This is a genomic window from Streptomyces sp. MAI_2237, from assembly GCF_054189285.1.
In genome coordinates, this window is sequence record NZ_JAJPGQ010000009.1 from 1 (window position 1) to 57671 (window position 57671).

Sequence of the window (57671 nt, forward strand, 5' to 3'; positions counted from 1 at the left end):
TCCTCAACGTCGCCAGCGGCTTCGGCGGCCTCCACACCGGCCACCCTCCTCACCCGCCCCCTCCTCCAGGCCACCCAATGACCCCCACCACCCTCACACCCACACCCCCAGCAACCACACCCCCGGCAACCACAACCCGGACGCCGCGAGAACCCCCCACCACCCCAGCGCCCCGGCGCCCCCGGCGCGGGCGGCGCGGGCGGCGCGGCGGCGCGGGCGGCGCGGGCGGCGCGGGCGGCGCGGGCGGCGGCGCGGAGACAGCCGCGGCCCGGCACCGGTCGCGGGCGGCGGGCGGCACCGGCGAGTGGTGGTCACCGGGATCGGGGTGGCCGCGCCCAACGGGCTGGGCGTGGACGCCTGGTGGCAGGCACTGCTGGCCGGCCGCAGCGGCATCGGCCCCATCACCCGCTTCGACCCTCCCCCTACCCCGTCAAGATCGCCGGCGAGCTGCCCGGCTTCGTCGACGAAGAGCACATCCCCAGCCGGCTGCTGCCCCAGACCGACCGGATCACCCGCATCGCGATGATGGCCGCCCAGGAGGCCCTCACCGACGCCGGCGCCGACCTGGACACACTCCCGCCCTACAGCGCCGGAGTGATCACCGCCAGCAGCGCCGGCGGCGCCGAAACCGGCCAACGCGCACTGGCCGCCCTATGGGGCCGCGGCCCGGCCCACGTCAGCGCCTACCAGCCGGCCGCCTACTTCCACGCCGCCGGCCCCGCCCAGATCGCCATCCACCACCACCTCAACGGCCCCGCCTCCACCATCATCAGCGAACAGGCCGGCGCCATCGACGCCCTCGCCCGCGCCCGACGCCGCATCCGCCACGGAGCCACCCTGATGATCACCGGCGGCATCGACTCCACCCTGTGCCCCTGGGGATGGGCAGCCCACCTCGCCGGCGGACACCTGAGCCCCACCCCCGACCCGACCCACGCCTACCGGCCCTTCGACACCCACGCCGACGGCCACCTCATCGGCGAAGGCGGCGCCCTCCTCGTCCTCGAAGACACCCACCACGCCGCCCGGCGCGGCCACGCCGGCTACGGCATCATCGCCGGCTACGCCGCCACCTTCGACGGCCCCGGCCAGCCCCGCCTGCAACAAGCCTGCGAACTCGCCCTCCACGACGCCCACATGACACCCGCCCACATCGACGTTGTCTTCGCCGACGCCGCCGCACACCCCGCAGCCGACCACACCGAAAGCACCGCCCTGACCACCCTGTTCGGCCCCCACGCCGTCCCCGTGACCGCCCCCAAAACCATGACCGGCCGCCTCGGAGCCGGCGGCGCCGCGCTCGACCTCGCCGCCGCTCTGATGGCACTACGCCACCGCATCATCCCCCCACCACCGCCACCACCCACCCCGCCCCCACCCACCACCTCGACCTCGTCCTGAACACCCCCCGCCCCCACCCCCACCTGACCACCGCACTCGTCATCGCCCGCGGCCACGGCGGCCACAACACCGCAACCATCCTCACCACCACCCCCTAACCCCCAACCCGGCCCCAACCCGCCACCCCCAACCCCCAACCCCCAAAAGCGAGGACGCGGCACCCCACGGGCCAGGAACACGGCACCCCAGGGGCGAGAAACGCGGCATCGGCGGCGGGGCCGGGGGCAAAGCCCGACAGGAATCCGCCGCCGGAGACACCACAGCACCGACGGCAAGACCGCGCAGGGCCAGCAGGCCAGGGCCGGGACGACGGACCGACACCACGGCCCCGCCCGCCCGGAAACGAGGACCGCCCCACCAGGCACCGGCCGCCACACAACTCCCCCACCCGTCGCACCACCAGCAGCGGCCGCCAGCGCCGCGACCCCGCAGGCACGCCAAGGGCGTTCTCCAAGCGTGCGGGCCCCTCAGGCAGCGCCCCGCCCCACCACCGTCAACACCACCGGATAGCAGCGGCCGGGACGTTGCCGTGCGTCAAGGGCGGACTCAGTGAGCTTGCGCCACCGTGAAATCGAACCTCAAGAGCCGCTGTGACCGGTTGGCGCAGTGACCGTGCCGGCCCCGGGCAGGAAGCCCGCGATGAACATCACCTGAGGAGATCACCTGTCGGCTCGAGTCGAGTCGAGTCGAGTCGAGTCGAGTCGGGTCGGCTCGGGTCGGCTCGGGTCGGCTCGGGTCGAGCCGGGTCGAGCCGGGTCGGGTCGAGCCGGGTCGGGCCGGGTCGAAGCAAAACGCGATGCAGCAGCGTCGGCGGATGTGCGAGCCTCTTTCTCCCCGACGCCGGCCGAGAAGACGCTGATGACCCCCGATGACGCCCTCAAGCAGCTCAGCCACCTCGCGCGCGAGCGAGCCTTCGGCAGGCACGTCGGATCCGGCCGGCTCATCCAGGCAGGGCTCGACGCGCTCCTCGCCGACGTGGTCGAGCGCGGCGGCATGGCCGACCGCGACGAACAGTATGAGTGGCATCTCCTTGCCGCCTGGCCGATCCTCAATGCGAGCCAACGACCGCTGCCGGAAAGCGCCCACACCTGCATGCTCATGGCCTGTTGGCCGAGATAGTCCAGTGGCTCAAGCACGCGCCCTTCCCCGCAGCCGGCACTGAGATACGGACCGAGGCCCACGACGAACACATGGCCCCATCGAGTCGCCAGACGTGCCACCAGCCCCTCGAGACAGGCCTGCAGTCCGGCTTCGGCCTCACCCCAGGGCTGCCCGTCGTCGTCATCCCAAAAAGCCCGACTGCCCTGCAGTACACGCACCTGATGCTCTGGCCCACCGCCTCCGAAGGCGTCGACGTAGGTCGGCTCCGGGAACGGCTGCACGGCCGACACATCAATCGTCGAAAGGTAGTCCTCGGCGGCCATGGACACAGGCCACGGGACCGGGCAGAGACCCATGGACTGTGCCGCACCGACCGATGCCCGGCCCGGAACTCCTAGCTCGTCGCTGTGACGACGTGGTCGATCGCGGTCGCGACGTCCTCGGCGACACGGGTGGGCCGGTAGGAGTCCCGGGCCCACGTCTGTCCGTTCGACACCCACACGCTGCGAAGCCCGAGCGCGATGGCGCCGGCGATGTCGGCATGCGGGCAATCGCCGATGACCCACGCACCCGCGAGGGACGCTCCGACGGCATCCGCGGCAGCGTGGAAGATTCCCGGTTCCGGTTTCTTGCGGCCGACCGCCTCGGAGATCACCCAGCCCTGGACGAGCCGGTCAAGTCCGGTGTGACGGATCTTGGCCTCCTGTTGGGCAGTGCGGCCGTTGGTGACGATCACGCAAGTCCAGCCGCCGGCCACTGCGTTGCCCAGGGCCGCGCGGGACACGTCGGCCAGGACGACGCGATCGGCAGCGCCATGGTCGAGCAGGGCATGGACGGCTGTCGTGGGCACCGTGTCTCGGTACCGCCCGGTCAAGGCCGCGGCGACATCGCGGCGGGCGGTATAACCGCCGGCGTCGAGAGCCATCACCCACGTGAGATCGGCGTCGGGCAGGCGATGCTCGGTGAAAAATGCGGCCACCGCGTCCCGGAAGGCGGCATCGCGGTCGACCAGGGTGTTGTCGAGATCCAGCATCAGCAACGGCATGACCGGCACTAGATCACGGGCGATGACCTCGAGGCAGCTGCGTTTGTCATCCAGGGCCCACGTGGTCGGCGAGGCAGATGAGGATCGCCTCGAAGCCCTGGCCGAACCCACCGGGAAACACCACCACGGCATGAAAATCCGATGACGGCTGCGGATCACCAGCACCCACCGCGAGTGAGGGCTGACGAAGAACGTCGACCAACCGCAGAAACGTGTCCCGGCCGACCCTCGCCCCGAAAACACCGACCAGCCGGGCACCGGCACAGCCGGCCAGAGCGAGACCGGGCCTCGGCCAACACCGACCGCATTCCTTCAGTCCGCCGGCTGCATCGGCGGGGCAGGCCCACCACCTGCCCGACAGCGGCCGGAAAACCACAACGCCCCGGGGGGCACGAAGACACCAGGCGGAGCGATGCCAGCGGGTACGGGCCACCAGGGCAGGCCCACCACCTGCCCGACAGCAGCCGAAACCGCAACGCCCGGGGGCACGAAGACACCAGGCGGAGCGATGCCAGCGGGTACGGGCCACCAGGGCAGGCCCACCACCTGCCCGACAGCAGCCGAAACCACAACGCCCGGGGGCACGAAGACACCAGGCGGGGCGATGTCAGCGGGTACGGGCCACCAGGGCAGGCCCACCGCCTGCCCGACAACGGCCGGGAAACCGCAACGCCCGGGGGGGGACGGGGACACCGGGCAGGGCGGGGCGATGTCAGTGGGTGCGGGCCACCAGACGGCGCCCTGCCCCGCCGCCGGCGGAGGCGGGGGCGGGGGCGGTGGGGGTGTCGGGGCGGACCATGAGGATGGAGCGCTGCAGCCGGCTCAGTGCCGAGGACGGCTCCAGGCCCAGTTCGGAGACGAGAGTGGAACGCAGCCGGGTGAAGACGTCCAGTGCCTCGCCGCGCCGGCCCGAGCGGTGCAGGGCGAGCATGAACTGGCCGTGCAGACTCTCATGCATCCGGTACTGGTTGACCAGCACCGTCAACTCCGGCAGCAGTTCCCGGTGGCGGCCCAGGCGCAGATCGGCCTCGATACGCTGATCCAGCGCGCACAACCGGGCCTCCTCCAGCCGCTTGGTCTCCATCGCGATCAAAGGGCCGGCCTGGATATCGGTGAGCGCGGGCCCCCTCCACAGCGAAAGCGCATCGGCCAGCCGCCGGGCGGCACCGGCGTAGTCCTCCCCGTCCATCGCCCGATACCCGGCCCCCGCACGCCGCTCGAACTCCCGATAATCCACCCCTCCATCACGGCTCTGCAGCCGGTAACCGCCCGGCACGGTGGCCAGCACGTCCTTGGGCGTGCAGCGCTCCTGCCCACCCCGCGCCAGGGCCTGCGCCAACAGATCCCGCAACTGCAAAACATAGGTCTGCAGCGTGGTCCGCGCACTGCGCGGCGGCTCACTCCCCCACAACTCCTCCACCAAAGCAGACACCGGAACCACCTGGTCGGCATGCAACGCCAGCAGCGCCAGCACCTGCCGCGGCTTGGGCGCCGTCGGCACGACCGACACCCCGTTCTCCCCTATCGCCAGCACCCCGAGCACTTCGATGTCCACATCGTCCCCCATCCGTCCAGGCCGGAGACCCGCCCGGTACACGGCCCGAGCACTGTGGCCGCCGGCGCGTGTGCTCCGCTGCGTCTGACCCCACCAATAAAAAAACAGCACAGTCGGTTTGTCAATGGAGGTCGGACTCACGCCGCCCCCACCCAACAGAACCAGCCAACCCCCACCGAACACCCACCCCCACCACCCACCCAAAACACCAGAAAACCCCAGACCGAACCCCCCATCCCACCCCCACCCCCACCACCCCACCCCCACAACCACGCCACCCACACCCCCACACACCAACGACCGAAAACACCCCCCACCCCCACACCAACCCCCCACCCCCACCCAACCAAACACCCAGGAAAAGCAACCAGAAGCAGACCACCCCGCCCGATCCACCAACCGACGCCCCCACCAGCCACGGGACATCAACCGCCGCCGGAACCGAGCGGAGCGCGGGCCGGCCGTACCCGCTCCGTTTGGTGCCAGCCCCCTCTCTTGGCCGCCGGGTCGGTTCCCGCTGTTCCCGGCGCCTGTCGCGGTGCGGCCTCGCTCGCTCCGTCAGTCGTGGGGGCCGCTGTGTCCGGTCTGGCCTGTGCCCCCCTGTTCCGCTCCGCGCTGTCGCGTGTCATCCGCCCGCCTGGCCGTCTGGCTGGTCTCGTCTCGTTCTGCACTCCCGTCGGGGCTGCCGGCCAAACGGGGAAACGATCGAGCCGCGCCGCCCGGCCCTCAACCAGAACAAGAACGCCACGTCACCCCGGCGGGCGGGGACAGCCGTACTCACGTGGGGCCTTAAACTTTGGATGGTGTCCCGCCGAGTGGTGTAGCCGGCCCAGGGTCGTGAACGCGCGGGTATCTGCCCGGGGCGTGCCTCCATCGGCGATGAGCGCTCCCTGAGCAAGGGCAGACCATCGCGCAACTCTCCCTGGTGAACGGGTAGTTCGACCGGAAGAGCACGCGATGACCTGGGCCACGACGCAGCAGCGCGGCGCGGTCGAGGTATGGCCAGGCAGTCCGCTCCCTCTGGACCCGCACCGCCTGCTCGGCCGCCCTGCCAACGCCTGCCGGCGAGGGATCCGTCAGCCGACGCGGCTCAGCGTCTTGCCGGTGGCGGGCCCGACAGCCTCGTACACCAGGCCCAAGCCGCTGACGCCATGCCCTGAGCCGGAGAACACGTGGCCTTCCACATGCTGCCATCGAGCAAAGTCCTGGCGACCTGTTCCATTCGGGCAGCGTCGCGAACGTTGCGGGTCGTGCCTCGAAGATCGTGCGATGGGCCGGTCCCCGGCCTCGGTCCTGATGTCAAGACGCGCAGGACCCGGCGAGGGTCCCGTCCCTGCGACTGTCCGTGTCACTGTCTTGCAAGGATCACTCAAGGCCAAGTACGGCATCGGCCACCAACACACCCGGGCCGGCGGCGTGCGCCTTGAGAATGACGAGGAGATCTCCGGGCGCGGCCGGCTGGATCTCCATGAAGGGCAGGACCCGGGCGTCCTCGTACACCCGGCTGGCGCGCACCCGGCCTGCGACGATGTCACAGAAGACGCAGGCCGCCGGATCCGCAGCGAACAATCCCATACGGCCAGCATGCGGCATTGTCCCTCCCCCTGCCCCCTCGTGCACGAGGGGGTGAGAGCCAGTGCCGAGGATGACGCGGCCGACCGTGTCCCACAGCGGTACCGATGCGGAGACCGGCGTTCCGCACCCGGGACTGCCGGCCGCCGCTCAGGCGCGGCGCACCCGCCAGAGCCATGTCGCCGTGCCGGCCAGCAGCGCGAGCGTCACGAGGTTGGCCACCAGGGCGGGGGTGGTGCCGGCCACGGCGCCTGACAGATTTCCGGCCGCGATGACGGTGCTCGGCAGGACGGCGCTAAGCAGTACGCCGGTGGTCTTCTGAACGGCGCTCCAGTGCACCGAGGTGCAGAGAAGCACCGCACCGATGACGCGGAACAGGACGCCGAACAGCGGCCCGGGCAGGTCGGGGAAGATCATTATGAAGGGCAGCGAGAGGGCGAGCATCAGGAGCGGGACCAGGGGGTGCACCTTGCCGCGCCGGGCGGGTGCGCCGGCACCGCTGGGGACCGGGGTCCCGGCGGTGTCGTACCCCGACTCGGCCAGCGCCGTTGCCGCGATCGTCCGAGGGTCCCCCAGCTCCGCGAGGATCTGGCCGATCGCGACCTCGGGGCGTTCGGTGCGCGTCACCTCGATGTGTTCGGCGAGGTCGGCGAGGAGTTCCTGGCGACGGTCGGCGGGGAGCGCACAGCTCTCGCGCTCGACGGCGGAGAGGTAGTCGCGTACGGGATCGGCAGAGGTCTTCACGTGGGGTCTCCGGTGGAGGGGCTTGGGGTGTCCAGGAAGGCGTCGACGGCGTTGCGGAAGTCGGGCCAGATACGGGTGAACTCGTCGAGGGCGGCCCGGCCGCTGTCGGTGAGCGAGTAGTAGCGACGGGGCGGGCCGGAGGCGGATTCCTGCCAGGTGGTGGTGACCAGGTTGTCGCGGCGGAGCCGGGAGAGCAGCGGGTAGACCGTGCCCTGGCTGGTGGCCAGGGCACCGGATTCATCCAGGGCCTGGAGGAGGTCCACGCCATAGCGGGGGCGGTCCCGCATCAGCGCGAGGACGCAGTACTCCAGGACGCCCTTGCGCAGCTGGGCCGCCGCCCGGGCCCGCTTGGTCGAATCACCTGGTTCCATGCGTTGCAAGATACATTGCGGGGCAAGTGAAGGGAAGTTCAGGGACCGTCAGGCGCGCATCAGGTCTCCCACCTGCGCGAACGCCACATCAAGGCAGTCATCCCGGAGAAGGCCGACCAGGCCGCCAGCCGCATGAGGACGGGTTCCGGGGGCCGGCCCGTCGGCACGACGCCGACCTCTGCACGGAGACGACACCGTCGAGCGGCTGCGCCGTACGAACGGCTCACCCTCACCGAAGCAGAGGCGGGTGTCCGTGACTGTCATGGCCTGCTCAGTGCCCCAGGTAGTGGGATCGCCGAAGACGAACTCGCCGCCGTGCTTGGGCGGTCGGCCGCCCTTGGGGTCGTAGACCCGCGGCGGTGTCGGTCGACGCATCACGCGGTCGGAACGGAGCCGGCCGAGGATCTCGACGGGCAGGTCGCCCAGCAGGTGAGCGATGCGTGGTGCGTCATATCCGGCGTCCAGCACCACCAGGACCTCCGGGGCGCCTGGCTTCCACTGGCCGACCGCGACGAGCCGCTCGACGACCTCGCGGAGTTGGACCGTGGTCACCGCGGCGACGTCCGCGCCGGGCTCCAGACGGACCGCGTCCAGGACTGCCGTCCACGACGTCCGGCCCGTCTCCAGCGCGGCCGCGATCGAGTACGGCCAGCCGGGCACCATCTGGTGCTTACCTTCGCCCCGGCCGAACGTGTGGCAAAAGGCCCGGTCAGGGCAAGTGTTTGCGTCCGGCCGCAGCCATGGCGAGACGTCCGCAGCCAGCACGATCCGACCGTCCGCCGCCCTCGGCAACGGCATCGAGCCCAGCGCGCGACGCAGCCGAGCCACGTCGATCCGGCCCTGGTTGAGACCGCCGTACAGGGCCCCGTGCCCGCGGCGGTGCTCCGGCGCGAGTGCCAGATCGACCAGCGTCCGCACCGGCCCATCCGTACACAGCAGCGCGTCGCCAGCTCGAACAGCGCGTCGCCCCGCGCGGTCAGACACCCGTACAACTCTGTCCGGAAGCGTGACACTTCCGCGAACGCATCCCGCAGGACGTCCTGATGCCCCAAACTCACGACCACGGCCTTCGTGCTGGTTCCTCTGCCTCTGTGACGGAGCACAGGATCAGACGGAGGTCGCCTTCATGTCCGCTGAACTGCGAAAACGCTGATCAAGTTCGAGTCACGTTCGATGCCGGACCTTAAATGACAGGCCAAGTACCTCTTTCTAAGCCTCGGTGAGCGTCTGACCAGCTCAGAAATCGAACGGGCCTTAACTCAGCGACCGGCTGTCCTTGAACGGGCTAGGAGACGAGCTTGAAGGCGGGGATGGATGCTGCAGACATGGGGATCACGCCGACGACGGGACCGAGTTATGAAGGTGTCAGGGACCTGATCGTGGAATTGCTTGTAGGTACCGAATAGAGATGTCGTTGTTCAAGTGACTTGTCATCAACTTGTCGTTCGGTCCAGCCGCTAATGGCCGGCGAGGATCTCATCAAGAACGAACGATGCATCCGTCGGCAGGCCCTCGCCATCGCGCACTGCTCCGGCGCAGACGACCACGTCCTTCCAGAGCGCCCAGCCTTGTCCACGCTCCCAGGTCGTCTTGTCGACCCCTAGCCGATCGCGGAACGCGGCCCGGCTCTTGCCTGTGAGCATCGTCCAGGCGATCGACAGATCGCAGGCCGGGTCTCCGACTCCGCAGGTGCCGAAGTCGATGACGGCCGCGAGCACACCGTCCTTCACCAGAAGGTTCCCCAAGGCCATGTCACCGTGGAACCAGACTGGCTTACCGTCCCACGAGGCTCGCAACGCCCGTTCCCAGATCTCCTCGGCGGCCTCGGACCGGATCAGGCCGTCCAACGTCTCCAGGGCTGTCCGGGCCCACCCGTCATAGGTCGTCAGTGGTCCGCCTCGAAACCAATTGTGTAGTCCCGGGCCCGGTCCGCCTGCCGGGTCAATCCGCTGCAGGGATATGAGGAACTCCGCAAGGTCGACGGCGAACGCCGTCATGTCCTCGATGACGGCACGGGTCGCAGGCTCGCCACCGATCCACCGATAGACCGACCAGTTGTGCGGAAAGTTCTCATCGGACACGCCTCTGGCCAGCGGAACCGGAACCTCCAACGGCAACGAGGGTGCGAGAACCGGCAGCCACCGGTGCTCCTTCTCCACCGCCAGCGCGTACTCCTCGGCAGTCGGTAGCCGCACCAGCATCTCGTCACCGAGGCGAAAGGTGCAGTTGTCCCAACCCTGCGCGTTGACCGGCCGGACCTCAAGGTCGGACCACTGCGGGAACTGCGCGGCGATCAACCTGCCCGCCACCGCGGCGTCGACTGGTTTTCGGTCCGGCAACGGCAGAACCTCGGGCGTCTCGTTCATCGGAGGCGACCGTAGGACGCCCCATCAGATCACCACAAGCGAATTCCGATCGCCCTCAAGGGGCCCATCAGCTATGTCACCGCGTTTCAAGCGTCCCGGGGCGACATCGGGTTTCAGCTGGAGATCGGCGGCATTGACTTCGAGGTCTGGGTTGAGCCCGCGTTGAGGTCTCTTCGGGGCGAGGATCGGTGCAGGTGTCGAGGTTGGGCCAAGGAGATGATGCTGGCTTCGAGAACGATCAGTCCCGTGCTGCTTCTCTGGGAGCGGGCTGGCCGCTGCGGCGGGAGGTCCGGTGGATGATGTACCTGGTCATGATGGTGATCGCGGCCCAGGTGATCAGTGTTTCCGAGTGCTGGACGAGCCGTTCGTAGTCCCGGGCGTGACGGCAGGCGTGCATGATCCAGGCGAGCAACCTCTCCACCACCCAGCGGCGAGGCAGGACGACGAACCCTGTCGCGTCCTTCGGACGGCTGACGGTCTTGAGGGTGAGACCAAGGTGATCCTTCGCCCAGGTCACAAGCTTGCCCGCATAGGCGGAGTCCGCCCAGGCGATCGCGATCTCAAAGTGCATGAGCCGCAGCCGGAACAGGACTTCCTTCGCTGTGTCGCGGTCGGTCATGTCGGCCGGGGTGACCATGAAACAGCGTCAGGCCCTGGGTATCCACGACAAGGTGGCGCTTGCGGCCGTTGATCTTCTTCGCGCCGTCGTAGCCCCGGCTGTCCTTGCCGACGGTCTCTACGGCCTTGACGGACTGGGAGTCGATGACGGTGGCGACCACGCCGGGGGCCCGGCCCATCTCGCGGCGGATGCGTTTGCGCAGCTGGTCGCGGATCTGTCCGATGACGCCGACCGCGGCCCAGCGGGCCATGAAGCCGTAGCAGGTCCACCAGAGCGGGAACCCTTGGGCAGGGCTCCCCATTTTGCAGCCGATGTCGACGACGTAGCGGATCGCGTCGACGATCTCGAGCCGGGGGTGCCTCTCTGGGCGTCCCCCTTGAGGACGCCCAGGCTGGCGGCGGAAGCAGGGGCTCGATGAGCGCCCATTCGTCGTCGAAGGTGTCGGACGGATAGCAGCGGCGCCGCGGCAACGTGAAACTCACCCGGGACGCTGTTCCCCGGGACCATGCGCCAGCCCCTCGGATCACCCATGACTGCTGGAACCGATGGCCAGACGCTGCCGCCGAACGTGCACAAAGCCACGAGGGGCGCCGACCCGAGCCGGGCCGCCACCTGCGAGCATCCGGCCGTCAGTGATGACCTGGCCGTGGGGGGGGCAGTCAGCCGGCCCGCGGCAACGACGAAACCGGCACGGTCTGCGACGAGCTCTACGAGCGCCCCCTGGACGCGGACGACACGGTGGAGCCCTCGCCTCGTATCGAGGCCTACGCCGAAAACGCTCCCTACGTTGTTCTGCGGGACGTGTTGAGCCCTTCGTATGGTTCATCCACCCAGGGGTGCCGGGTGTGGTTGAAAACGCTCTGCCGCTTGTGGCTCTCAGTGATTGGCCGCCCGGTACCCCACGACGACTCGGCTGCCAATTAGGAACTGCGAATGATCGCTGGGTAGGGAATCGACAGCGAGGTCGTCCGTCGGGAGGCACCAGCACAACACCGCACGGAGGCATCACATGGCCGCCATCTGGGCCGGCATCGACGCGGGCAAAGTCCACCATCACTGCGTCGCCATAGACGAGAGCGGCCGTCGGCTGCTGTCCCGACGCGTTACCAACGACGAGCCAGAACTACTCGAACTCCTCGCCGACGTCCTGGCTTTGGGCGGCGAGGTGACCTGGGGCATCGACCTTGCCGACGGCGGAGCCGCCCTCGCTATCGCGATCCTGCTCAACCACGACCAGCTGCTGCACTACATCTCCGGCCGGGCCATCCACCGCGCCTCCGAGAGCTACCGAGGAGAGGGCAAAACCGACGCCAAGGACGCCGCCGTCATCGCCGACCAGGTCCGCGTCCGACGCGACCTGCACCCTCTACGCGCCGACGACGACACCGTCACCGACCTCAAGCTCCTCACCGGTCGGCGTATGGACCTGGTTGCCGACCGCACCCGCACCGTCAACCGCCTGCGAGCCCAGCTCACCAGCGTCTTCCCCGGTCTGGAACGGGAGTTGGATCTGACCAACACCGGTCCACTCACCTTGCTGACTGGCTACCAGACCCCGGCGGCCATCCGCCGAATCGGCGCCAAGCGGCTGGAGACCTGGCTGCGAAACCGCCACGTCGTCCGCCCGGACCGGCTCGCCGAGATCGCCGTCCAGGCCGCGGAACGGCAGCACACGAGCCTGCCCGGCGAGAAGCTGGCCGCCGAGCTGGTGCACACGCTGGCAAAGGAGGTGACGGTCCTCAACCAGCAGGTCGCCGATCTCGACAAGAAAATCGAGGCCCGGTTTCGTGACCACCACGCCTTCGACGTGATCACGAGCATGCCCGGTCTGGGCATCATCCTCGGCGCCGAGTTCCTTGCCGCCACCGGCGGCGACATGGTGGTCTTCGGCACCGCTGACCGCCTCGCCGGCTTCGGTGGCGTCGCACCAGTGCCCCGCGATTCCGGGAAGATCAGCGGCAACCTGCGGCGTCCGCGGCGCTACAACCGTCGTCTCCAACGCGTCTTCTACATCTCGGCGTTGTTGAGCATCCGACACTGCGATGAGTCGCGCAGGTTCTACGACCGCAAACGCACCGAGGGCAAGCGCCACGTCCAGGCTGTCCTCGCCCTGGCCCGACGCCGCGTCAACGTCCTCTGGGCACTCCTGCGCGACGGGCGGTGCTACGAACTCACCCCGCCCAGTGCTCTCGCGGCTTGACAGACCGCATTAGGAATCACCGAGCGCCATCTTGACGAAATCCCGGGCACCCCCGCCGGTCATCGATGAGGAAGAACATCCGGCGCTGTAACAACCCCGCTTTCGAAGACGGTGACGGCCCTCTCGCAGCCGACGGCCGGCCCGCGCGCCCCTGCGCGGACCGGCCGATGCACCACCGGACAGAGGATGCGCTGCCGTCTGACGCCGCGGCCGAAGCCAGACGGCCGCCGCCGCGGCCCTCGCGCCGGGCGGTCAGCACCGGCGAACACCCGCGCCGCCCACAGCCCCGCTCCGCCGTCCGTGGCCGGCGCTACCCGCCCGCCGGCCTATCCGGCCGCCCGCTTGACCAGTTCCGCGATCCGCTCCTCCACCTCCGCCGTCACCTCACTCAGGGCGAACCCGGTCGCCCACATGGACCCCTCGTCCAGCTGGGCCGCGTCGTTGAAGCCGAGGGTGGCGTAGCGGGCCTTGAACTTCGCCGCGCTCTGGAAAAAGCACACCACCTTGCCCTCCAGCGCGTAGGCGGGCATGCCGTACCACAACTTCGGCGCCAACTGCGGGGCACTGGCGGTGACCACGGCATGCACCCGCTCGGCCATCACCCGGTCCGCACCCTGCATCTCCGCGATCTTGTCAAGGACATCCTGCTCGGCCAGCGCCGCCTTGTCCGCCTGCGAACCACGCCGTGCCGCCGCCTTCTGCTCCTTGGCGTGGTCCTTCATCGCGGCCCGCTCCTCGGCCGTAAACCCCTCATACGAGCCGGCCTTGGTGCTCTTGCCGCTCTTTGTGCTGCTCATGATCACTCCCGAAAGCCCATCGCTCACCACGACCGATCCCCGGTGCGCGCGGCCGAACCCGGTCCCTGCCGTCAGTACACCATCCCCCCACACCCACACCCTCGAACCCCGCTCAAGGACCACTCGAACCCACCCCCACCCCCGGGCTCCCGTCAGCACACCGCGACGGCCAGCACAGCCGGGCCGGACACCGCTGCGACGTGGTCGAGCAGACGCCGCGAACCCGGCCGCACCGGCGGCCGATCTGCACCGCCCAGCCGGGGCTCTTCGCCCCCAAGCCCTCACCCGCGCCCGTCCCCCACGCACAGGCCGGGGCTACCACCGCCTTTTCGTCCCCGGTTCCCAGCAGGCTCGGCCGGGTGATCTTCGACAAACTCCCCATCGTCGGCGGCTTCCGGGAGTTGGAGTACGGCAGTCCGGGCGGGCCGTCGATCCGAGCTGCTGCCTGCCACGCTTTCGAGCGACCGTGACCTACTCAACTTCGCCGCCTCATCAAACGCTCCTGGCCCAACAGGACGCTATTTGACTCTCGCTACCATCGACACCGAACCGAGAGGTCGCACCTTGATTTCTCACGCCTCGTCAAAGGCCTCGAGCAAGCGCTCGTACGCCAGCTTCGGCCGCAGGGCCGCATCCCACGGCAGGGAATCGGCCGTGCGCGGAGGATAGATCTTGGTGTCGGCGGTGGAACCGTACCGGTCGGTGAATCCCCATGTGGAGAACGATGTGCAGTTCGGCTCCTCCAGACAGACCCGCAGCTTGCCCGCCATCTCATCAGCCTGGGTCTGCCGCCCGTCCTCCTCGTCCTCACCAATGGGGACGTCCATCTCCGAGACCCGCGCCTGAACCCCGAGCTCCGCCAGATCCCGCACATGGCCGCGGAAGGTCTCCGGGTCGGTGCGGTCGCCGGGTGCGTACTCATGGTTTTGGAAACCCACGCCGTCGATCGGTACGCCGCGTTCCTTCAGCCGCTTGACCAGATCGTAAAGGGCCTCCCAGCGCTCGCCTTCCTCCTCGATCCCGTACTCGTTGAGGAACAGTTGTGCCTTCGGATCGGCCCGGTGGGCGGCCCTGAACGCCTCGTCGATGTACTCCTCGCCCATGGCCTCGAACCACGGGCTTTGCTCGGAGCGCAGACCATGATCCCCGTTGGTGTAGCTCTTCTCGTCGTCGGACATGGGCTCGTTGACCACATCCCATTCCGCGACCTCTCCCTTGAAGTGCCCGGCGACCATGGCGATGTGCCGGAGCATGGTCCGGCGCACCTCCTCGGAGTCGTCGTTCCCCCGCATCCAGTGGGGCAGAGCCTCGTGCCAGACGAGGGTGTGCGCGTGCACCTTCATGTCATTTGCGCGGGCGAAGCGTACGAGCAGGTCCGCGTCGCGGAAGTCGTAGACGCCCCGGCGTGGGTGGAGGAACTGTGGCTTGAACGCGTTCTCCGGAGTGAGCATGGAGAACTGGCTTCCCGCGAGCGCCCGGTAGCGTGAGTCGGTGAGCAGCGGGTTCTCGGCCAGGGCGGCGCCGACGTCGAACGGCCGCCCCACGTCTGCGGGCCCGCGCACGCAGCGAGTCATCGGACTGCTCCTGGCGTAGCTGCGGCGCCTTGATCACGCGGAGCGAGTCACCGCTCTCTGCCCGCGCGATCAGCTGCGTCAGACGCCATCCCTCGCGGCGCTCGTCTTCGCCCGCGTCCGCCTCCAGACCGAACCAGACAGTGCCCTCGGCGAACACCCCCGGGTCCTGCACGGTTCCCAGCCGTCGCCCGTCGGCTTTCACGCGGAAGGTGTCACCGATGCTCGACAGGGCGAGCGTCACCGTCCCGGAGCAGCCGCAGTCGAAATCCTTGGAGATGGCCGGCTCATCGCCCTCGCCGTCCCATATCTGTACCTTCACGTGTCCGTCAGCGGTCACGCCGACGCGGAGTGAGGGCCGCTCCTGCCGCCACTCGTCGTAGATGACCGGCACACGTCCGTACAGCCGCAGCCATGAGTCGCCGCCATCGTCACCCACACCGGACATGCGCGCGATGACGGTGAAGTCGCCATCAGACCTAAGATGCGGGCCGGCCAGGTTCAGCGGGGGGTTGGGCCGGCCGCCGGAGGAGTCCTGCTCCACGATGTGCCGATCCAATGCGCTGACCCGCAGGATGCCGTTCCGCGCGGTGGTGCCCGGCATCTGAGTCCAGTCGTAATTCCGCAGCAGGTCTTCGTCGTTACCCCCGCCCGCGCCTTCGCCCTGCCCCGTACACCCGCCCGCCACCGCCATGACGAGTACCACGGCGGTCAGTCGCTGCCACGTCCCCCCACCGAGGCCCACGGTCCCTCCCACTCTCTCGTTCGAGACGAGATCAACGTCTCGAAACCGGGCCACAGTTCATCACACGTGAGGTACAGCGGCCTTGCGTGGCACGTCCCAGCCCGTGTGGCGGAGCGGGCCCGGATCCGGAGTTGACGCGCTGGTCGTGACAGGCAATGACGACCGGGCCGGGATCGGCGCCGGGGCTGTTGGTGTCGACATAGGTGATGCACTGCCTGCACGCCGGCACCACGCCTGACGAGAAAGCCAAGCAGGCTCGGTGCCATCGCAGGCTCCTGCCCTCTCCGGCCGCGGACAGCCTTGTCCCACAAGGCGTTCTCCATACCTGCATTGAATCCCACGTGCCACCCTCTCGAGCGACCGTGACCTACTCGACTTCGCCGCCTCATCAAACGCCCCTGGCCCAACAAGACGCTCTTTCCGGCGGGCGGCCTCGCGGCCGGTCCTCTCCGCAACCGTGTGCCCGATACCCAGGTTCCGCGGCAAGGCCGGCCGGCGCTGTTGCCGCGGGCCGTGTCCGCCGCGAGGCCGTCAGGCTTCGTGCCCGGCCTGCCCCCTCCGACCCGCCGGACGCGACCTGCCGGCCCGTCCCCGCTCAGCTCGACGAAACAGGCAGGGCCCCGCCCCGACGGAAGGGGTCCGCCCGAAGTTCGAGGAGGCGCTCCGGACAGCGCGGGAGGTCAAGGCGCACGCCCCGCACTGCCGGGTCCTCTTCACCGTGCATATCGCGGCGAAGATATGCGAACAGCAACTTGTCGCACCCGGTGGGTCGTAGATGCCGGGCAGGGGCCCGGCGAGCATCTCCAGGACGAGGCCGTGGGCAGTGAGGTGGTCGGTGAGCGCGGTGAGTTCGGCGGCGTCGCGGACCAGGGCTTCATCTCGGCGGAGACCGAGCGGGAGAACATCCGCGAGGCGGCCCTGGAGGGGCTCGACACCGCGGCCCGCAAGGGCAAGCACGGCGGCCGGCCGCCGGTCATCACCGACGACATGCTGCACACCGTGCTGCGCCACCGCGCGGGCGGCGGGTCCGTCGAGCAGGTCCAGCCCGATCTGATCCATCCCATCGGCAAGCGCAAGGGACACAACCCTCGGTGGCGAGCGTCTACCGGGCGCTGGCCGAACACGCCAAGCGCGAGGCGTATCCCGAGGCCCTCGAGCAGGCCCACGCCGACTTCGCTGCGCTCCACAGCGCAGACGTCCCTGGCCCCGACCGGACGCTGCGGCGCTCAGCTGGTGACCATGATGTTCTCACCGGGATTTTCTGTGCCTCAACTACTCACCCCCGGCGGGCCCGTGGGTTCAGGACAACCGGAGTCTGTTCAGCGGGAACTCGCGGGTCGCTGCATGTGTGTCAGCTTGACGAATCCGCGGGTGCGGCGGGAACCGTGGGGTGGGCTGCGAGGCGGCGGGCTTCGGCCGTGACCTCGGCATCGACTTGGTCCGCGGTTCTGTCGCCGTATTCGAGGGTGTCGTACTCGTCGTCGAGTTCAGCGAGGCGCTCGGTCAGAGGCAGCTCATGCCCGTAGCGCTGGTGCATCCGGAAGGTGAGCTCCCGAGGCGTGAGCTCTCCGGCGAGCATGCGGCGTGCGAGGGCTCGGGCGGCGGCCTCCTGGCCAGCTTCGCCGGCGACCGGATAGAAGGTGAGGCCGAGTTCGTCGAGTACTTCGGGAAGCAGGTCGTGGACGTCGTAGTCCGCCTCGGCGCGCGTGCAGGCGGCAAGGATGCGAAGGCCGGGGGTGTCGAGTCCGGCGACGAGCGCATCACAGGCGGCATTCACCACGTCGCTCGCGCGGATTTCCCCCATGCTCCACAGAGCGGCATGGTCCTGGAGAGCGATTGCTGCTGCTTCGGTCGACGTCACACGCCCATGATTCCCCTCAGGCTGCGTCCTGGTCGAGCAGATTTCATCGAAGGTGCTGTTCAGCGGCCTGTCCCAGCAGGAATCGTGCAGAGTCTGCGTAGCGCATCGCGGCCTTCTCATCGAGCCCGAAGACCTCCGCGAGATGGAGTGGGCCAGGCCCGTGAGTTAAGGGCCTCTTCGAGCTGCCGGTCCACGCGAAGCCGCTCCAAGGTGGCGTCCTGGCCTCGCATCGGAGCGCTGATCCAGTAGTTGCCGGCCCGGCCGGTCGTGTCGGCGGTCTGGTTGTTGATCAACAGGTGGAGGTTCGCGGTGCTCGGCCAGGAGCTTCAGGGTGAGGTCGTCGAGAGGCCGGGCGCGTCCGGCGATGGCCAGTCGGCGGTTGCGGCAACCAAGTTGAGCGCGCCCACGAAGCCGGCTGGAGCCGCCGCGAAGGCGGATCCCACGCCAACGTATACGGGCCTCGACGCCGACAGCTTCTCCATCGATCTGAAGACGAAATCCAGGCGGCGCTTCGGGTCAGGGGCCGCCTGGGGCCTGCCGAGCCGGGCCGGCAACCGTGCGATGCAAGGGGAGCAAGAATGCAACGACGAACAGGCCGAAGAGGGTGATGGGCACCAGAGGCAGCAGCTTCGCAGGATCGTCCTGCAGCCAGTGCCGGTTGCTCCACCAGTTCCCGAAGACGTCCACCACCATCACGGCGCTCGCCAGCCAGATCCCTTCCCGCCACACCAGTCCCACCAGCACGGCCACCAGCGGATCGAGGATCGCCAAGCCGACGAAGAACACCCGCAGGGGAACCTGAGGAAACGACGCATAGGCATGGATGCCGTCACGGGCCAGATAGAAAAGGTGGACGCAGGATCCTTCGAGGAATCCGATCAAATACACCGTGAGAACAAATTTCGCCCATAATGGCTGCCCGCCCATCGTTCCCGCAGCTCAATCCGCACCGGGTCACCCTAGAGGTTCGCAGTGGCCAAGGGATCAAGAGCGGTTTCTCAGTCGCCGACCACCTCGCTCACGCAGGCGCGGGCGGCGGCCTCGTCGACGAGGTTCTTGCCGGTGGCCAGGCGGCGGCGACGGCCTGTCAGGGCGACGTGGTTGACCGCCCGCTCTCAGCCGGGCCTCGACCCTGACCACCTCCGCCTCTACCGTGAGCACCAGCGCCTCCGCGCGCTTCACGGCCCTCGCGGACTCGGCCAAGAGTTTGCCGGGAGGGCCTTCGCATGCCCTCCTCACCGGCAAGGTGTCGCCTCCAACGAACACCACAGTCGCCCAGACACGCATCCCCATCCGCCGGCGCACAGCATGCCCTCAGCTCACCGCACATAGGCATCTTGAGCGTCGCTGAACAGCCCCACCCCGGCCGCAACGGTTCCCCTCCAGGACGGCCTTGCCGCCCAGCACCCGCACTCTGCCGCCTGACCCGTCCTTGGCCGGCCGGTCGGCCGAGGGTCGGCTAAACGAGGCCGGCAAGGCCGGGCGCGGGCACGTGACAGAGCGCGGGCGCGGGTGCGGTCATCCCTGGCGGGAGGCCGTGCCCGGGGTGCCGCCGGCCTGCAGGCCGCCCAGGATCTCGGCCGAGGCCAGCCGGGGCAGCAGCAGGTCCCAGAACTGCACCAGCGTCTGCGCCGACGTCCAGGCAGGATCCTCCGCACCCAGCTGCTCGAAGCCGACCGTCGCCGCCACCACCGTCACCGAAGCATCGGCCGCACACACACCCGGGGCCAGGATCCCGTCGCGCTCGGCGTCCTTGAGGACCTCCTCCACCCAGCTCTGCCACTGCCCGCGCAGGTCCGCCGCCCCGTCCCGGCGCGGCGGCCCGCTGCCCAGCTCGAAACCGGCCCGCACCACCACGTCCTGCTCCAGGCGCTGCATCAAGGCATGCGTGGCGTCGATGAGCCGCTGCAGCGGATACGGCCCACCCGCCCGCACCGAGGCACCGATCGCCCGCAGCACGGCGGCCGCCTCCTCCTCCACCGCACGCGCCAGGGCCTGCTTGCTGGCGAAATGGAAATGCAGCGCCCCGTTGCTCACCCCCGCCATCTTGCTGATGGACGTCAGCGACGCCAGCACGAAACCATCCCGGGCAAACACCTCCGCCGCCGCCCGCACCAACGACTGACGCGTCCGCGCGGCACGCTCCTGTTTCACCATCGCCTCGAACTCCCCTGCCCTCGCGGCCCAGCCGGCCGGCCCTCACGCTCACCCCTGCACGACCCGCTTCATCAACCACCCCCACCGCACCGCCACCACCGCACCAACACGCCGAGACGCCGACGGCAGAGCGGCGCGGGACCGTATACGCCCCCGCGCACCACCGCACACCGATCCACAAGAGTCCGGGCGGGCCAGCGCGGCCGGTCCACCGACCGCACCGCACGGCACACCAGAGACGGAAAAACGCGCACACGCGCGCGCTTCCCACCCCGCCGCGGGCCGTCACCGCCGATCGACACCCAAGGCATGGTAACAAACCGCGCAGGCGGTCTCTATTTTAAGCGTGAGGGTCTTGCGAAGCTACGGCCGCCCACATGCCGTTTCACGGCTACCGGCGGCCGTAAAGGTCGGCCCGCCCGTCACAGCCGGACCGCCGGCGCCCCCTCGCTCCCGCCCGGCGCCCCCTCGCCCCCGCCCGCCGGCGCCTCCTCGCCCGCGTCCTCCGCGCCCCCTCACCGGCAGCGCCCAACCCGGTCCGCAGCCGCCGACCCGCCCCGTCCGGCCCACCCGGACCGCCGTGATCAGGGAATATGCCCCGCGCATGAAAGACACCCCGGGACGGGCCGCCCGAGAACGGCCCGAGAGGGCGGCGGACGGCGCCCCCGCCAGCCCGGGGCTCCCGGCAGGCTCCACCGCGCCGCGAGGGCACGACAGGCACCCGTTCCACAGAGCGCCTCAAGCGCTCCTGGACGGACGGGGAACGCGGTGCTCTACGTGTTGCCCACGGGAACCCCGCATTCCTTCCAGAAGTTAAACCGGGTGGTATGTATCTTCACTGTCCTCGGCGCTCCACCACCAACATTCCGGCCACAGCCAGGCCACGGCGGCTCGAGGGGAAACCATGTCCATGCCTGTCAGCACGTACCGCACAAACCGCGTGACACCCGGCATGACGCACGCCCGGCACCCGGGCGCCCCCACCGGCAAGCCTGCGTCCACCCGGCCGGTCCTCGCTTAGATGCCGCCGAGGACTCGGCGCAGTGCTGCGCCAGCACGCTGGTGAAGTCCTCGGCGCGCCGCTCGTACTTCTCGTTCTCACGCGCGGGGGCTCGTCGAGGATTCCAACCAGCAGAGCCGGACGTTCCTCAGGCGAGATCTCCGCCCGGCCTATGGCCGGCCCCGGCGTCCGGCGACCCGCAGGGGCGCTGCCCGCATCCGGCACCGGTCGACATGAGGCCGTCGATGCGCCGCTTCTACGACGCGCTGCGATATCCCGCTCGACCGCCCTGCGGCTTCTGGCCCGCCTGCCTTTGCCCGTGGTGCGGGTACCACGCGTCCTCGGTGTCGATGACTTCGCGCTCAAACGCCGCCACCGTTACGCGACTGTCCTGATCGATGCCGAAACCGGCGAACGCATCGACGTACTTCGGAGTCGCGGTGCCGACGCTCTGGAACGGTGGCTACGCGAGCACGCCGGCGTCGAGATCGTCTGCCGCGACGGCTCCGGCGCATACGGGGAGGCCGTGCGCCGGGCCCTGCCCGCTGCGGTGCAGGTCAGCGACCGCTGGCACCTGTGGAAGAACCTGTGCGAGAAGACGCTGGCCGAGGTCCGCTCCCACAGCGCCTGCTGGGCCACCTCGAACACGTCCCGCCCGGGCCGGCGTCCACGAGCAGACCACCCGCGAACGCTGGCACAAGATCCACGACCTCCTCGGCGAGGGCGTCGGCCTGCTCGAATGCGCCCGCCGCATGAACCTGTCCCTCAACACCGTCAAGCGATACGCGCGCACCCGCGAACCCGAGGCCCTGCGTCGGGCGCCCCGTTACCGGCCCACCCTGGTCGACCCCTACCGCGACCACCTGCGCGAACGCCGTGCGACCGACCCCACAGTCCCCGTGAAACAGCTTTTCCGGGAGGTCCAGGAGCAGGGCTACACCGGCAGCTTCAACCTCCTCTCCCGCTACATCACCCAGGGCCGGGCCGAAGGCGACCGGCCCGTCACCACCCCGCGGGTGCGGGGAGCAGGCAGGAGGCGCTGGGTTTCTGGGAGAGCCAGGGGGACCATCCCCGCGGGTGCGGGGAGCAGGTGTCGCAGGCAGACCCGGACATGGGAGGCGCGGGTCCACCGCTCCAACCCGGCCGCTCCCCAGCAGACAGCAGCGGCGGCTCCAGCTTCGCGCCGCGACGGGGAACTGACGCAGCAGCAGAAGAAGTCACACAACTACTAACGATCAACTTGACGCAGGACACCAATTACCCGTATCCGGGCATCGTCATGCTCAACGGGCGGAGCTCTCGCTACTTCAGGTGAAACTCCTCAAGCTGCCTACGCGGCACACGAAAAGATCGTCCTACTCTCGTAACTGCCCGGGAAGTTCCGGACGTCGGGGGGCTCTGCTCTTCCGGGTTCGATCATCATCAGGGGTTTACATGATCCAGGCGTCGGCTGGTCGTGACCGGACTGGCCGCACTGCTCGCCTCGACTGGCTGTGTGTCACGAAAGCCGGCAAGGCGCTGTCTGAGGGCGCGGTGGTGGCCGTCGCCGTCGTAGCGGGCGCGGTGGTGGCTGTCGTCGTGCCGACAGGCATCGCAGTGCCGGTGGCGCACGGGACAGCCGCGGCCTCTCTCCTCGTTCGTGCCCGGACCGTGGGGGGACGAGTCCGGCTTCGTCTCACGCTGTCCGCCATCTCGGTGGCCGCAGGCGGCCTGCATTATGTCCTCGTAGATCAGATGGATGCCGGGAGCCCCGCTGCGGGCGTCTTTCCCCCCATCGTCCGGGTGCTGGCATGCGCCGGGATCGCCGCATGCCTGGGGGGCGCTGTCGCCGCGCTGGTGATGGCGGCGACGGAGGACGGTACGACCCTGATCCGGCTACGGCGACTGCTGGACGGCTGGCTGATCGCGGGATCCCTGTTCACGGTGGGCTGGGTCCTGCTGCTGCATCGCGCCGACCGGGGCGATGACGCATCGGCTTCATTCCTCGGCCTCGCCCGTGTGGGGGCGGACATCCTCGTGTTCGGGCTGCTGGTCGCCTTGCGGTTCTGCCTGCCGCACGCCCAGCGCACGGCGACCACCGTGGCCGTCCTGGCGCTCGTTGCTCTGGCCGCGGGCGACGTGCTTCGGATCCTGCCGCCAGAGCCGGGCTCATGGGAGGGGATCCCCCTCGGCGCGGCAAGTTCGGCGGTCGGGCTGCTCCTCGTCGCCGTGGCGCCGTGGCTGCCCGGCGGGGTGAGCGTCGTGGGGTTCGGCCGGCGGATGATGCCCGTCATAGGTGTGGTGGCGGCGTTCGTGCCCGTGGTCTTTTGTGCGCTGGCCATCGCGGCCCACACCATCGCCGACGGACCGATCGATACGGTGATGTCGGCATTGGCGGGTTCAGTGCTTCTCGCGCTCGGCGTCCGCCAGGGCGTCATCCACGCCGACCACCTCAGGATCACGCATGAGACCGCGGAGCGCGAGGATCACTACCGAACGCTGGTCGACCGCACCTCCGACGTGATCACGATCGTCTCCCTGGACGAGCGTGTGCTCTACGTGAGCCCGGCCGCGCGCTGGGTCTACGGCCACCGACCCGAGGACCTTGAGGGCGCTCGCCTGCCCCTCTACACCCATCCGGACGACCGCGAGAAGCTGATGCAAGCCGTCCAGACACTGCGGCAGGACGCCGAATCGGACATCCGCGAGCCGGGTCGCCGGGTGTCATGCCGGGTGCAGGCCGCCGACGGAAGCTGGCGCCACGTCGAATCGACGATCAACCACCACCCCGATGGACTGATCTTCATCAGTCGCGATGTCAGCGAGCGGGTTGCCCAGCAGATGCAGCTGGAACGCCTGGCCTACCACGACGCATTGACCGGCCTGCCCAACCGGGCTCTGTTCGCCGACAGGGTCGCCCATGCGCTACGGAAGCGGATCACGGATGAGGCCCCGCCCGTGGTGCTCTTCATGGACCTGGACGGCTTCAAAGCGGTCAATGACTCGGCGGGGCACGCGGCAGGGGACACGGTCCTGAGGCATGCCGCGCGTCGGCTCCAGTCATCCGTACGGGCGGGGGACACGGTGGCCCGCCTCGGCGGCGACGAGTTCGCGGCCCTCCTCGAGTGGGAAGCAGGAGCACATCCCTCGAGTGCTCAGGAGGTCGCCCAGCGGATCCTGACCGTGCTGACGCAGCCGTACCCGATCGGCACCGTGAAGGCAGAGGTGTCGGCATCCATCGGCATGGCCGTGGCCGTACCGGGCATCACACCGGACCAGCTGCTGCACCAGGCCGACCTGGCCATGTACGCGGCCAAAGCCGCCGGCAAGGGCCGCATCCGCCTGCACCACGCACAGCCCCCGCACGCTCACAGCGGCACATCGAATGGCTGACGAGACTGCGGTGCAGGCGGATCGTGCTGCGGTCGGGGCGGTACCACTAGAAACCGCATCGCGAACGTCCTCGCCGACTCAGGCGGCGGGTTCGTTGCCAGCCCCCGCCACGGGGCGAAGGCCGCCAAGAGGGTCGAAGCCGCACAGCACGCCCTCAGCCGGTGCAAGCGCGGAAGCAGACGACAGACGTCCTCAAGGCCCTGACCGGACACACAGCCGACGACGGTGGCGACTGGGCCACCACCCGGGAAGAGGCCACCCGAGCCATCTGGTGGTTCCTCAAGGTCGCTCGCCTGGCCGCAGAAGAGGAGCAGTGGCCCATGCTCGACGCCGCGGTCGAAGGGATGTGCGCCTGGGACGGCCACTGGGACCGGTGGGACCCGCGCAACAGCATCCGGGACTGGCTGACCACCCTGACCGGGCACGCCGCCGCCACCGTCGCCTCCGCACTCCGCGCCCAGCCGCACGGCGCCCGCTTCTACTACGAAGTGATAGACGACCGCCACGCCGACACTGCCATCCGCAGCGCCATCCACGCTGCTCAGCGCAACTGAGCAGCGGCGGCACCTCGTGCAGAATCGAGCTGTGGTCCGACGCCTGGGCCGAGATGGTGCCCTTCTTGTACTTCGACGTCGAGATCCGCAAGGTCATCTGCAGCACGAACGCGATTGCGAGCGTGAACGCCCGGATCCGCAAGGCCGTGCGGGCTCGCGGCCACTTCCCCTCGGAGGCCACGGCGTTGAAGTGCGTCTACATGGCACATCAACAACCAAGATCAGCCGTTAAGTTGACACACCCGAGCACGATGGCGAACCGCCCTGCGAGACGATGGCTCAGCTCTTACTCTGGCCTGCGAGGTGGTAGGGAACCCCATAATCGATCTTATGGGAACTGTGGCGGCGTTATGCCGGTATCCGGTGAAGTCCATGCTCGGCGAGGCTCTGGTGTCCGTGGCGGTGACTCACACAGGACTGTCCGGGGACCGGACACACGCCGTTGTCGATGAGACGGGCGCGATCGGGAGCGTCAAACACCCGCGTAAGTGGGGGCGCTTGCTCAGGTGCCGAAGCCGGTTGACCGATGGCGCCGTCCAGGTCGAGCTGCCCGACGGATCGATCGGCACCATCGGCGATCCTGACTTGGATGCCCGCCTGTCCGAGCTGCTGGATCGCAAGGTGTTCGTCTCCGCGAGCGCGCCGGCTGACAGCACGCTGGAGCGTGCGGTGCCTGAGTACGAAGGCGGTGTCCCCGATGCTGTGCGGGCCACGGCATCCGTGGATGGCACCGGAGAGAAGATCACCGTTGGCCAGGTCGCGGCGGGGACGTTCTTCGACTACGGCCAGGTCCACCTGGTCACCACCTCCTCACTGGCAAGGCTCCGGGCCGTCTATCCCAACGGCGATTTCGATCCGCGTCGATTCCGGCCAAACCTGGTGGTCGACACCGGCGAGGAGCCGGCCTTTATGGAGGATGACTGGCAGGACTGGCGGCTGCGGGTGGGCAAGGCACTGTTGCGTGTGGCGGTGTCCACGCCCCGCTGTGTGGTCCCCACCCTCGGCCACGGCGAGCTGAAGGAAGACCCTGGCATCATGCGTGCGATCGCCCGCGAACACCGGTTGCCCGTCTTCGACTTGGGGCGTCTGGCCTGTCTCGGGATGTACCTGGATGTACTCGAGCCCGGCACGATCCGGCTGGGCGACACGATCACTCGGCAGGACTGACAGTGATGAAACCGTCGACGGTCAGCCAATTCCCCACCCCCGTGTTCACGTAATCCCCAGGTGGTGGCCGTAGCAGCAGTGGGCCCCGCTGGAGACGCGGGCCCGATGGGTCAGTCCTGCCAGTCCAGCTGCGGCTCGGGGATTCCGATGGAGCGCGCGTAGTCCTGCGCCTGCCGACGGCCTTCCGCCTGCTAGCGCGGATAGCGGAAGACGTGAGGGTCGGTGAGCCGACCAGTTCGGACACCCAGGAGCCGCCGACCGACACAGTCCAGCAGCCGCTCCCCCGCCCTCGAGGAGCAGCGGCGCGATTCCCCAGGTGGAACTCATCGATCAGCCCCGCGCATACTGGCGACAGGCGCGCCAGTACCGCCCGAAGACCGCCGCGCCGCCGATCCATAGCCTCTACTGACCTTGTCGGTGTGATGTCGTCAGGGTGAGGCCGGTTTCGGCGAGGCATCCATCAATGAGGTTGCTGCGGTACTGGATCTGTCGGAGGCCGTGCCGAAGCGCGCTCATGAGGTGGTCGGCGTCGGTGAAGGCAGTGTTGGCCTGGCTGCTGCGTCGCAGCAGTGACCAAATGCCCTCGACGGGATTGAGATCGGGCGCGTAGGCCGGCAGGAAGTAGCAGGTGATCCAGTCATGGGTGTCGAAGAACTCCCGAAGCCGGCGGTCTCGGTGGACGTTCAGGTTGTCCCACACGAGGACGATCGGTGCGCCGAGCTGTTGGTGGGCGGCGATGAGTAAGCCGCGGCATTCGACCCACGTGAAACTGCGTCTGCCGCCCCGCTTGTGTCGACATGCTGTTTGGGCCGGTAGATCAGGCGTGAGCGCTGACCCTGCTTGTAGCAGGCCAAAGCAGCGAGGGAGAAGCGGCGTTGGGAGCGTCCCCGCACCCGGATGACGGGTGTGTGCCCGCGCCTGGCCCACGTGCGGGAGGTGGCGGCGTCATCGAGAACCCGGCCTCGTCTTCGAAGCACAGCCAGGCCCCGAGCGCCGCCACGGCATTTCCACCTGGGGCCATGTCTCCTTCACCCACCCCGTGACAGCGTCCTCGTCACGCTCGGTCGCGCAGCGGGCCGGGACCTGGTGGCTGAAGCCGTGCCGGTGCAGCTTCTGCGCGATGGCCGACAGTGTCATGCTCTTGTGGAACCGGCGCCCAATCAGCGTCTTGATCCGCGCCAGCGTCCATGTCTGGTCCGGCCAGCCGTGCGCTACCGACCCTCTGGCCAACTCCTGCTCAAGTACCTCGAACAGGGCCTCACTCAGCTTGGGCCTGGACGCCTGCCTCTTCGACGCTAGTGCCGGTGTTCCGTCGTGCTCCCAAGCCTGGTGCCACCTCTGTACCGACCGCACGCTGACACGTAACTGCTTGGCGATGGTGGCATTGTCGTGTCCCGGGGCGAACAACTCGGCCGCCTGCATCCGGACCTGCTCGCGAAACGCCCGTCGCTCCGCGGTCAGCCCCCCCCTTGCGGATACCTCATATGACCGGCCTATTGCGACAACCACAGCTTGTCGACCCCGACGACATCACGCCAGCAAGGTCAGTAACGAGTCCTTCTCGTAAGCGCATGCGTCCCAGTGAACTCGTGCAAGGTGCTGCCGACGTGCCGCGGGTGGGAGGCGAGGGGGTGTGTCGTTGGGAGAGCGGATCAGAAGAAGCTGGCGATGCGAATCTCTGTCGGAGTCGGGCCACGTGGCGTGACGAAGGTACGTCACCATTTGCTGGATCCTCATCAGCCGGCTGCCCCCGCCCGCATGTCGCGCGGCTCTTTCACAACCGCTCAACCAGAGCGGCCCGCCACTGCGGCGACGGATCCGAACCCAACTCGCTCCAATACTCCCGGCCAGCCACGACCCTTCCCTCCCGCACCGTCCAAAACGATGCCACCCGGTGCACGCCCATCGTTTCGTGCGGAACCTCCACCTCGGAGACCACCTGGTCGCCTTCGGCGACGACCCGCAGCACCCGGATCGACCACCCGTCCGGATACTCCGCGTTGATGCGCACGTAGTGCGTCCGCCCTACGATCCGCTCGCCACTGACCGGCCACTCCACCACCAAGTCCTCATCCAGCAATTCACCCAACCCGGCCCAGTCCCGGGCCTGCATGCGCTCCCACAATGCATGAACGATCTCCGAAGAATCCATGACCGCATCCTGACAGCCCCTCCCGACATCTCCACTGTGTGGCCCGGGTCGTCCGGGGCGAACGCGTCCTCGATCAGCCAGGCCCCGATGTCGCCAAGGTCAGAGCCGTCGAACACGATCGACTGATGGGTCACGCGCCGGTCAAGCCACACCAGGACGTCGGACGCCCACAACTCCACCCTGCCGAAGGACCACTCGGCCTGAATGATCGGCCCCTCCCACACGGTGACATCGCCCCGGGCGAGGACCAGCTTGTGTCTCCACGTGCGGACCTTGCCGAGCTTCGCGCAGCAGTCCCCGTCGGGGTTGATCACAACGCGGGCGGTGCTCACGTCGTCCAGGACTCTCGTCCATTCCACCGACACGAGCGTGTTCGCCGGCGTCACCACCGCCCCGCCACGGTCCACGATGTACGCGGAGTACACCCCGCAACCTGCCGACGACAACGGACCCTCAGCACAGAAGGAGGCCCGGCCCAGAACCAGCGGCGCGTGATCAGGCTAGTGGTACGGGAGCAGCCTCCTCGACAGGTGCATGCGCACGCACAGGGGTAGCGTTGAAAATTGGAGCACTCGGCCAGTGCCCAAACACCGCATCTCCCGGCTGCAAGGGAAGGTGTCAACGCCATGGCTCACCAGAATCCGCCAGCCGGTGGCCATCCAGGCCAGGGTTGGACGTCACGCCCGCAACCACCCCGTAGCCCCAAGACGGGCAGACACTTTCTGCCCCGTTGGCGCGTCTTCACCTGGGTCATCCTCGCGTTCAATCTGATCATGCTGATCTGGGCCATTTCAGGAGCCGCGACAGGCAAGAGCTGCAATGGACTGACCGGGGACAAACTCACGAACTGCCAGGCCAGCAACGTGGGCACCGGAATCGGCGTCGGTTTGATCATCCTGCTTTGGGCTCTCGGAGACATCATTCTGGGAGTCCTGTGGCTGATTACCCGGCCGCACCATCGGTATTGTCCGGCTTGCGGCAACAAGGTCCGCAAGGGCGTCATGCGCTGCGGTAATTGCAGTTACGACTTCAGTCAGATGATCCACCCCGCTCCACCTGGTCAGCCCCCAGGAGCACAGACCTGAGCCCCGGAATGGGCACGCTCGGCCAGTTCAGGGATCAGTACCCCCGCCCAGCGACCCCGATCGTCAGCCGCGCATCGTCGGCCCGCGGCAGCAGCGCATCGGTTTCCAGGCAGATGCAGAGGCTGGCGCAGTCGATCGTGGGCCATGTGGGCGGGGCGCCGTTGGCGCCCCACACTCTCGTGCTCGTCTCGCAGTTGCCGCCGCACTCCACGGTGGCGCGGCCGATCTGCCCGTCCAGGACGAGCGTCTCCCCGGCGGGCACGAAGCTGACCTCGAAGACGGCGAGCGGGTCGCAGCGCTTGCGGTCGGCGATCTCCGCGCACGACAGGTCCCCGTCCTGCTCCGCCCGCTCGTAGAAGGAGACGGTGAGCCGCCGCAGGTCCTCACTCCCGGCGAACGCCGAGATCACGGGCACGTCCGTGCCCCACGCCGGCCGGTTGGACAGGTCCAGTTCGTAGCACTCCCGGTTGGTGGCCATCACCTCGCAGAAGCAGGAGCAGCGTGTACCCGGCTGCCGCGGTTAGGGCGGCGTACAGAACGGGTCCGCGCACGCGGCCGCCACGTCCGGGCAACGAGCAAGCCTGCACCCGCCGTCGCCGCACTCCCCGGACGCGCCGTTCCCGGTGTGCAGGCACCACGTGATGCACTCGCTGTCCTTCCGGGGTCGAGTCCATGCGCACGGAGCAGCAGGAGCGCATCGACGCCGCCAAGCAGGCCGCAGCGGGAGGAGGCATCTTAGCTGCGTGGATGGCGGGACCTGGGCGTCAAGGGCGGGCATCCGTCGGCATGGGGCGATGGGCGGCGCCCAGCCTTCTCTGAACTACGCGCCATGGCAGAGGGCCTGGTCGTTGAAAGACCAGGCCCTCGGGTTCATACCTCAGGAGGCGTTAGTCACTGCGGTGCCGCACCCGCTCGGCTGACTGACGAGGTTGTTCGGCCCGAACCTCGACACGGCAGCGACTGCGGCGGTGACGAGGGCAGCAACAGCAGCGATCCGATCGGGGCTCATGATCGTGGCCATCACCACGATGACCACGACCACGACGACAGCTGAGATGCCACCACGTGGCCGAGTACCGGCTCGTATGGGATTGTGGATTTGGATCGACACGTTCGTCCTTCCGTCAGCCCCTTGTGTCGCGCGGTGTCCAGCCATCTGCGGCACAAGGGGCTTGCTCTTATAAGCAGTTCAGCGTCCGACCATGTTGGACCCGCTCCCGTTGACGGGCAATCACACGCGCCCCGCCTTACGCCGAATGGGCGTGACCCTCAGGGCAGATGACTGGATACCGGTTGGCCGACACGCGGTGGAAGGACGGCCCGGCTCCGCGCTGGGGAACGGGAGCTGCTCGACCGCCAGGAGCCGGCGAGACCGTCTGACCGACGAAGTGCCGGCCCTCCAGCGAAGCCGCAGGAGAGCGGGGCGCTGTCACGTCCCTTGTGGGGCGGCACCCAACGGGCGGACAATGCTGCCGGGGTAGTTCTCGGACACGCCGTCCGCGAGGGGCTTGTTGCTGGTGGTGAAGGCGACGCGGCCGTTCCCGCCGTCGAGGACGACCTCATACGTCGTCCTACTCAGGCGGGCAGCGGGCTGTGCGCCGACAGGCCAGTTGCGGTTGCCGCCGCAGCCACATCCCATGACGGTTGTTCCTTCCTACTTCTTTGCGACTTCGCGGACGGTGCCGCCCTCGCCGCGCGCGGCCATGGAGTCCGCTGTGGTCTTGTACGGGGTGGGCCCGAAGACGCGGTTGCCTCCGGCGTCGACGACCTAGCACTGCGTCTTGTTCTTCTGGCAGGCGCACGGCATGGTCAGTTCCCTTCTTGTTGCGGGGCAGCGCTGGCGGCGAGTTCGGCGCGGACGGGTGCGAGCCGAGCGGTGAGTTCGGCGAGTTCGGCACGCGCGGCGGCGGTGCGCGCGTCTTCGCGGCCTTGAGCGCGTCGGCGAACTGGTCGAGGAAGGCGGGCTCCAGCAGCGCGGCCGTCACCTTCGCCGACCACGTTCGCCGCCGGGGCCTCGTCGCGGGCGGAGGTGTGCTCGGGTTCCGGCTCGCCGTGCAGGGGACCGCTGTCGGCGGTGGCGGTCTCGTCGACTGGGTCATCGCCTCGGTCCGGGCGGCGGCGACGCGGGTGGGCGGGTGGTCGCAACGGGGCCGCCGGACAAGGTGGCGAAGGCCCGCCGCAGTGCCACGGCACCCTATCTGGCGGCCAGGCTCGCGCGCCCCTGATCCGGATCCTCACCGCGGAACGCCGACAGCGGCACGTAGGACGAGGGGCGGACCGTCTGGCACGCGACATTGCCTGACGCCCCCCCGCAGAGCGTTATCGATGAACCCCCTTGCAGGATTCGTTACTTGCGTGCGGAGAAGCAACCGTTGGGTCAGTCGCCGAGGCGCGCCGGGCCGCCCAGGTTCTCGGTCCCTGCGCGAGAGCGAGTCGGTCACCGTTCGTGCGGTGGCCGGACGTCATGCAGCACGGGGCGGGAGCTTGAAACGAACTTCCGCTGGATCTCGGCAGCCGGACGCACCCACACTCAGCGCGACCGCCATGACAGGCGGCCGCGCAGGACGACCCGGCTCAGGTGGAACCGGCCTCGGTGTGAGCCTCACCGGCCGAACCGGTCCCGCCAGTACAGGAACGTGCCCTTGGGATCGGGCAGCAGCCCCCACGGCTGCGGCGTCATGTAGGGGCCGATGCGCCCGAAGACGGCGCCCGCCTCGGCCGCGCGACGGCTGCGGATCAGGGCGAAGGCGAGGAGGTTGAGGTCGGTGACGACTTCGGCGTGCGGCGCAGCGGCGGTCTCGAACCAGTCGCTCAGGGCCGCGGTCACCTCCTCGGCCGCCTGGGGTTCGTGCCAGTGGCCGTCGGCGCCGAGGGGCGTCTGCCGCTGCCGGTGGGCGACGAGCTCGACACGGGCCGCTACGGGGAGCAGGGCGAGCGGCGAGCCGTGCGGCGCGCGAGCCGCGGTCTGCGCGGCGAAGTCGAGCATGTCGGCGACCGTGCCGTGGCCGCGCGGGGACAGGTAGCGCAGGAGCTGGTGGTAGGCGGTCCGGTGCCAGGGGGCGCGGGTGACGGCCTCGCTCCACGCGGGAACCGCCGCGTGGGCGGGGACGGCGAGCGAGTGCAGCAGTTCGAGCAGCGCCAGCCAGGGAGTCGGGTCCCGTGGGCAGGACTCGGCCGCCCGCAGGCATGCCCGCTCGGCCTCCGGGACGGCGCCGCGCCCCTCGGTCGCGGCGCGGACCGAGCGCGCCCAGGCCCGCAGTGCGAGGGCGTCCCCGTCGCCGGGCCGGTCGGCCGCCCAGCGCTCGGGGACGGAGGGTGGCAGGGCGCGTGCCAGCACAGAGAGCCGGTGCACCCGGCGGTCCCAGTCCGGCCCCGTCTCCGCGAGCAACTCGGCGACCGGCTCCCAGAGCGGACGGGTGCGGCCCGCTCCGAGACCGTGAAGCTGCCGGCCGGGACGGAGTTCCTTCAGGGTGGAGTGCAGCGCCCGGTCGTCGAGTTCGGGGCGGATCAGCAGGGGTGGGCGGCGTCTTGACATCGATCCTGTTCCTCTTGCTCCGGTGCCGAGCGGGGCGGGCGCATAGGTCGGGGCGCCCGCCCCGGGTTCATCAGCAGCAGCGGCCCTGCGGGTGGATCTCCCGGTGCAGCGTGCGCAGCACCTGGTACTCGCGGCGGGTCGGCACCGGTGCGAAGGGGTGGTGGCGCCGGTGGCGCTCGCAGTAGCGGTCGTATTCGGCCTCCCCGGTCAACTCGCGCAGATACCAGCCCACCGTGCGCGCCCAGGTCATGGCCCTCACGGTCCCACCTCCACGAGCTCCGGAGCCGCGTCGATACGGGATTCGACGTAGGGCGCCTCGGTCGTGGGGAGCGCGCCCGGCCGGCGTACGGCCCGCACGCACACGAGCGCCGCGTTGGCGATCACGGCGGCCACCAGCAGCAGGAAGACGGCGATGAGCACGCCGTCAACCGTGGAGTTGGTGACCACGGTGTGCATGTCGTCGAGGGACTTGGCGGGCGGCAGGACCTGGCCGGCGTGCAGGGCGTCGGCATACTTCGCGCGCTGAGCGAAGAAGCCGACCTTGGGGTCGCCGGAGAAGATCTTCTGCCAGCCGGCGGTGAAGGTGACCGCGGTGACCCAGGCAAGCGGGACGCCGGTCACCCAGGACCAGCGCAGCCGGCCGGACTTGATCAGGACCGTCGTGCAGACGGCGAGGGCGATGGCGGCGAGGAGCTGGTTGGCGATGCCGAACAGCGGGAAAAGCTGGTTGATACCGCCGAGCGGGTCGGTGGCACCGGTGTAGAGGAAGTAGCCCCAGGCGGCCACGACGAGGCCGCTGCACAGCCAGATGCCCGGCTTCCAGTTGACCCGGCCGACCGGCTTCCACACGTTGCCGAGCATGTCCTGGAGCATGAAGCGCCCGACCCGGGTGCCCGCGTCGACCGTGGTGAGGATGAACAACGCCTCGAACATGATCGCGAAGTGGTACCAGAAGGCCTTCAGCGCCGTGCCGCCGAAGACGCCGGAGAAGATCTCCGACATGCCGACGGCCAGGGTGGGGGCGCCGCCGGAGCGGGCGATCAGCGTCTGCTCCTCCACTGCTCCGGCCGCGTGCGTCAGCTGCTCCGGGGTGATGGTGAAGCCGAGGCCCGCGACGGCGTGGGACGCCGACTGGGCCGTCGCGCCGAGAAGTCCGGCGGGCGCGTTCATGGCGTAGTACAGCCCCGGCTCCAGGGTCGCCGCCGCGATCAGCGCCATGATCGCGACGAACGACTCCATCAGCATGGCGCCGTAGCCGATCATCCGGACCTGGGACTCCTTCTCGATCAGCTTGGGCGTCGTGCCCGAGGCGACCAGGGCGTGGAAGCCGGACAGCGCGCCGCAGGCGATGGTGATGAAGAGGAAGGGGAAGAGGGAGCCGGCGAAGACCGGGCCCGCGCCCGAGGTCGCGAACTTGCTGACCGCGTCCGCGTGCAGCACGGGGGCGGCGACCACGACGCCGGCCGCCAGGAGCGCGATGGTGCCGATCTTCATGAAGGTGGAGAGGTAGTCGCGGGGGGCCAGGAGCATCCACACCGGGAGCACGGAGGCGACGAAGCCGTAGCCGATCAGGCAGAAGACGAGGGTGGTGGGGCTGAGGGTGAAGGTGGACGCCAGCGACGAGTTCTGCACCCAGCTGCCGCCGGCGATCGCTAGCAGCAGCAGCGCCACGCCGATGAGGCTTGCCTCGACGACCCGGCCGGGGCGGACGCGGTGCATCCAGAAGCCCATGAACAGGGCGATGGGGACGGTCATGGCGACGGAGAAGGTGCCCCAGGGGGAGTGTGCGAGGGCGTTGACCACGACCAGGGCGAGCACCCCGAGCAGGATGATCATGATCGCGAAGACGGCGACCAGGGCCGCGGCCCCGCCCACCTTGCCGATCTCGTCGCGGGCCATCTGCCCGAGCGAGGTGCCGTCGCGCCGCATCGACAGGAACAGGACCACCGTGTCCTGCACCGCGCCCGCGAAGATCACCCCGGCGACGATCCAGAGCGTGCCGGGCAGGTATCCCATCTGAGCCGCCAGGACCGGGCCGACCAGCGGTCCGGCGCCCGCGATTGCCGCGAAGTGGTGGCCGAGCAGCACCCGGCGGTCGGTGGGCTGGAAGTCGACCCCGTCCTCGAGTCGCTCGGCCGGGGTGGCGCGGCGGTCGTCGGGCTCGAGGACCCGGCGGACGAGGAAGCGGGAGTAGAAGCGGTAGGCGATCGCGTACGAACCGAGGGCGGCGACGACCAGCCAGACCGCGGAGATCTTCTCCCCCCGGGAGAGGGCGAGGACGCCCCAGGCGACGGCGCCGAGCACGGAGACGGTGGCCCACAGCAGGACCGACCGAGGTGACATGCGTGATTCAGCTCGCTTTTCGGGCGTATTAAGGGCGGTTTCGGGCATGGCGGCTCCTCACCTCGAGGGTGTGACGGAAGATGCGCGTGGATCAGCGTCGGCGATGTCGGTCCGTCAGCGCGTACGCGGCGAGCAGGCACAGACCGCATCCCGGCACCCAGGCGAGCTGGTACCAGTAGAAGAACGGTGTGCCCGCCACCCGCGGCTCCGCGCCGGCGTACCAGGGAACCCACAGCAGGCCCGCGGCGGGTGCGAGGAGCAGTACGGCGATCGCAACACGCCGTAGCCGGTGATGACCGGTCCGTGCCATGACCTGCGCTCCTCTCCCCTTCGCTGTCGGTCTGTGCAAGAGTTGCCCACCTCCCACAACCGGTTGACAGCGAATGTCGAGAACATTTCCCGCCGGTTGTCTGTCATCCGTTCCGGGCCCTCGCGCAACTCTTGCGCGAAGGTTCAGGCACACCAAGGACGGTGACCCATGGCCGACGGCGCCATGACCGCGACGTTCCTCGCCGTGATCGGCGGAGCGTCGCTGCTCGCCGTGACCGCGCGGCGCCTGCACCGAAGCGACCGCCTGCCGTCCCTGGAGGGCTGGGCGCTCGCCGACCGCAACCTCGGCCCGGTGTGGACCTGGTTCCTCCTGGGCGGCACCGTCTTCACCGCGTACACCTTCACCGCCGTGCCGGGTCTGGCGTACGGCAACGGGGCCGCCGCCTTCTTCGCGGTCCCGTACACCGTGATCGTCTGTCCGCTCGCCTTCGTGCTGCTCAGCCGCCTGTGGACAGTGGCCCGGCGGCACGGTTACGTCACCGCCGCCGACTTCGTACGGGGCCGGTACGGCTCGCCGTCGCTGGCGCTGGTCGTCGCGCTCACCGGCATCCTGGCGACCATGCCGTATCTGGCGCTGCAACTGCTCGGCATACGGGCCGTGCTGACGGCCGGAGGCGTGTACCCGCGGGGCGCGACCGGGGACCTGGTGATGGTGGCCCTGTTCGCCGGGCTGGCGGTGGCCACCTACCGGCACGGGCTGCGCGCGCCGGCGGTCATCTCGGCGCTCAAGGCCGTCGCCGTCTTCGTCTCGCTGACCGCGGTCACCTGGCTGGTGCTGAAGCGGCTCGGCGGGCCGGGCCCCGTCTTCGACGGAGCGGCGCGGCGCCTGGGCAGCCCGGCACTGCTCCTGTCCCCCGCCCAGCAGCCGGCCTACGCCACCCTCGCCCTCGGCTCCGCGCTCGCCCTCCTGATGTACCCGCACGTACTGACGGCCGGGTTCGCCGCCGACGGACCGCGCACCCTGCGCAAGGTGTCGGTGGCACTGCCCGCCTGGACCGGATTGCTCGCCCTCTTCGGGTTTCTGGGCATCGCGGCGCTGGCGACGGGGGTGCGGGCGCCGAAGGGCGGTGCCGAGGCGGCCGTGCCGATGCTGGTGGACCGGCTGATGCCGGGGCCGCTGGCGGGGCTGGTGTTCGGGGCGATCACCGTCGGGGCGCTGGTCCCGGCCGCCGTGATGTCGATAGCGGCCGCCACGAGTTTCGTGCGCAACGTGTACGTCGAGTACGTGCACCCGACGGCCACACCCAAGCGGCAGGTCCGCATCGCCAAGGCCGTCTCGCTCACCGCGAAGGTGGGGGCGGTCGCGTTCGTGTTCGGACTGCGCGACCAGGACGCCGTCAACCTCCAACTGCTTGGCGGGGTGTGGATCCTGCAGATCTTCCCGGCCGTGGCCGTCGGGCTGTTCACCGGCCGGCTGCACCCGCGGGCGCTGCTCGCCGGATGGGCCGTGGGCATGGCCGCCGGCACCTGCATGGTGGTCCGTGAGGGCTTTTCGTCCATCGTGGCACTCGGTTTCGGACCGCTCCAGGTCTACGCCGGTCTGGCCGCACTCCTGCTGAACCTGATCGTCACGGTGGCCGGCACCGCGGTCCTCGAACGTCTCGGCGTCCCGCGCGGCGCCGACCTCACCGACCTGCCGTCCCGCCTGCCCGTCAGGCGGCACCCCGAGACGGGAGCGAACCAACCGTGAGACGCAGACATGCCGTTCCGGTGCCGGAGCCGTACGTGGAGCCCCTGGCGCCCGCCGTGCCGGACCCCGCCGAGCTGGAACGGGAGGCCGGACTCGCCCGGCTCTTCGAGGTGCACTACTCCTCGATGCTGCGCCTGGCCGTGCTGCTGGGCGCGGACGATCCGGAGAACGTGGTGGCCGAGGCGTACTACCAGATCTACCGCAAGTGGCGCCGGCTGCGGGACATCGAGGCGGCGGAGGCCTACCTGCGCTCCACGGTCTGCAATCTGACCCGGATGCGGATACGCCATCTCCAAGTGGCGCGCCGACACCTGGAGAACCCACCCGAGGAGACCGTCGTCTCCGCCGAGAGCGCGGCCCTGCTCCGCGACGACCAGCGTGTCCTGATCGGCGCGCTGCAGCAGTTGCCGGCCCGGCAGCGCGAGGCGCTCGTGCTGCGGCACTGGCTCGGCCTCAAGGAGAGCGAGATCGCCGCCGCGATGGGCATCTCCTGCGGCTCGGTGAAGACCCACACCTCTCGCGGCCTCGCCGCGCTGACCCAGGCGATGGAGGCCCGCCGATGACGCATCGAGACACGACTCCGTCGCGCGGCACCGATCCGGACCGCACAGAAAGGGAGTTGAGCGAGGCCCTGGCCGCCCTGGCCGGCGGGGTGCGGGCCGCGCCCGACGCCTACCGCACGGCGCGCGGCGAGTGGCTGCGCCGCGAGCGCCGGCGCCGGCTCGTGCTCGCCGTGCTGATCGCCGTGGTGTTCACCCTGGCCACCCTGATCGGCCTGTGGGTACTGAACCAGGCGCCTTCGGACCCAGGGGTGATCTTCTCCGGCCTGGGACCATCACCCAGCAGGCAGGGGCAGTCGGCTGGGGCGTGCGCGCTTTCGCGGCACTGAGGGCAGTTCGCTGCTGGAGTCTTCCGGCCCCGGGCGAGGGGATGCACGGGCCAGCCTCGACGGGCGCACACCTGCGCCAGGGCCAGAGAGCCAGCGACTGAAGGACGGTCGCTGGCGGCTGCTCTTGAGTCGCTGCGGCAAAACTGCAGCTCAGCGGACATGCGCACCCTCTAGTAGCGACTCAACGACGGACGCAGACTAGCGAACTAGGGCGGTGGGATCGTGCAGCACATGCGGAACAACGGTGGCACCGCACCAATCCTGCAGCGACTGAAGGCCCAGCGCAGCGACTCACCGATCGACTCAGCGACCGGGCACGTTTGGGTCGCTGCTCATGAACCTCGACAAACACGCAGGTCAAGGCAGCCAGCGGTGTGGTCCCGTCGCCCTGCCCCCGGACGGCGACCGTCACTGTTCCTCAAGCCAGGTCGCTCCGACGTTGGTGAGCCCGAGTCCACGCTCCAGGCCCAGCAGTCTTCGCTCGAGCGTCGCATCGGTGAGGGCGACCCCGACGGTCGCGGCGAGGTGGTCGGAGCAGATGCGGGCGTAGGCGAGGGTCTGTCGGCGGCCGGCCGCCCACAGGGAACCGGGTGCCGGGGTGCGTTCGGGTGCCATCGCGGCGAGGCTCTCGATCAGCTCGACGACGTGTGGACCAGCCAGACGTACCTAGCGGTGGCAGCCCTGCAGTTCCTCGGCCAGCAGGTTTCCGCGTACGAGCGTGTGCAAAGTGCTCAGTCGCGGTGGAGGGTCCCACCCCCACATGACGTGCCATTTCCGTAGCGGTCCAAGCCCGGCTGTCGAGCAGAGCCGAGTCAGAAACCTGCCCGCGTACGTCGGCCAGAAGCCTCGCCACTTTGGTCAGGTCGGGACTGGCCACATGCGCGCGCCGCGTGCCCTGCGGTCCATTGTCCCCTGTGACACTTCGGTCCTGGCCGAAATAACCGGAACCTAGGGTGCTCACCATGAACACGGCACCTCCCAGCACCCAGCCCGCGCAGACAGTCGCCACCCACCTGGAAATCGATCCGAGCATCCTGTACTTCGGGACTCCAGTGGTGCTGCTGTCGACGGAGAATCAGGACGGCTCGTTCAACCTTGCCCCAATATCATCCGCATGGGCTCTCGGGCGGACGGTTGTGATCGGGCTGGGCCGTGAGGGACAGACCGCGTACAACCTTGGCAGCCGCCCCGACCTGGTCATCAGCTTGCCGGCCCCCGCACAGTGGTCGGCCGTGGAGCAGCTGGCGCCACTGACCGGCCGGAATCCAGTGCCCTCCAGCAAGCCCAAGGGCTGCCGCTTCGAACCGGACAAGTTCGCTGCCGCAGGCGTGACCAGCGAGCCCTCCCATCTGGTCCGGCCTCCTCGCGTGGCCGGATGCCCGATCCAATTGGAGGCCCGTGCCGAGCGGGTGCAGCCGGACGCCTCCGGGGACTTCGTCATCGTCGAGGCCGTCGTGTGCAAGGTGCACGCCGACGCCCGCATCGTCGTTCCTGGCACCGACCACATCGACCCTGCCGCCTGGAGCCCTCTCATTTACAACTTCCGCCACTACTTCGGACTCGGCCGGGAACTCGGCCACTCCTACCGCACCCAAACACCCAGCAAATTCAAGGGACCTACCGCAGAGCGTGCGCTCGCCGACACAGCGCCCAACTGAGGTCAGGCGGCTGGCTGAAGCGGGCGGTAGCCAGAAACGGCAAGGATCTTCAGGCGCCGGCGGCGGTGACGATGGCGTCGGTGGCGAAGCCAAGGACGAGGCCGAGCAGGATGCACCAGGTGGTCAGGGTCTTCAGTGCTGCCTTGCGGGCGACGGCCAGAAGTTCGATGACTACGTAGAGGATCGACCCTGCGGCCAGGCCCAGGAACGCGATCGACACCGTGTCGTTGAGCAGGTGCTGGCCGACCACGGTGCCGAGGAAGGTCGGTCCGCCGCCGATCAGGCCGAGCAACAGCAGCGTGGCCCATGAGGGGCGCTCGCCCTCGGCGGCCAGCGGGGCGACGATGCCGAAGCCTTCGGTGGCGTTGTGCAGGCCGAAGCCGATGATCAGCAGGAGGGCGAGGGAGAGTTCCCCCTTTGCGGCGGAGTTGCCGATCGCCAAGCCCTCCGCGAAGTTGTGCAGGCCGATGCCGGTGGCGATCATCAGCGCGAGCGAGCTCGCCTGGCTGCGGACCTGAGGGGCCAGCTCGGCGGAGGCGGCGGCACCGGGGCCGGCGGGCCGTGCTGCGGAAGCGGTCGCACGGCGGGCGATCCAGCCGTCGTAGTACACCAGGCTCATCAGACCGACTGCGAGACCCGCCACGAGGGTCATGCTGCCGGAGGCCACCGTGCCCCAGTCGTGCTTGCCCAGCGCGCCATCGACCGGCTCCCAGGCATGTGTCAATACATCCCAGATCAGGAAGATCAGGATGCCGATAGCCACAGCGTTCAGGCCGGCGCGCAACCGGAGGCTGGGGCTGCGCAGCCGTCCGAGGGGCAGGCCGAGGTAGATGGTGAACCCTGCGATGGCGCCGAGCAGGGCTACCTGGGGGCTGGACACTGGGGCGACTCCAGTCGGATGGGCGGGGAAGTACACCCCGAACGTAGATGAGGTGAGGCTTGCCTAACGAGTGCCTGTGGGGCGATTTTGAGAAAGCTTGGCGAAATTGGCGCTCTGACATGAGTGGGCCCGACTGCTCTCGTCCCTCGTCGACCGTCATCGGAGCCTCGCGGCTGGGCACCGCCGCCCTCACGGCACACTCATCGGCATTCACCGGGGGCAGTCCGGCTCCGGCCCGGTGCATGATGAAGCCCACGGTGGTTGGCGCGCCGCCTGCGGCGCTGTCTGCGTGACGGTGAAACCTTGCAGGGTTCGCTGGGCTCCGACCGAGCCGTGGTGAACGGGTCGACCGCGCTCACCACGGCGGCGGCCAGTGCCGGGCATCAGCCGTGGGTGCGGCTCAACCCAGCGCCGCCTTGAGGACGGCGAAGGCGGCCTTCGGGTCGGCGAGGGCGTGATGGATACCGGGGATCTCGTGGTCGAGGCCGAGGAGTCCGTAGACGGCGTGCATGGCGCCACGCACGGAGTATTCGACGGTGAAGACCACGTCCTCGGGGATCTCCGTGTACTGGCCCAGGAAGGCGAAGTTCGCGGCGCCGCGCGGGATGACCAGTGGCCGGTCGTGGACGGTGCGCGGGGCGAACTGACTGGTGATGTAGGGCATCATCACGGGGATGACGGTTGTGGTCGTCGCGATTTCGTCTTCGATGTCTGAGAGGCCGAGGTGGCCGAGCAGTTCGGTGAGGACCTCCCGGCCGGTCGCCTGTGCCATCGGCTTGCCGATGAAGTCGCCGTCATTGTCAACGAACAGGCCGTAGCCCCACAGGGTGTAGACGTCTTCGGGCTGGCCGTCAAAGTGCGGGGCATGCGGCACCACGATGGACATCAGCCAGTTGGAGTCCTTGAACGTCATCAGCGCGCCCGTGCCAGGAAGGTTGCCGGACAACTCTTCAATGCGGTGCACCAGCAGCGGGCTGCGCATGGTGAGGGTGAAGGACTCCCACTTGGACTCGTCCACGGTGCCGTTGAAGGCGGTCGGACGGCCGAAGTCGTCTGCCTTGGCGGCGAGGGTCTCCCACAGCCGCCAGCCGCCGTCCTTCTTGTCGCGGACCAGTTCGGGCGCGCTGTCGGTACTGCCGAGGACAGCATCGGCGGTCATGGAGCCCACGGTGATCAACGCGTAGTCGCCGTCGGAGAGTTCGTAGGTGTCGGGCTGCCCGCCACGCTCGAGGTGCAGGCGCCGCACCCGCCGGGTGCCGTCGTCCTCGGTGCTGAAGTCCACGTCGGTGACCCGTACGCCGTGCTCGAAGAGCACCCCGCGGGCCTCCAGCCAGGACCGCACCGGGCGGATGATCGAGTCGTACTGGTTGAGGCGGGTACGGCGTACCCCGGACAGCGTGTGCATGCGCGGGAACTCCTGCATGAAGCGCAGGAAGTAGCGCTTGAGCTCGATGGCGCTGTGCCAGTTCTGGAAGGCGAACGTGGTGCGCCACATCGTCCAGAAGTTGGTGGCGAAGAAGTGCGGGGAGAAGAAGTCCTCGATCCGGCGGGCCCCGATCACGGACTCGGGCAGGACGAGCAGCCGGGTCAGCTCCAGGCGGTCACGGGCGTCGAGTCCGTAGTCGGCGGCGTCCAGGATCGCGGTGCCCTTGCCGATCAGGCGGGCCCTTGGCGTCGGTGGGCCACTTGGCGTTGAACTCCCGGATCTCCGCGCGCACGGACACCGTTTCGTCGGTGAGGGTGGGGATCGTCTCCAGGAGGTTCCACAGGCAGGTGTACGCCTCCTCCTCCAGCATCCGGCCGCCCCGGGTGACGTAGCCGGTGGGTTCGCCGCTGCCGTCCATGGAGCCGCCGGCGACCGGGAGTTCCTCCAGGATGCGGATGTGCTCGCCGGGGAAGCCGCCGTCGCGGATCAGGAAGACGGCCGCCGCGAGCGAGGCGATGCCGCCGCCGACCAGGTAGGCGTGGGAGTGCAGCGGAGCGTCGGTCATGACGTCCCTCCGTTCTGCCGCCCATGCTTCCGAGCGGCGCAGTGTTCTTCGGGGGCCGCACACGTCGCAGATCTGCCAAGGTGCGGCCGTGGGCGGCGCGCCGAGGCAGCCCTCAGGTGGTAGGGCCCGGCGAGCGTGGCGCCCGCGTTGCTCAGTCAACTCGTGACGTGATCATCGGGGCAGGGGCCTGATGTCCCTACTGGTGTGCCGAGCGGCCCAGGCCGGGTACCGATGCCCGGCGATGGCCGCGACGTCACGCGTGGTGTGGGTCGTGGATCATCAGGGGCGACCTCACAGAGAGCAGTCGCACAAGGGCAGGCCACGTCCGCTCCATCAGGCACGTTCTGGTCCTGAGTAGATCATCGGGGAACTGGCCTACAAAAGGACCTGCCGCCTTCAGACTAACGAGCTCGTGCATGGTTGGCGCTGGCACGTCGAGATCTTGATCGTCGATCATGGTCTGCGTGGTGAAGAACCGGACGCGTGCAGCGGTCCTTCGGAGTCAGCAGATCACCGGACTGAGTTCAGAGGTGATCGCCGAACTCGTAGCGGAGGTCGGCCCGTGGCATGAGAGGCAGCAGGCGACACTCGCCTCGCGTCCCCGCCAACGGGCCGTCGGCGCCGGTGCCAAGCACAAGCTCGTTTTCGTCGACCGGCTCCTGGCCACGTTGGTTCACCTCCGTCATGGCGCCACCCACCACGTACTGGCCTGCTGGTTCGACGTAGATCGCTCGACGATCACACGTGCGATCGGTGAAATACGGCCGCTGCTGGCCCAGCGGGGCATCACCATCGCCGTCGGCCTGGCGGTCGGCGGCTCCCTGGTGGCTATGCTCGGTCCCCTGACCGGACTCGCCGTCAACGCGTGCTGCTTCGCCCTCGGATCGGTAATCATCAAACTCGCATTGCCGCGCGGGATGGGACACGCGGCCGAGGAAGCCCCCACACCAGCCGGGGAGACGGGACCGGGCTACTGGCGGCGGTTCGGTGAGGGCTTCATGACTCTTGACGTGGGCAAGCCGGCAGGAGTCCGTCCCGGTCTCGATGATGTTGCCGCCGAAGGGAAGCCGGTCCACGATCGCCACGCAGAGCGGGCTTACGGCGCAGCTTGGTCATCGTGCTCGTGCTGCTGGCGGCGTATCGCGGCGAGCCGGGCGAGGAAGCGCACGAGCACTCGCCGCAGCTCCTGGCGATGCTGGGCCTGCTGGGCCTGCTGGGCCAGCCAGTCACGGCGGGTGGCGGAGCGCTCTTGCAGACGGAAGCCGAGCGTGGTCGCCGCCGCGCCAGCCGCATGCTGTACCAGACAATGTGCGCCGGGCTGCCGTCAGCATCCGCGTCCTACTGTGTGAACGGCACTGCCCTCCATCCGATCAGCAAGGAGTACCAGGCCGTGAACGTTGAAATCCCTCCACACGTGCGCGACACCGTCTTACAGTTCGGGGCGGGCGCGCCGTACGCCCTGAGGGTCCTGGCTGGCCAACTGGCGGACGATCCGGACATGGGCCGGCCCTCGACTCTGCCCGGCATCCTCACCGTGATGATCGACGGCGACCTGTTCGAGGACTGTCCCGCCCTGGCCGTCGGCTATATTCGCGAGCCCGATCGGATCGAGATCCGGTACGTGAACCGGGCCCCGGCCAACGAGGGCGCCGCGAACGCCGAGAGCCAGAGTCAGGGCGAGAGCAACAGCGAGCCTGCCGGTCCCGGCCTTGATGCGGTCGCCGGGCGGCAGATCGTCGACGCCTGGCAACGCATCACCCACTGGCTCCAGCACAACGCCCCCGACTCCCACGCGGCGCTCCGCGACGGCGCGAGCTCCGCGACCCTCACCGAGCTGGAGCAGGACCTCGGCATCTCGATACCCACCGACCTGCGCGCCTGGTGGTCTCTCACCGCGGGCGACGACGGGGTAGACGGTGCGGGATGCATGCCCGGCAACCAAGCCCTGATGCCACTGGACGGCGTAGCTGACTTCTACCGGCAGCAGATGGACGCCCAAGCCCATCAGGACGCCCTCAACGGCCGCCGTACCGCGGACGACCGGATCACTGTGTGGAACGCGGCCTGGATCCCGGTCGTCTCCTATGGCGTCGCTGACCGTACCTCGGGCCTGTATCTGGACGCTGCGACTGGCCATCTGGGCCGTTGGTCCCGTTACAACGAAGGTCCTGGCGATGAGCTCGACACGCTGGCGACATACCTGGAGAACGTCGCGGACATGCTGGAAGCTCCCGCCCTGGCCACGCGGGACAAGCCCGGCCTGGTGGGCGGGGCGCTGGTGTGGGGCAGCAGGCTCGATCCCGCGCAGGAAGACCGGTGGCAGCCGCTGGCCGACTGACCCCACAGGAGGGAGGGGGCCGGTCCTGCGGACTGGCCCCCTCCTGCTCCACCTGCCTGACGCTCAGGCTTGCGTCAGCTGATCTTGCTCCACGCGCAAGTGGTCGCGCTCGACGTGCAGTGCTCGAATCCCGGGAGGGTCACGAAGAAGCCGTCACCGTCCAGCATCCGCCAGGACGGAGCCGGGAACCCGCTGAACGCGCGTTGATTCTGCACGCTGGGGATCGCCGCGCGCCCGCACCGCTCGGTGCCGCTCGGCCCGTTCGTGGCCGTGCGGGTGTCGGCGAGGATGCCGAAGTTCGCCGAACCGTCTCCCATCTTGTCGGTGAACAACTGGGCGCACTTGCTGCCCGAGGTCACCAGGTTGACGCTGTTGGGGAAGCCGCCGGACTCGTGCGTCGAGGCCATGGCGAACTCATCGCAGTCGACCGATCCCACGGACGCATCCGACTTGTGCACGCTCCAGGTGCTGTCGCACACGCGGCTACGGCTGTTGTCCGATGTCCACGTACCACCGGCGCTGTTCTTCACCGTCGTGTCCGGACCCAGATAGTGCATCAGCGAGTCCCACCGCCTGGAGCCGGCATGATCGGGCATCACCTGCTGCATGTACCAGTAGTACGCCCCGGCAGCCGGATACAGGTTGGTGTCCACCGTCCAGTTCAGCGCGAAGGACGGCAGCACGCAGCCCGGCGCGGACGACTTGAGGATGTCGTCGCAGCGTGGCGCCAGCTCACGCCTGGCCTGAGTCCCGGAGGTTCCGAAGTTGGCCGTGGCGATCGCGGTGTCACTGGCGTCCACGGTTGCGGTCACCGACCAGCCCAGGTCGATGGTCTCCTTGCCCGTGCCGGACCAGGTTGTCTGGATGGTCCCCCACCGGCCGCTGTTCACGCTTGCGTCGTCGGCTGACCAGTAGGCGGTATCGCCTGCGGGGTTGTTCTGGTTGTCGGCCCACCGCGTCTTCGACGTCACGCACGACGAGCACGTCGACTGGGCGTACCACTTCATCGTGACGCCTTTCAGCGCCTGGTCGATCGCGACCGGCACGATGACGATCTGCTGGTCGAACTCCCCGAAGTCCGACCCAGAGGCGGCCTTGTTCGGGTACGCCTTGATCCGCTGCTCGAAGTCGAAGGTGGCGAAGCCGATCTGCTTGTTGTCCGCGTCGATGAAGATCAGCTTCCCTGACCCGATGTTCTTCAGGCACGCCTCGGTGCGGGTCATGTAGTCCTTGCCCGCCGACTTGTCATAGCACCAGCCGACCAGCTCCACGGCAGGCGCGACAGCCGGTCCCGCAGCTGCCGCAGCGGGAGACCCACCGGCCTTGCGGGCCTTGGCCTCCGCCGCCTTGCGCAGCGCCTCGGCGCGCTTCTTCGCACGCGCCTTGGACTCTGCGGTGGGAGGGGAAAGCTCCATGCAGAGCTTGCGTCCCTGGGCGTCCTGCTTACCGCAGGTACGTTTCTGGGTGGCCTCCCGCTTCACCGCACCGTTTGCGTCGAACGTCGGCAGGGCAGGCCCCGGATCGGACCGAGTGAGCTCCTCTATCGCCTGCACCGTCGGATCGATCGTCGACGAAGCCTGCGCCGCAGGAAACGTCATATACGGCTCTATACGGAAGTCCGCCCACGGCGACCAGTTCGTCTCGTACAGGCTGCCGTCGTAGGCGGATGTGCGGAACTTGTACAGCACGCCGGGCTTCAGGATGCCATAGGGCACCGTCACCTTCGCTGTTCCGCCCGAGGCCACGTAGGGCGACACCAGCACTCCGAACTGCCCGGACCCGTCGAGGTCGACCTGCGCCTTCGGGGTGCCGTCCGCGTTCGTGGTGTAAACCTGGAACGTCAGGTTCGCGGTATCGCCGTCCGCGTCGGTCACCGTGTTCCGCAGCACCGCCTCCGGAGTGATGACCCGCCAGACGGTGCCCGTCTTGGAGAACTTGGGGCCAGCCGACGGTGTCTTACCCGACACTGGCCGCTCGCCTCCAGCAGCGATCGCCGCCAGATCTTGCGGGCCGGCGGCCGCCACCGCCGCGGGCGAAGCTCCCAGGCCGGGCGCAGGTGGGGTGGGCGCCGCCGCTGCGGTGCCCACCCCGGTCAGTAACGCCAGCACGGCACCAGCGGCAGCAGGCCGCCATGCCGACGCGCGTAAGAATCTCACTTCCTCAATCCCCTTTACGGATTCATGACTTGTCCAGGACAGCCGGGACCCCATCACGACCGCACCAAAAGCAATATGATCAAAATCATGGTTTGCAGGCCATGAACTCATTCAGGCCAGGCAGACAACGGCATGACAGCGCTGAAGGGTTCGGCCGCAGGCGTTGTCAGTCACGGCAGCTGCAAGTCTTGATCGTTTGACTTCCGGTCATATGGTCCCGGCGGCGGTGATGTTGTGCCATCGGCGGTGGGCCTCGGTGACCTGGTGTGGGTGGTGACGACGCCAGGCGGACCAGTGCAGGATGCGCCTCCCCTCCTATGTGGAGACGCTGACCGGAGGGATAGTTAGGGGTCATGGCACATCCAGAAAGCGCACCTACGACACCGAGTTCCGGGAGGGCGCGGCGCGGATCGTAACGGAGACCGGAAAGCCGATTCCGGAGGTGGCCGAGGATCCGGGCATCCATCCCAGGACGCTGCACAGCTGGGTCTCGCGGGCCCGGCGCAACGGGTCGCCACTCGGTCGGCTCCGTTGTGCTGGGGATGTGACGTAGGCCCAGGATGTGGGCCCAGGCTTGGGCGGACTCGCGGCGCAGGTCGTCGACCGCGGTGGACGCGCTGAACGCCTTCGACATCACCTTCGACGGCCGCCTGTCGGCGGCCCGCCAGTAGCCTCAACAACTACCCAGTTACACCACTTGTTTGACAGTCCCGAGGCCGGCTACCAGCGCACGATGAGGACGGGGAGGGGGATCGGAGCATGCGGTGCCGGCGCAAATCCCTAACTGCGCCCATACGGTGGAGCCGGGCCTGGCAGAAGCTGCTGTCCCGGGCACATCAGCAATGTCTCGTTACAGGTAGCGCTCCACTTCGGCTCGCATCTCCGCTGCGCTCGAGTACCGCATTTCCGGCAGCGGGGCGGTGGACTTTTCGATGAGCGCTTGGACGCCCGCTGGAAGATCAGGCGCGAGCGTCGCGAGACGAGTCGGCGGTTGCATCGAAGTGGAAGCCAGCAAACCGCCGCCTTGATGGACGTATCGGTCCCTGATCAGTTCACGGAGGACCGCCCCGGTGCCGAAGATGTCCCGCGTGACGTGGGGTGGCGCGCCCGAGAAGCTCTCGGGCGGCATGTACATGATTGTTCCGACGACGCCAGCCTGATGGATGGATTCGTTCATGCTGGAGATACCAAAGTCCAGGATCTTCACCCGCCCTGCGGGGGGTCAGGACGAGGTTGCCCGGCTTGATGTCGCAGTGGATGATGCCGGCCGCGTGGGAGTGTTCAAGTCCGTCGAGGATGTCCAGTACTGCGGCAAGAGCTTCCTGCACGGTGGGCGGGGTTTCTGACGATCAGTTCCCGCAGCGCGTGGTGGACCAGCAGATGGCCCAGATCTGCTGCAGGACGCCGTCGGGGGTTTTGCTGCCCAGGTCAAGGCCGGTGCCGGCTTCGGCAAGGCGGCCCTTCACCATCGACTGGGACAACGAGCAGGCGATCTGCCCGCGCGGGGCCACGAGCGTGTCCTGGACCAAGCTGAACATCAAGGACCACACCTATCTGCAAGCCCGGTTCGCCGAAGCAGACTGCCGAGCCTGCCCAGACCGCGCCCAGTGCACCACGTCAGCCACCGGCCCCCGCTCCATCGCCGTGCTGCCCCGGCCGCTGCACGAGATCCAGATGCACAACCGGCTCGACCAGCGCACCGAACAATGGCAGCACCGTTACGCGATCCGCGCCGGCATCGAGGCCACCCTCTCGCAGAACGTCCGCGTCCACGGCCTGCGCCGCTCCCGCTACCGAGGACTCGCCAGAACGCACGTCCAACACGTCCTCACCGCGATGGCCTGCAATGTCACCCGAATCGCCGACTGGATGGCCGGCACCCCCAGAACCCGCCGCCGTACCACACGCCTTCACGCACTGTGCGCAGCCGCCGTATGACCCCTGAGGGACCCGCCAACATCACCAGCAGAGTCACGGCATTGGGGCTAGGCCTTACCGGGAGCCGCTTGGCCCGGCCAAGATTTCATGTTCCACCGTCTCTGGTGGGATCTGAACGTCGCGGTGGGATCGGTCTCGAAGGAGCAGTTGGTAGCCGGGCTGCCCGCCGAAGCAAATGGCAAGGCCTTGGACTTCACGGGCGGAGCGTTCTACCGAGATGCCGATCGGCTTTCAGGGCCACCGTCAGCAATAACGTCTCCGTCTTCCGCAGCACCCGTCGAATCCGCTTCATCCATCCCTCACCCACCGACGACTCCCGCTACACACCATGGACCACCGACAGCACGCCAAGGTTGTCTGCGCAGCTCAGCCGGCAGCCACCGCTACGCGAGCCAGGCAGTCACACTCCCAGGTGACCGCGCTGGACTGCCCGGCCATCGGCACGCAAGACTGTTGCACCAGGGCCTCCTACCGCTCGGTGATTCGAGACCGACGAGCTGTTCAGGAGGTTTTGTTCGTATGCGCCCAGCGGCCCGCGACCACCCGATCGGGACTCCCGTTCGACGGGCGCCTTCCCAGACTGTCCCCGGACCGTGGAAGGGCGCTCGACGATAACCAAACCGTGCAACTCGGCGGCTGGTCACAGCGGTGATCGATGTGGCGGCTGCAAGTCACGGCCACGGACATCAGTAGTGACAGAGCAGGTCGACGACGACGGCTTCGGCATGGAGGTCGTCGAGATAATTGTTGGCCTGCTCCCAGTAGCCGTCGCGGTCCGCATCCATCCACACACCGTCGAGGGTGACCAGGGCAAAGCCGGGCACAGCGCATTGGACCGACGACTGCCGGGCTTCCTCGTGCTCCTGCGCGAAGTACGCGACCGGGTCATTGAATAGGAACGATGTGTCGAAGTGCGGGTCGCCCGAGACGGCCCGCTGCGCCACGTCCTGCACCAGCGGCTGGGCCAGGTGCTCTCTCTTGGCGTCCGCCAAGGAGTAGCCACCGGGATCGGACTCGTGGCGGGCGACGAAGTCGGACAGCGGGCGGGCCGGCGGATACAGCGCGGCTAGTTCTTCCCAGGCGGCGAGCCTGGCATCATGCCTTGTCGCCGCTCGCCGCCGCATAGTGCCGAAATCGAGCAGGTCCCGAGGTCCGCCGTAGCACTCCAGCGGCCCGAGGGCATCGAGCTTGGCCTTCCTGCGGGGGACGGTGGAGGCCGTGACGAGCCTGCGGTCGCCGTCATGCTCGGGCCGGGTGAGGTAGGGGCTCACCGTATCGGAGTAGATGACCCACCAGTCCCACTGGCCGACCGGGTTCCAGTCGTCGGTGAGGTTGGCGTCATACGGCGCCATGACGGCCGCTATCGCTTCCGGAAGCTTCCGTGGCCTGGTCGGCGGCAGGCACACCGTGACGAAAAACTTACTCATACGCTGGATCGTAGAACCGAGGTGCTGTTCGAGGCACAACGTCCTCAACCCGCTGGACACCCCTTCGACCAACAAGCCACAAGATCGGTACAACAACAGCCACTCAGCGACGGCCAGGGCGTGCTGCCCGCTGCAGCGCTGCACCGCATGCGGGAGCAGACGGTCGAGCTACGCGCCAGTTCGCTCAGCGACGGCATTGGCATCTGCTGGTTCCTGCACGACCTGGACGGCCTGCGCGCCATCGGCCACGGCGGCTCGGGCAACGGCCAGGACGGCGACACCTGCAACCAGTCCGTCGTGCGATGGGCGCTCGAGCACTACCGCGGCGTCGTCGAGAAGACGGCGGAACCGCTCCCCTACGACCAAGGCCGGGCCCAAGAGGTCGTCGGCCGCTACGACATCGACGCCCTCAACCTCGACATCGCCACCGACGGCACCCGCCTCACCCTGGCCGTGGGAATCAAGCCCGAAATCCACGCGGCATCACAGGAGGACATGCCCCGGACCACCCGGTCGCAGCCATCGGTTTCCTTCCTGACCGTGCCGACGAGTACATCGTCGCTGAAGGCGGCCTCAAAGGTAAGCGCGGCTACTTCTCCCGCAACGCGAGCGGCGCCATCACCGGCGTCGACCTCGCCGGCCGGCTCTTCAACCGGGTCGCGGAAGCAACCTGATCTGTCGCAGGCAGGGGCGGCCCGCAGCGGCCGCCCCTGGCCACCACCCCCGCCGGCCGGTCCTGTCACTGGGCCGCGACGGCCTTCCTGGCACTTCGAACCGCCGTCAGGCGACTCGCAGACACAACCCATCTCCACCGCAACGCAAGGGCCTTATGTTCGAGACGGCTGTGATAGTTGCTCGCCTGAAGACCGACCTTCGATCCATCGCACCGGGCAGGCTCATGGTGCCTACTTCAGCGCGACTGCGTCTCCTGACGCCGTCGCCGTGCTGGTGGTGCCCGTGCCGGCGAAGTGCCAGCGCCAGGTGCCAGAGGCGTTCGCCGTGGTGGTCGTCTTCAGCTTGCCCGCGCTGTCGGTGGTCACCGTCTTGACGGTGGTGTACGTCGAGGCGCCAGACTTCTTGAACTGAAGGGCCACCTTCTGGGCGGCGAAGCCGGTGTAGGTGTTGGTGTTCCAGTCGGCCCGGGTCAGAGCGCCGGTCACCGTCAGCGTCCCGCCCTTGGCGACCGGTTCGGGCGTCGCCTGGGCCGTCGCCAGCTTGGCGTAGCGCTTGATCTTCATCGTGGCGCTGCTGTCAAGGGTGTAGTAGTCGCCGTCGTTGCCGCGGGCCTCCATGTCGAGGTGCCAGGTACCGGCCGAGCTGTTGCGGAGGTCGGCATAGTCGGTGCGGTCGGACTCCAGGCTGTAGGACCACGTGCACTTCATGGTCGTCGACGTGGGACGCGTGCAGGTCGACGACTTCCCGTACTGGATACGGCCGTCGGAGCTGACCAGCTTGAGACCGACCATGCCCCAAATGCCGGAGTCATCCTTGGCGGTGGCGGAGACAGTCAGCGTCTGCGGCTCGCTGATGCCGACATTGACGGTGGTCCTGCTGAAGGTCACCGAAGTGAATGCGATGTCGCCGTTGTGATCGTCTGCCTGCGCGGCGGGGGTGAGGAGGGTGAGTAGCGCCAGGCCGCCGACGGTGGCGGCCGCGGCCGTTCGGATGTGCATGGTTCTCCAGGAACGGTGAGCCGGATCTCCATGAGTGGAGTCCGGGTGTGCAGGAGACCATCCCCACGGGCGTTTGGTTGTACGTGTGGCTCAAGTTGTTCTAGACGCGCCCCCTGCGCACCTGCCACGGAATGCCGGACGCAACGGGAAGCACCGTCAGCTTGCATCCCCCTGCCGGAATGGACCTGCGCGTGCACCTTTACACTCCGCACACCTGTTCATCCCACCTCATGCATCAGGGTGGTGGGCCTGCCCTGTGGGGGGTTTTTCGTGCGCAAGCTTGCCGTCGGCATCCTGTTGCCGTGCGCGGTGACACTGTCGGCTCTGACCGCTCCGGCCGCTGAGGCTGTGAACGGGGACGGAGATCTGACAATCACGAAGGTGTCGATTAACGGTGGCAAACCCGTCGTGGTCGGCACCACGACAGAGAAGACCTTCGTTTTGGCGATCACCGCCACCGACACTTCCGGGATCAACGCGGCCTACTCCGACGTCTGGAGCACGGCCACCGCCACCGGTTTCGGCTACCACGACAACCTGGGCTGCAAAGCCGTCGACGCCACCACCGCCACCTGCTCGATGAGCTACGTCATGGACCCGGGCTACAACGGGACGGGGCTGAAGAACGCACAGGCCGGGGCCTGGCAGACCTACCTGGAGATCACCTCTAAGGACCACGACGGCGTCACGCGGAACAACCAGGACCCGTTCTTCGTCAAGCGGTACGCCAAGCTCACGACCAACGCCTCGCCCGAGCCCGTGAGCAAGGGCACGGCCCTGACCGTGACAGGCAAGCTCAGCCGAGCGAACTGGGGCGACAACCTGTACCACGGCTATGCCACCCAGTCAGTGAAGCTGCAGTTCCGCAAGGCCGGCACCAGCACCTACACCACGATCAAGACCGTCACCACCAGCAGCACCGGCACCCTGAGTACCCGCATTACCGCTACCGCCGATGGCTACTGGCGCTACGCCTTCGCGGGCACCGCCACCACAGCGTCTGCCAACGCCGCCGGCGACTACGTCGACACCAAGTAGTCGACAGACGCCGACACCGGCCCTACTCAGCGCGACGGCCGCGTCGAGGGCATCGTCCATGCCTCGGACAGGAGGAATCCGGGTTACCCGACCAGACCATGCATGCGGTGACGACCCCCCTCGGCGAGGCGCAAGGGCCACGCCCGCCACCCCATAAAAGATCTGGAGTCGGATGAAAATTACGGGCGGCCTGGCCGATCAGTCGCGCCGGGCGACACCCCTTGGGCAAATAACTCGGCGGCCAGCGAGCATGCCAGGCGTAGCCGCCGCAGGTCGCGCGGCGGTTGACGGGTCTAGGAAGTCCGCCGCGGGCCTTCCGGGGACCGGCGGGCCAGGGGGCGGCGTTCAAAGGGCCGACTGCGGTGGTCAGATCTGGCTGGCCCCGCCGTCGGCATAAATCTCGACACCGGTCATTGAGCCGATGTGCTCGCCGGCGAGGCGACCTGCCCCGCCGAGACCTACCCCCACGCCCTCGCCCGCTACGTCATGGTGATCAGCGAGGGCAACGCCGTGCACGCTGCCACCGGCGCCAGCCGCGTCGCCCTCCACGCCACCGTCGACATCGCCCTGCAGGCAGTACCCCGGACCCACGCAGACGTGACCGCCTGGCAACGCCGCCACCACATCACCCTCGACCTGATCACCTGCACCCCACCCGCAGACCGAGGACGACACGTCGAGGTGAAGCGAGCGGAGGTGCAGCCGTCAGGACACCGAGCCGCAAACTCGAGGCGGCCCCCCGCCGAGATCTACCTACCGGCCCAGGCCTTCTCGTGCCCCGGGCGCGCTGCAGCGTGAGCATTCGTTCGCCCTCGGCGCGAGCCCGAGCCTGGGGTGAACGAGCCGATCGGGCGGTGGGGCGGTGGCCCCACCGCGACCTAGGCGCTGTTTCTCGGATCTCCCTCCCTGGGTGGGGTGTTGAGGGCAGGCTGACTCCATGGGACGCGGAGATCTGACGAATGCGGAGTGGGATCGGCTGGAGTCGTTCTTACCTCGCGGTGGTGCACGTGGGGGCCGGTGGAGCGATCACCGACGGGTGATCAACGGTGTGCTCTACCGGGTCCGCACGGGGGTCCAGTGGCGGGATCTGCCGGAGCGATTCGGGCCGTGGGAGACCGTCTACAAACGCCATCGCCGCTGGTCAGCGGACGGGACCTGGCAGATGCTGCTGTCGAAAGTGCAGACAGCCGAGGACGCCGCGGGCCACATCGACTGGGAGGTGTCCGTGGACTCCACGGCGGTGCGGGCTCACCAGCACGCCGCCGGCGCGAGGAAGGCACCGCCCCCCGCGGACCCTCAAAGGGGGGCCCTTCCGCGGACGAACCAGGTCGATTCGGTTCTTCGGAAACTGGCCGTCCGGCTGGAGGAGGTGGTCCAATCGGCGAGTGTCTGGGACGCTCCCGCGGCGGCTTCACCACCAAGATCCACCTCGCAGCCGACGGACGATGCCGGCCCCTCGCCCTCCTCCTGACACCCGGACACTACGGTGACGGCCCCCAACTGCAGCCCGTCCTGGAGCAGGTGTCGGTGCCCCGCAACGGCGTCGGCCGACCGCGCAGCCGACCCGACCACGTCCTGGCCGACAAGGCCTACACATCCCGCGACAACCGCCGCTACCTGCGACGACGCGGCATCTCGCACACCATCCCCGAACGACTCGACCAACGCAGACACCGACGCAGCCGCGGTTCCCAAGGCGGCCGTCCCACCGGATTCGACCGCGAACGCTACAAGAAGCGCAACACCGTTGAGCGTGCCATCAACCGCCTCAAAGGCTTCCGCGCCGTCGCCACACGCTACGACAAACGGGCCTACACCTACCTCGGCACAGTCACCCTCGCAGCACTCACCATCTGGCTCCGCACATGATCCGAGAAACAGCGCCTAGTCCAGGCGCCTGACCAGGGCCTCAGGACAGGACCCATCGACGAGGCCCGTCGGCCCTACCGGGATGCCGACGACCAGGAATACAGTCTCCAGCATCCTGCTCGGCCGTCTTGGCCAATATGAGGTATGGGTGGAGGGAGCATGCTGCACGCTGTTCCCTCCCCCAGCCCCCGGGGGGTGCCACGAAGGAGTGCGCAATGGGAAAATACGAGGACGTCTTCCGCGCCAGCACCGACGACCCGGAGAGCTTCTGGCTGACGGCTGCGCAGGACATCGACTGGGATGTCGCTCCGCGACACGCCCTGGACGCCTCCGGCGCCCCGTTCTACCGCTGGTTTCCCGACGGGCGGCTGAACGTCTGCTTCAACGCGCTGGACCGTCACGTCGAAACGGGACGCGGCGATCAACCCGCACTCATCTACGACTCGCCCGTGACCGGCACCAAGCGCACCTACACCTACACCCGGCTCAGGGACGAAGTGGCGACCTTCGCCGGAGGGTTGGCGCGACTCGGTGTGGGACAGGGCGACCGCGTGGTGATCTACATGCCGATGGTCCCAGAGGCCGCCATCGCGATGCTGGCCTGTGCACGGATCGGCGCGGTCCACTCAGTGGTCTTCGGCGGGTTCGCCCCGCACGAACTCGCCCTCCGCATCGACGATGCCGCCCCCAAGGTGGTCGTCTCCGCCTCCTGCGGCATCGAGGGCAAGCGGGTCATCGCGTACAAGCCGCTGCTCGACCGGGCCATCGAACTCGCGGCCCACAAGCCGGAAAAGAACGTGATCCTGCAACGCCCGCAGGAGCGGGCCGAGTTGGGGACCGACGATCTCGACTGGGCCGACCTGGTCGCCGCGGCACCCCCGGCCGACTGCGTGCCCGTCCCTGCGAACGCACCCCTCTACATCCTCTACACGTCCGGCACGACCGGAAAGCCGAAGGGAGTCGTCCGCGACAGCGGCGGATACGCGGTGGCCCTGCACTGGTCGATGGGCGCGGTGTACGACGTGGGCCCGGGCGAGACGATGTTCACCGGATCGGACGTCGGTTGGGTCGTCGGCCATTCGTACATCGTCTACGCCCCGCTGCTCGTCGGCGCGACCACGGTCCTGTACGAGGGCAAGCCGGTCGGCACCCCAGACGCGGGGCAGTTCTGGCGCGTCGCCGCCGAGTACCGCGTCAAGTCGATGTTCACGGCGCCCACCGCTTTCCGGGCCATCCGCAAGGAGGACCCGAAGGGTCTGCTCACCGCGGACCATGACCTGTCCGGCCTGCACTACCTCTTCCTGGCGGGCGAGCGCCTCGACCCCGAGACGTACCACTGGGCGAGCTCCCTTCTGGACATCCCAGTGATCGACCACTGGTGGCAGACCGAGACGGGCTGGCCCATCGTCGCCAACCCGATGGGCATCGGAGCCCTGCCCGTCAAGCCCGGTTCACCCACCCGTCCGCTGCCGGGCTGGGATGTCCGCGTCGTCGGCCCCTCGGGCGATCCCGTGGCCCCGGGCGTCGACGGCGCCATCGTCGTGAGGCTCCCCCTGCCGCCGGGCGCACTGCCCACCCTGTGGAACGACGACGACCGCTACGTCGCCTCCTACCTCTCCGCCTTCGACGGCTACTACCTCACCGGCGACAGCGGACACATCGACGAGGACGGCTACGTCTTCGTCATGGGCCGTACCGACGATGTCATCAACGTCGCCGGACATCGGCTGTCCACCGGCAGCATGGAGGAAGTCCTGGCGGCTCACCCCGATGTCGCGGAATGCGCCGTCATCGGCGTCGCCGACGCTCTGAAGGGGCAGGTACCGCGCGGTTTCGTCGTCCTCAAAGCCGGCACCAGCCGTACGGAGAGCGAGGTCGAGGCCGAACTCGTCCAGCTCGTGCGCGACCGCATCGGCGCCGTCGCGTCACTCAAGAGCGTGGCGGTCGTTGCCGCCCTGCCGAAAACCCGCTCGGGAAAGATCCTGCGCAAGACGATGCGCGGCATCGCCGACGGGCACGACGAGCCCATCCCTTCCACCGTGGACAACGCGAGCGTCATCGAGGCTCTCCGCCCCGTTCTGCGCCGCCAAGATCCCACACCGTGACCGTCGGTCAAGGGCCACCTGGCGGCCGGTGGACGTGAGGGGACGACCGGCGTTCGAACTGAAAGTACGTGAAGACGTGCCTGAATCCGAGGACTCCCCGTCCCTCTCCGCCGCGATCCCGCTCACGCTGGACCCGCGCAGCAGCACCGTCCTTCACTTCCGGCTTCCGATTCACGGCCGACACCCGGGAGCCAGTTCGAGGATGTCGTCGGCTACACCGTCGAGGTCAAACTGCTGGCCACCGAGGACGTCAGAGGCCACCATCTCCACTTCGACCTCGCTCCGGACTCGCCAACCAGCCCGACGTTGCGCACCGCATCCCCCTTGTAGGACGGGGCAGCGGCGCAAGACCAGGGTCGGCCGCCGCGAAGTGGCG

At 68.6% G+C, this 57671-nt stretch carries 46 protein-coding genes and 9 pseudogenes; 22 read left to right on the forward strand and 33 right to left on the reverse strand.

Features of this window, described 5'->3' with window-relative positions; all coding sequences use genetic code 11:
• Positions 1–304: 304 nt before the first annotated feature.
• Both LN251_RS35225 and LN251_RS35230 read left to right on the forward strand, forming a co-directional pair.
• Positions 305–1499: pseudogene (locus LN251_RS35225) on the forward strand (beta-ketoacyl synthase N-terminal-like domain-containing protein).
• Positions 1500–2259: 760 nt separating this feature from the next.
• On the forward strand, positions 2260–2520 hold the full coding sequence (locus LN251_RS35230; protein WP_458246992.1) for a hypothetical protein: 261 nt from the start codon (positions 2260–2262) through the stop codon (positions 2518–2520).
• Positions 2521–2896: 376 nt separating this feature from the next.
• Here LN251_RS35230 and LN251_RS35235 read toward each other — a convergent pair whose 3' ends face one another.
• The 8 genes and pseudogenes from LN251_RS35235 to LN251_RS35270 form a co-directional block, all read right to left on the reverse strand.
• The gene (locus tag LN251_RS35235) at positions 2897–3547 is read right to left on the reverse strand and encodes an HAD family hydrolase (RefSeq protein WP_458246993.1); all 651 of its coding nucleotides are present in this window, start codon (positions 3545–3547) and stop codon (positions 2897–2899) included.
• Positions 3548–4259: 712 nt separating this feature from the next.
• Positions 4260–5102 carry an AfsR/SARP family transcriptional regulator gene (locus tag LN251_RS35240; protein WP_458246995.1) on the reverse strand — a complete coding sequence of 281 codons (843 nt, stop codon included), beginning with the start codon at positions 5100–5102 and terminating at the stop codon, positions 4260–4262.
• Between the two features lie 1365 nt (positions 5103–6467).
• On the reverse strand, positions 6468–6677 hold the full coding sequence (locus tag LN251_RS35245) for a hypothetical protein (RefSeq protein WP_458248245.1): 210 nt from the start codon (positions 6675–6677) through the stop codon (positions 6468–6470).
• 147 nt (positions 6678–6824) lie between these two features.
• Entirely contained in the window at positions 6825–7418 is a 594-nt protein-coding gene (locus tag LN251_RS35250) for an HAAS signaling domain-containing protein (protein ID WP_458248246.1), read from the reverse strand.
• Positions 7415–7789, reverse strand: coding sequence for a PadR family transcriptional regulator (locus LN251_RS35255; RefSeq protein ID WP_458248247.1), 375 nt, complete (start codon positions 7787–7789; stop codon positions 7415–7417). The genes LN251_RS35250 and LN251_RS35255 overlap by 4 nt, the downstream gene beginning before the upstream one ends.
• Before the next feature lie 240 nt (positions 7790–8029).
• Positions 8030–8847: pseudogene (locus LN251_RS35260) on the reverse strand (transposase); the annotation flags it as partial.
• A gap of 399 nt (positions 8848–9246) precedes the next feature.
• Positions 9247–10155: an aminoglycoside phosphotransferase family protein gene (locus LN251_RS35265; RefSeq protein WP_458248248.1), complete on the reverse strand. Its 909-nt coding sequence runs from the start codon at positions 10153–10155 to the stop codon at positions 9247–9249.
• 247 nt (positions 10156–10402) lie between these two features.
• A pseudogene (locus LN251_RS35270) lies at positions 10403–11244 on the reverse strand (IS5 family transposase); the annotation flags it as partial.
• 539 nt (positions 11245–11783) lie between these two features.
• On the opposite strand from LN251_RS35270, the gene LN251_RS35275 reads away from it, so the two are divergent.
• Positions 11784–12974, forward strand: a complete 1191-nt coding sequence (locus tag LN251_RS35275) for an IS110 family RNA-guided transposase (RefSeq protein WP_458244312.1) — start codon at positions 11784–11786, stop codon at positions 12972–12974.
• A gap of 326 nt (positions 12975–13300) precedes the next feature.
• Here LN251_RS35275 and LN251_RS35280 read toward each other — a convergent pair whose 3' ends face one another.
• Both LN251_RS35280 and LN251_RS35285 read right to left on the reverse strand, forming a co-directional pair.
• On the reverse strand, positions 13301–13771 hold the full coding sequence (locus LN251_RS35280) for an iron chaperone (RefSeq protein WP_458248249.1): 471 nt from the start codon (positions 13769–13771) through the stop codon (positions 13301–13303).
• A gap of 572 nt (positions 13772–14343) precedes the next feature.
• Entirely contained in the window at positions 14344–15345 is a 1002-nt protein-coding gene (locus LN251_RS35285) for an endo-1,4-beta-xylanase (protein WP_458248250.1), read from the reverse strand.
• Between the two features lie 1558 nt (positions 15346–16903).
• On the opposite strand from LN251_RS35285, the gene LN251_RS35290 reads away from it, so the two are divergent.
• On the forward strand, positions 16904–17509 hold the full coding sequence (locus LN251_RS35290) for a hypothetical protein (protein ID WP_458248251.1): 606 nt from the start codon (positions 16904–16906) through the stop codon (positions 17507–17509).
• Here LN251_RS35290 and LN251_RS35295 read toward each other — a convergent pair.
• From LN251_RS35295 to LN251_RS35305, 3 genes are all read right to left on the reverse strand, one after another.
• Entirely contained in the window at positions 17439–17948 is a 510-nt protein-coding gene (locus LN251_RS35295; protein WP_458248252.1) for a hypothetical protein, read from the reverse strand. The genes LN251_RS35290 and LN251_RS35295 overlap by 71 nt on opposite strands.
• A gap of 516 nt (positions 17949–18464) precedes the next feature.
• On the reverse strand, positions 18465–18875 hold the full coding sequence (locus LN251_RS35300) for a hypothetical protein (RefSeq protein WP_458248253.1): 411 nt from the start codon (positions 18873–18875) through the stop codon (positions 18465–18467).
• Between the two features lie 591 nt (positions 18876–19466).
• Positions 19467–20105 carry a ScbR family autoregulator-binding transcription factor gene (locus tag LN251_RS35305; protein WP_458248254.1) on the reverse strand — a complete coding sequence of 213 codons (639 nt, stop codon included), beginning with the start codon at positions 20103–20105 and terminating at the stop codon, positions 19467–19469.
• A 1271-nt stretch (positions 20106–21376) separates the two neighbouring features.
• On the opposite strand from LN251_RS35305, the pseudogene LN251_RS35310 reads away from it, so the two are divergent.
• From LN251_RS35310 to LN251_RS35330, 5 genes and pseudogenes are all read left to right on the forward strand, one after another.
• Positions 21377–22121 (forward strand): annotated as a pseudogene (locus LN251_RS35310) (transposase); the annotation flags it as partial.
• A 418-nt stretch (positions 22122–22539) separates the two neighbouring features.
• Positions 22540–24477: a diguanylate cyclase domain-containing protein gene (locus tag LN251_RS35315; protein ID WP_458248255.1), complete on the forward strand. Its 1938-nt coding sequence runs from the start codon at positions 22540–22542 to the stop codon at positions 24475–24477.
• A gap of 161 nt (positions 24478–24638) precedes the next feature.
• Positions 24639–25031, forward strand: coding sequence for a hypothetical protein (locus tag LN251_RS35320; RefSeq protein WP_458248256.1), 393 nt, complete (start codon positions 24639–24641; stop codon positions 25029–25031).
• Between the two features lie 23 nt (positions 25032–25054).
• Positions 25055–25234, forward strand: a pseudogene (locus tag LN251_RS35325) (transposase); the annotation flags it as partial.
• 127 nt (positions 25235–25361) lie between these two features.
• Complete coding sequence (locus LN251_RS35330; RefSeq protein ID WP_458248257.1) at positions 25362–26198, forward strand: MOSC domain-containing protein; 837 nt, start codon at positions 25362–25364, stop codon at positions 26196–26198.
• A 402-nt stretch (positions 26199–26600) separates the two neighbouring features.
• Here LN251_RS35330 and LN251_RS35335 read toward each other — a convergent pair.
• Positions 26601–27682: pseudogene (locus tag LN251_RS35335) on the reverse strand (IS630 family transposase).
• A 290-nt stretch (positions 27683–27972) separates the two neighbouring features.
• Positions 27973–28350: a nuclear transport factor 2 family protein gene (locus LN251_RS35340; protein ID WP_458248258.1), complete on the reverse strand. Its 378-nt coding sequence runs from the start codon at positions 28348–28350 to the stop codon at positions 27973–27975.
• Between the two features lie 773 nt (positions 28351–29123).
• Between LN251_RS35340 and LN251_RS35345 the strand changes: the two genes are divergently transcribed.
• Positions 29124–29435: a hypothetical protein gene (locus LN251_RS35345; protein WP_458248259.1), complete on the forward strand. Its 312-nt coding sequence runs from the start codon at positions 29124–29126 to the stop codon at positions 29433–29435.
• Between the two features lie 34 nt (positions 29436–29469).
• Here LN251_RS35345 and LN251_RS35350 read toward each other — a convergent pair whose 3' ends face one another.
• The 6 genes from LN251_RS35350 to LN251_RS35375 form a co-directional block, all read right to left on the reverse strand.
• Entirely contained in the window at positions 29470–29913 is a 444-nt protein-coding gene (locus LN251_RS35350) for a hypothetical protein (RefSeq protein ID WP_458248260.1), read from the reverse strand.
• Positions 29914–30864: 951 nt separating this feature from the next.
• Positions 30865–31074, reverse strand: a complete 210-nt coding sequence (locus tag LN251_RS35355; protein ID WP_458248261.1) for a hypothetical protein — start codon at positions 31072–31074, stop codon at positions 30865–30867.
• Positions 31075–32037: 963 nt separating this feature from the next.
• Positions 32038–32970: a hypothetical protein gene (locus tag LN251_RS35360; RefSeq protein ID WP_458248262.1), complete on the reverse strand. Its 933-nt coding sequence runs from the start codon at positions 32968–32970 to the stop codon at positions 32038–32040.
• Between the two features lie 70 nt (positions 32971–33040).
• Complete coding sequence (locus LN251_RS35365; protein WP_458248263.1) at positions 33041–33220, reverse strand: YbdD/YjiX family protein; 180 nt, start codon at positions 33218–33220, stop codon at positions 33041–33043.
• 5 nt (positions 33221–33225) lie between these two features.
• On the reverse strand, positions 33226–35313 hold the full coding sequence (locus tag LN251_RS35370; protein ID WP_458248264.1) for a carbon starvation CstA family protein: 2088 nt from the start codon (positions 35311–35313) through the stop codon (positions 33226–33228).
• A 91-nt stretch (positions 35314–35404) separates the two neighbouring features.
• The gene (locus LN251_RS35375) at positions 35405–35623 is read right to left on the reverse strand and encodes a DUF3311 domain-containing protein (protein WP_458248265.1); all 219 of its coding nucleotides are present in this window, start codon (positions 35621–35623) and stop codon (positions 35405–35407) included.
• 168 nt (positions 35624–35791) lie between these two features.
• Here LN251_RS35375 and LN251_RS35380 point away from each other — a divergent pair, with 168 nt between their 5' ends.
• From LN251_RS35380 to LN251_RS35390, 3 genes are read left to right on the forward strand one after another with little or no spacing between them, the layout of a single operon-like run.
• On the forward strand, positions 35792–37333 hold the full coding sequence (locus tag LN251_RS35380) for a sodium:solute symporter family protein (protein ID WP_458248266.1): 1542 nt from the start codon (positions 35792–35794) through the stop codon (positions 37331–37333).
• Positions 37330–37896: a SigE family RNA polymerase sigma factor gene (locus LN251_RS35385; protein WP_383663717.1), complete on the forward strand. Its 567-nt coding sequence runs from the start codon at positions 37330–37332 to the stop codon at positions 37894–37896. Before LN251_RS35380 ends, LN251_RS35385 begins: the two co-directional genes overlap by 4 nt.
• The gene (locus LN251_RS35390) at positions 37893–38222 is read left to right on the forward strand and encodes a hypothetical protein (RefSeq protein WP_458248267.1); all 330 of its coding nucleotides are present in this window, start codon (positions 37893–37895) and stop codon (positions 38220–38222) included. Before LN251_RS35385 ends, LN251_RS35390 begins: the two co-directional genes overlap by 4 nt.
• Positions 38223–38630: 408 nt before the next feature.
• Here the strand turns inward: LN251_RS35390 and LN251_RS35395 are convergent, their stop codons facing one another.
• Positions 38631–38837, reverse strand: coding sequence for a hypothetical protein (locus LN251_RS35395; RefSeq protein ID WP_458248268.1), 207 nt, complete (start codon positions 38835–38837; stop codon positions 38631–38633).
• 347 nt (positions 38838–39184) lie between these two features.
• Here LN251_RS35395 and LN251_RS35400 point away from each other — a divergent pair, with 347 nt between their 5' ends.
• Complete coding sequence (locus LN251_RS35400; RefSeq protein WP_458248269.1) at positions 39185–39880, forward strand: flavin reductase family protein; 696 nt, start codon at positions 39185–39187, stop codon at positions 39878–39880.
• A 49-nt stretch (positions 39881–39929) separates the two neighbouring features.
• Here the strand turns inward: LN251_RS35400 and LN251_RS35405 are convergent, their stop codons facing one another.
• The 3 genes from LN251_RS35405 to LN251_RS35415 form a co-directional block, all read right to left on the reverse strand.
• Positions 39930–40760 carry a ZIP family metal transporter gene (locus LN251_RS35405; protein ID WP_458248270.1) on the reverse strand — a complete coding sequence of 277 codons (831 nt, stop codon included), beginning with the start codon at positions 40758–40760 and terminating at the stop codon, positions 39930–39932.
• A gap of 400 nt (positions 40761–41160) precedes the next feature.
• Positions 41161–42420 (reverse strand): oleate hydratase, encoded by a 1260-nt coding sequence (locus LN251_RS35410; protein WP_458249483.1) that lies wholly within the window; start codon positions 42418–42420, stop codon positions 41161–41163.
• A complete protein-coding gene (locus LN251_RS35415; RefSeq protein ID WP_458248271.1) occupies positions 42362–42751 on the reverse strand; it encodes an oleate hydratase in 390 nt (129 codons plus the stop codon). Before LN251_RS35415 ends, LN251_RS35410 begins: the two co-directional genes overlap by 59 nt.
• Before the next feature lie 455 nt (positions 42752–43206).
• Here LN251_RS35415 and LN251_RS35420 point away from each other — a divergent pair.
• Together LN251_RS35420 and LN251_RS35425 are read left to right on the forward strand one after the other, a co-directional pair.
• Positions 43207–43476, forward strand: a pseudogene (locus LN251_RS35420) (transposase family protein); the annotation flags it as partial.
• A gap of 72 nt (positions 43477–43548) precedes the next feature.
• Positions 43549–43758 (forward strand): annotated as a pseudogene (locus LN251_RS35425) (MFS transporter); the annotation flags it as partial.
• On the opposite strand, the pseudogene LN251_RS35430 reads toward LN251_RS35425, so the two are convergent.
• A pseudogene (locus LN251_RS35430) lies at positions 43753–43842 on the reverse strand (IS21-like element helper ATPase IstB); the annotation flags it as partial. The pseudogenes LN251_RS35425 and LN251_RS35430 sit on opposite strands and share 6 nt — an antisense overlap.
• A gap of 26 nt (positions 43843–43868) precedes the next feature.
• Between LN251_RS35430 and LN251_RS35435 the strand changes: the two are divergent.
• A complete protein-coding gene (locus tag LN251_RS35435; protein WP_458248272.1) occupies positions 43869–45089 on the forward strand; it encodes an SMI1/KNR4 family protein in 1221 nt (406 codons plus the stop codon).
• Between the two features lie 74 nt (positions 45090–45163).
• Here LN251_RS35435 and LN251_RS35440 read toward each other — a convergent pair whose 3' ends face one another.
• Positions 45164–47197, reverse strand: coding sequence for a hypothetical protein (locus LN251_RS35440; RefSeq protein ID WP_458248273.1), 2034 nt, complete (start codon positions 47195–47197; stop codon positions 45164–45166).
• A gap of 349 nt (positions 47198–47546) precedes the next feature.
• Between LN251_RS35440 and LN251_RS35445 the strand changes: the two genes are divergently transcribed.
• Complete coding sequence (locus LN251_RS35445) at positions 47547–47798, forward strand: transposase (RefSeq protein WP_458248274.1); 252 nt, start codon at positions 47547–47549, stop codon at positions 47796–47798.
• A gap of 297 nt (positions 47799–48095) precedes the next feature.
• On the opposite strand, the gene LN251_RS35450 is transcribed toward LN251_RS35445, so the two are convergent.
• Complete coding sequence (locus LN251_RS35450; protein ID WP_458248275.1) at positions 48096–48452, reverse strand: hypothetical protein; 357 nt, start codon at positions 48450–48452, stop codon at positions 48096–48098.
• Between the two features lie 142 nt (positions 48453–48594).
• Positions 48595–48783 (reverse strand): hypothetical protein, encoded by a 189-nt coding sequence (locus LN251_RS35455; protein ID WP_458248276.1) that lies wholly within the window; start codon positions 48781–48783, stop codon positions 48595–48597.
• Here LN251_RS35455 and LN251_RS35460 point away from each other — a divergent pair.
• The gene (locus LN251_RS35460) at positions 48761–49183 is read left to right on the forward strand and encodes a transposase (protein WP_458248277.1); all 423 of its coding nucleotides are present in this window, start codon (positions 48761–48763) and stop codon (positions 49181–49183) included. The two genes, LN251_RS35455 and LN251_RS35460, sit on opposite strands and share 23 nt — an antisense overlap.
• A 686-nt stretch (positions 49184–49869) precedes the next feature.
• Here the strand turns inward: LN251_RS35460 and LN251_RS35465 are convergent.
• From LN251_RS35465 to LN251_RS35475, 3 genes are all read right to left on the reverse strand, one after another.
• Entirely contained in the window at positions 49870–50610 is a 741-nt protein-coding gene (locus LN251_RS35465) for a hypothetical protein (protein ID WP_458248278.1), read from the reverse strand.
• Between the two features lie 168 nt (positions 50611–50778).
• The gene (locus LN251_RS35470; protein ID WP_458248279.1) at positions 50779–51087 is read right to left on the reverse strand and encodes a hypothetical protein; all 309 of its coding nucleotides are present in this window, start codon (positions 51085–51087) and stop codon (positions 50779–50781) included.
• Between the two features lie 428 nt (positions 51088–51515).
• Positions 51516–52283, reverse strand: a complete 768-nt coding sequence (locus tag LN251_RS35475; protein ID WP_458248280.1) for a calcium-binding protein — start codon at positions 52281–52283, stop codon at positions 51516–51518.
• A gap of 270 nt (positions 52284–52553) precedes the next feature.
• Here LN251_RS35475 and LN251_RS35480 point away from each other — a divergent pair, with 270 nt between their 5' ends.
• Positions 52554–53321, forward strand: coding sequence for a calcium-binding protein (locus LN251_RS35480; protein ID WP_458248281.1), 768 nt, complete (start codon positions 52554–52556; stop codon positions 53319–53321).
• A 366-nt stretch (positions 53322–53687) separates the two neighbouring features.
• Here LN251_RS35480 and LN251_RS35485 read toward each other — a convergent pair whose 3' ends face one another.
• The gene (locus tag LN251_RS35485; RefSeq protein ID WP_458248282.1) at positions 53688–53942 is read right to left on the reverse strand and encodes a hypothetical protein; all 255 of its coding nucleotides are present in this window, start codon (positions 53940–53942) and stop codon (positions 53688–53690) included.
• A gap of 316 nt (positions 53943–54258) precedes the next feature.
• On the opposite strand from LN251_RS35485, the gene LN251_RS35490 reads away from it, so the two are divergent.
• Both LN251_RS35490 and LN251_RS35495 read left to right on the forward strand, forming a co-directional pair.
• A protein-coding gene (locus LN251_RS35490; protein ID WP_458248283.1) for an IS5 family transposase occupies positions 54259–55190 on the forward strand; the annotation gives its coding sequence in 2 pieces (ribosomal slippage) (positions 54259–54591 and positions 54594–55190; 930 coding nt in all).
• A 215-nt stretch (positions 55191–55405) separates the two neighbouring features.
• Entirely contained in the window at positions 55406–57295 is a 1890-nt protein-coding gene (locus LN251_RS35495) for a propionyl-CoA synthetase (RefSeq protein WP_458248284.1), read from the forward strand.
• Positions 57296–57671: the final 376 nt, after the last annotated feature.

Bases quoted from the DNA above. Each gene is read 5' to 3' on its own strand.
- LN251_RS35400 (WP_458248269.1), top strand. From the start codon at position 39,185: ATGAACACGGCACCTCCCAGCACCCAGCCCGCGCAGACAGTCGCCACC.
- LN251_RS35370 (WP_458248264.1), bottom strand. From the start codon at position 35,313: ATGTCACCTCGGTCGGTCCTGCTGTGGGCCACCGTCTCCGTGCTCGGC.
- LN251_RS35265 (WP_458248248.1), bottom strand. From the start codon at position 10,155: ATGAACGAGACGCCCGAGGTTCTGCCGTTGCCGGACCGAAAACCAGTC.
- LN251_RS35455 (WP_458248276.1), bottom strand. From the start codon at position 48,783: ATGTTCAGCTTGGTCCAGGACACGCTCGTGGCCCCGCGCGGGCAGATC.
- LN251_RS35475 (WP_458248280.1), bottom strand. From the start codon at position 52,283: ATGCACATCCGAACGGCCGCGGCCGCCACCGTCGGCGGCCTGGCGCTA.
- LN251_RS35350 (WP_458248260.1), bottom strand. From the start codon at position 29,913: ATGGCCACCAACCGGGAGTGCTACGAACTGGACCTGTCCAACCGGCCG.
- LN251_RS35230 (WP_458246992.1), top strand. From the start codon at position 2,260: ATGACCCCCGATGACGCCCTCAAGCAGCTCAGCCACCTCGCGCGCGAG.
- LN251_RS35465 (WP_458248278.1), bottom strand. From the start codon at position 50,610: ATGAGTAAGTTTTTCGTCACGGTGTGCCTGCCGCCGACCAGGCCACGG.
- LN251_RS35355 (WP_458248261.1), bottom strand. From the start codon at position 31,074: ATGGGATGTGGCTGCGGCGGCAACCGCAACTGGCCTGTCGGCGCACAG.
- LN251_RS35330 (WP_458248257.1), top strand. From the start codon at position 25,362: ATGGGAACTGTGGCGGCGTTATGCCGGTATCCGGTGAAGTCCATGCTC.
- LN251_RS35495 (WP_458248284.1), top strand. From the start codon at position 55,406: ATGGGAAAATACGAGGACGTCTTCCGCGCCAGCACCGACGACCCGGAG.
- LN251_RS35245 (WP_458248245.1), bottom strand. From the start codon at position 6,677: ATGGGATTGTTCGCTGCGGATCCGGCGGCCTGCGTCTTCTGTGACATC.
- LN251_RS35415 (WP_458248271.1), bottom strand. From the start codon at position 42,751: ATGACCGACGCTCCGCTGCACTCCCACGCCTACCTGGTCGGCGGCGGC.
- LN251_RS35395 (WP_458248268.1), bottom strand. From the start codon at position 38,837: ATGGCACCCGAACGCACCCCGGCACCCGGTTCCCTGTGGGCGGCCGGC.
- LN251_RS35255 (WP_458248247.1), bottom strand. From the start codon at position 7,789: ATGGAACCAGGTGATTCGACCAAGCGGGCCCGGGCGGCGGCCCAGCTG.
- LN251_RS35380 (WP_458248266.1), top strand. From the start codon at position 35,792: ATGGCCGACGGCGCCATGACCGCGACGTTCCTCGCCGTGATCGGCGGA.
- LN251_RS35340 (WP_458248258.1), bottom strand. From the start codon at position 28,350: ATGGATTCTTCGGAGATCGTTCATGCATTGTGGGAGCGCATGCAGGCC.
- LN251_RS35345 (WP_458248259.1), top strand. From the start codon at position 29,124: ATGCTGATCTGGGCCATTTCAGGAGCCGCGACAGGCAAGAGCTGCAAT.
- LN251_RS35285 (WP_458248250.1), bottom strand. From the start codon at position 15,345: ATGACTCGCTGCGTGCGCGGGCCCGCAGACGTGGGGCGGCCGTTCGAC.
- LN251_RS35375 (WP_458248265.1), bottom strand. From the start codon at position 35,623: ATGGCACGGACCGGTCATCACCGGCTACGGCGTGTTGCGATCGCCGTA.
- LN251_RS35390 (WP_458248267.1), top strand. From the start codon at position 37,893: ATGACGCATCGAGACACGACTCCGTCGCGCGGCACCGATCCGGACCGC.
- LN251_RS35360 (WP_458248262.1), bottom strand. From the start codon at position 32,970: ATGTCAAGACGCCGCCCACCCCTGCTGATCCGCCCCGAACTCGACGAC.
- LN251_RS35300 (WP_458248253.1), bottom strand. From the start codon at position 18,875: ATGGGCGGGCAGCCATTATGGGCGAAATTTGTTCTCACGGTGTATTTG.
- LN251_RS35275 (WP_458244312.1), top strand. From the start codon at position 11,784: ATGGCCGCCATCTGGGCCGGCATCGACGCGGGCAAAGTCCACCATCAC.
- LN251_RS35280 (WP_458248249.1), bottom strand. From the start codon at position 13,771: ATGAGCAGCACAAAGAGCGGCAAGAGCACCAAGGCCGGCTCGTATGAG.
- LN251_RS35445 (WP_458248274.1), top strand. From the start codon at position 47,547: ATGCGCCTCCCCTCCTATGTGGAGACGCTGACCGGAGGGATAGTTAGG.
- LN251_RS35315 (WP_458248255.1), top strand. From the start codon at position 22,540: ATGATCCAGGCGTCGGCTGGTCGTGACCGGACTGGCCGCACTGCTCGC.
- LN251_RS35365 (WP_458248263.1), bottom strand. From the start codon at position 33,220: ATGACCTGGGCGCGCACGGTGGGCTGGTATCTGCGCGAGTTGACCGGG.
- LN251_RS35235 (WP_458246993.1), bottom strand. From the start codon at position 3,547: ATGCCGTTGCTGATGCTGGATCTCGACAACACCCTGGTCGACCGCGAT.
- LN251_RS35305 (WP_458248254.1), bottom strand. From the start codon at position 20,105: ATGGTGAAACAGGAGCGTGCCGCGCGGACGCGTCAGTCGTTGGTGCGG.